The 57671-nt window shown below is 45.0% G+C and carries 44 protein-coding genes, 1 other RNA gene and 1 pseudogene (1 of these 46 running past the window's edge); 34 read left to right on the top strand and 12 right to left on the bottom strand.

All coding sequences use genetic code 11. From position 1 onward, the window contains the following. On the bottom strand, positions 1–1095 hold the 5' portion of the coding sequence (locus F0231_RS05470; RefSeq protein ID WP_171758712.1) for a pyridoxal phosphate-dependent aminotransferase. It extends 120 nt beyond the left edge of the window; only the first 1095 of its 1215 coding nucleotides appear in the window; the start codon lies at positions 1093–1095; the stop codon falls past the left edge of the window. Positions 1096–1315: 220 nt separating this feature from the next. Here F0231_RS05470 and F0231_RS05465 point away from each other — a divergent pair, with 220 nt between their 5' ends. From F0231_RS05465 to F0231_RS05435, 7 genes are all read left to right on the top strand, one after another. Further along, positions 1316–2623 (top strand): isochorismate synthase MenF, encoded by a 1308-nt coding sequence (locus F0231_RS05465; RefSeq protein WP_171758711.1) that lies wholly within the window; start codon positions 1316–1318, stop codon positions 2621–2623. After that, a complete protein-coding gene (gene menD / locus F0231_RS05460; RefSeq protein ID WP_171758710.1) occupies positions 2624–4354 on the top strand; it encodes a 2-succinyl-5-enolpyruvyl-6-hydroxy-3-cyclohexene-1-carboxylic-acid synthase in 1731 nt (576 codons plus the stop codon). Further along, positions 4344–5141 carry a 2-succinyl-6-hydroxy-2,4-cyclohexadiene-1-carboxylate synthase gene (gene menH, locus F0231_RS05455; protein WP_171758709.1) on the top strand — a complete coding sequence of 266 codons (798 nt, stop codon included), beginning with the start codon at positions 4344–4346 and terminating at the stop codon, positions 5139–5141. The genes menD and menH overlap by 11 nt, the downstream gene beginning before the upstream one ends. A 20-nt stretch (positions 5142–5161) precedes the next feature. Then, on the top strand, positions 5162–6028 hold the full coding sequence (menB, locus tag F0231_RS05450) for a 1,4-dihydroxy-2-naphthoyl-CoA synthase (protein WP_171758708.1): 867 nt from the start codon (positions 5162–5164) through the stop codon (positions 6026–6028). A gap of 155 nt (positions 6029–6183) precedes the next feature. Next, a complete protein-coding gene (gene menC / locus F0231_RS05445; RefSeq protein ID WP_171758707.1) occupies positions 6184–7170 on the top strand; it encodes an o-succinylbenzoate synthase in 987 nt (328 codons plus the stop codon). Next, on the top strand, positions 7170–8549 hold the full coding sequence (menE, locus tag F0231_RS05440) for an o-succinylbenzoate--CoA ligase (RefSeq protein WP_171758706.1): 1380 nt from the start codon (positions 7170–7172) through the stop codon (positions 8547–8549). Before menC ends, menE begins: the two co-directional genes overlap by 1 nt. 91 nt (positions 8550–8640) lie before the next feature. Further along, entirely contained in the window at positions 8641–8817 is a 177-nt protein-coding gene (locus F0231_RS05435) for a hypothetical protein (RefSeq protein ID WP_171758705.1), read from the top strand. Here the strand turns inward: F0231_RS05435 and F0231_RS05430 are convergent. From F0231_RS05430 to F0231_RS05420, 3 genes are all read right to left on the bottom strand, one after another. Further along, the gene (locus F0231_RS05430; protein WP_171758704.1) at positions 8814–9737 is read right to left on the bottom strand and encodes a YeiH family protein; all 924 of its coding nucleotides are present in this window, start codon (positions 9735–9737) and stop codon (positions 8814–8816) included. The two genes, F0231_RS05435 and F0231_RS05430, sit on opposite strands and share 4 nt — an antisense overlap. Before the next feature lie 151 nt (positions 9738–9888). Further along, positions 9889–11760 carry an MFS transporter gene (locus F0231_RS05425; protein ID WP_171758703.1) on the bottom strand — a complete coding sequence of 624 codons (1872 nt, stop codon included), beginning with the start codon at positions 11758–11760 and terminating at the stop codon, positions 9889–9891. Positions 11761–11783: 23 nt separating this feature from the next. Beyond that, positions 11784–12374, bottom strand: a complete 591-nt coding sequence (locus F0231_RS05420) for a TetR/AcrR family transcriptional regulator (protein ID WP_171758702.1) — start codon at positions 12372–12374, stop codon at positions 11784–11786. A gap of 191 nt (positions 12375–12565) precedes the next feature. On the opposite strand from F0231_RS05420, the gene F0231_RS05415 reads away from it, so the two are divergent. Further along, positions 12566–13444, top strand: a complete 879-nt coding sequence (locus F0231_RS05415) for a Tim44 domain-containing protein (RefSeq protein WP_171758701.1) — start codon at positions 12566–12568, stop codon at positions 13442–13444. A 120-nt stretch (positions 13445–13564) separates the two neighbouring features. After that, positions 13565–13882 carry a DUF1244 domain-containing protein gene (locus F0231_RS05410; protein ID WP_171758700.1) on the top strand — a complete coding sequence of 106 codons (318 nt, stop codon included), beginning with the start codon at positions 13565–13567 and terminating at the stop codon, positions 13880–13882. A 99-nt stretch (positions 13883–13981) separates the two neighbouring features. On the opposite strand, the gene F0231_RS05405 is transcribed toward F0231_RS05410, so the two are convergent. Further along, on the bottom strand, positions 13982–15052 hold the full coding sequence (locus tag F0231_RS05405) for a PLP-dependent cysteine synthase family protein (RefSeq protein ID WP_171758699.1): 1071 nt from the start codon (positions 15050–15052) through the stop codon (positions 13982–13984). Positions 15053–15169: 117 nt separating this feature from the next. Here F0231_RS05405 and F0231_RS05400 point away from each other — a divergent pair, with 117 nt between their 5' ends. Together F0231_RS05400 and F0231_RS05395 are read left to right on the top strand one after the other, a co-directional pair. Then, complete coding sequence (locus tag F0231_RS05400; protein WP_171758698.1) at positions 15170–15643, top strand: Lrp/AsnC family transcriptional regulator; 474 nt, start codon at positions 15170–15172, stop codon at positions 15641–15643. Positions 15644–15739: 96 nt separating this feature from the next. After that, the gene (locus F0231_RS05395; RefSeq protein ID WP_253825730.1) at positions 15740–16765 is read left to right on the top strand and encodes a YHYH protein; all 1026 of its coding nucleotides are present in this window, start codon (positions 15740–15742) and stop codon (positions 16763–16765) included. A gap of 37 nt (positions 16766–16802) precedes the next feature. Here the strand turns inward: F0231_RS05395 and tesB are convergent, their stop codons facing one another. Beyond that, on the bottom strand, positions 16803–17663 hold the full coding sequence (gene tesB / locus F0231_RS05390; RefSeq protein ID WP_171758697.1) for an acyl-CoA thioesterase II: 861 nt from the start codon (positions 17661–17663) through the stop codon (positions 16803–16805). A gap of 194 nt (positions 17664–17857) precedes the next feature. Here tesB and F0231_RS05385 point away from each other — a divergent pair, with 194 nt between their 5' ends. Next, positions 17858–18286: a YbaY family lipoprotein gene (locus F0231_RS05385; RefSeq protein WP_171758696.1), complete on the top strand. Its 429-nt coding sequence runs from the start codon at positions 17858–17860 to the stop codon at positions 18284–18286. A 22-nt stretch (positions 18287–18308) separates the two neighbouring features. On the opposite strand, the gene F0231_RS05380 is transcribed toward F0231_RS05385, so the two are convergent. Further along, positions 18309–18611, bottom strand: a complete 303-nt coding sequence (locus F0231_RS05380; protein WP_171758695.1) for an MGMT family protein — start codon at positions 18609–18611, stop codon at positions 18309–18311. Between the two features lie 49 nt (positions 18612–18660). Here F0231_RS05380 and F0231_RS05375 point away from each other — a divergent pair, with 49 nt between their 5' ends. The 18 genes and pseudogenes from F0231_RS05375 (at position 18661) to F0231_RS05290 (ending at position 42040) form a co-directional block, all read left to right on the top strand. Beyond that, entirely contained in the window at positions 18661–19401 is a 741-nt protein-coding gene (locus F0231_RS05375) for a hypothetical protein (RefSeq protein WP_171758694.1), read from the top strand. 124 nt (positions 19402–19525) lie between these two features. Next, positions 19526–21529 carry a GGDEF domain-containing protein gene (locus F0231_RS05370; RefSeq protein ID WP_171758693.1) on the top strand — a complete coding sequence of 668 codons (2004 nt, stop codon included), beginning with the start codon at positions 19526–19528 and terminating at the stop codon, positions 21527–21529. 131 nt (positions 21530–21660) lie between these two features. Next, positions 21661–21757, top strand: an RNA gene (gene ffs / locus F0231_RS05365) — signal recognition particle sRNA small type. A gap of 165 nt (positions 21758–21922) precedes the next feature. Further along, positions 21923–22270 (top strand): annotated as a pseudogene (gene cas6f, locus F0231_RS05360) (type I-F CRISPR-associated endoribonuclease Cas6/Csy4); the annotation flags it as partial. An 890-nt stretch (positions 22271–23160) separates the two neighbouring features. Then, positions 23161–24012 carry a hypothetical protein gene (locus F0231_RS05355; protein ID WP_171758692.1) on the top strand — a complete coding sequence of 284 codons (852 nt, stop codon included), beginning with the start codon at positions 23161–23163 and terminating at the stop codon, positions 24010–24012. Between the two features lie 175 nt (positions 24013–24187). Continuing rightward, on the top strand, positions 24188–24544 hold the full coding sequence (locus tag F0231_RS05350; protein ID WP_171758691.1) for a hypothetical protein: 357 nt from the start codon (positions 24188–24190) through the stop codon (positions 24542–24544). A 5-nt stretch (positions 24545–24549) separates the two neighbouring features. Next, positions 24550–25287 (top strand): hypothetical protein, encoded by a 738-nt coding sequence (locus F0231_RS05345; protein ID WP_171758690.1) that lies wholly within the window; start codon positions 24550–24552, stop codon positions 25285–25287. Positions 25288–26251: 964 nt separating this feature from the next. Beyond that, on the top strand, positions 26252–27874 hold the full coding sequence (locus F0231_RS05340) for an ABC transporter substrate-binding protein (RefSeq protein ID WP_171758689.1): 1623 nt from the start codon (positions 26252–26254) through the stop codon (positions 27872–27874). Positions 27875–28012: 138 nt separating this feature from the next. Further along, the gene (gene oppB / locus F0231_RS05335) at positions 28013–28933 is read left to right on the top strand and encodes an oligopeptide ABC transporter permease OppB (RefSeq protein WP_126573324.1); all 921 of its coding nucleotides are present in this window, start codon (positions 28013–28015) and stop codon (positions 28931–28933) included. Positions 28934–28948: 15 nt separating this feature from the next. Next, positions 28949–29851: an oligopeptide ABC transporter permease OppC gene (gene oppC, locus F0231_RS05330; RefSeq protein ID WP_171758688.1), complete on the top strand. Its 903-nt coding sequence runs from the start codon at positions 28949–28951 to the stop codon at positions 29849–29851. A 50-nt stretch (positions 29852–29901) separates the two neighbouring features. Then, entirely contained in the window at positions 29902–30873 is a 972-nt protein-coding gene (locus tag F0231_RS05325) for an ABC transporter ATP-binding protein (protein WP_253825734.1), read from the top strand. Further along, entirely contained in the window at positions 30870–31862 is a 993-nt protein-coding gene (oppF, locus tag F0231_RS05320; RefSeq protein ID WP_301337897.1) for a murein tripeptide/oligopeptide ABC transporter ATP binding protein OppF, read from the top strand. Before F0231_RS05325 ends, oppF begins: the two co-directional genes overlap by 4 nt. 189 nt (positions 31863–32051) lie before the next feature. After that, positions 32052–32531 carry a prepilin-type N-terminal cleavage/methylation domain-containing protein gene (locus tag F0231_RS05315; RefSeq protein WP_171758686.1) on the top strand — a complete coding sequence of 160 codons (480 nt, stop codon included), beginning with the start codon at positions 32052–32054 and terminating at the stop codon, positions 32529–32531. Then, positions 32521–33042 (top strand): pili assembly chaperone, encoded by a 522-nt coding sequence (locus F0231_RS05310; protein ID WP_367613462.1) that lies wholly within the window; start codon positions 32521–32523, stop codon positions 33040–33042. Before F0231_RS05315 ends, F0231_RS05310 begins: the two co-directional genes overlap by 11 nt. Beyond that, positions 33042–33845 carry a PilW family protein gene (locus F0231_RS05305; protein ID WP_171758684.1) on the top strand — a complete coding sequence of 268 codons (804 nt, stop codon included), beginning with the start codon at positions 33042–33044 and terminating at the stop codon, positions 33843–33845. Before F0231_RS05310 ends, F0231_RS05305 begins: the two co-directional genes overlap by 1 nt. Further along, positions 33820–34221: an MSHA biogenesis protein MshP gene (locus tag F0231_RS05300; RefSeq protein ID WP_171758683.1), complete on the top strand. Its 402-nt coding sequence runs from the start codon at positions 33820–33822 to the stop codon at positions 34219–34221. The genes F0231_RS05305 and F0231_RS05300 overlap by 26 nt, the downstream gene beginning before the upstream one ends. Continuing rightward, positions 34218–40979, top strand: coding sequence for a DUF6701 domain-containing protein (locus F0231_RS05295; protein ID WP_171758682.1), 6762 nt, complete (start codon positions 34218–34220; stop codon positions 40977–40979). Before F0231_RS05300 ends, F0231_RS05295 begins: the two co-directional genes overlap by 4 nt. Before the next feature lie 104 nt (positions 40980–41083). Continuing rightward, positions 41084–42040: a glutathione S-transferase family protein gene (locus F0231_RS05290; protein WP_171758681.1), complete on the top strand. Its 957-nt coding sequence runs from the start codon at positions 41084–41086 to the stop codon at positions 42038–42040. Between the two features lie 69 nt (positions 42041–42109). Here the strand turns inward: F0231_RS05290 and F0231_RS05285 are convergent, their stop codons facing one another. From F0231_RS05285 to F0231_RS05270, 4 genes are all read right to left on the bottom strand, one after another. Next, positions 42110–43294, bottom strand: a complete 1185-nt coding sequence (locus F0231_RS05285) for an OmpP1/FadL family transporter (protein WP_171758680.1) — start codon at positions 43292–43294, stop codon at positions 42110–42112. Positions 43295–43299: 5 nt separating this feature from the next. Further along, positions 43300–45537, bottom strand: coding sequence for an alpha/beta fold hydrolase (locus tag F0231_RS05280; protein ID WP_171758679.1), 2238 nt, complete (start codon positions 45535–45537; stop codon positions 43300–43302). A gap of 210 nt (positions 45538–45747) precedes the next feature. Then, positions 45748–47913 carry a phosphate acetyltransferase gene (gene pta, locus F0231_RS05275; protein ID WP_171758678.1) on the bottom strand — a complete coding sequence of 722 codons (2166 nt, stop codon included), beginning with the start codon at positions 47911–47913 and terminating at the stop codon, positions 45748–45750. A gap of 122 nt (positions 47914–48035) precedes the next feature. Further along, positions 48036–49232 (bottom strand): acetate kinase, encoded by a 1197-nt coding sequence (locus F0231_RS05270; protein ID WP_171758677.1) that lies wholly within the window; start codon positions 49230–49232, stop codon positions 48036–48038. A 346-nt stretch (positions 49233–49578) separates the two neighbouring features. On the opposite strand from F0231_RS05270, the gene yfbV reads away from it, so the two are divergent. Beyond that, a complete protein-coding gene (gene yfbV / locus F0231_RS05265; protein WP_171758676.1) occupies positions 49579–50031 on the top strand; it encodes a terminus macrodomain insulation protein YfbV in 453 nt (150 codons plus the stop codon). 128 nt (positions 50032–50159) lie between these two features. Then, entirely contained in the window at positions 50160–52235 is a 2076-nt protein-coding gene (locus F0231_RS05260) for an alpha-amylase family glycosyl hydrolase (RefSeq protein WP_171758675.1), read from the top strand. A gap of 65 nt (positions 52236–52300) precedes the next feature. Here the strand turns inward: F0231_RS05260 and ald are convergent, their stop codons facing one another. Next, positions 52301–53425, bottom strand: coding sequence for an alanine dehydrogenase (gene ald, locus F0231_RS05255; protein WP_171758674.1), 1125 nt, complete (start codon positions 53423–53425; stop codon positions 52301–52303). Positions 53426–53599: 174 nt separating this feature from the next. On the opposite strand from ald, the gene lrp reads away from it, so the two are divergent. Continuing rightward, positions 53600–54094, top strand: a complete 495-nt coding sequence (gene lrp / locus F0231_RS05250) for a leucine-responsive transcriptional regulator Lrp (protein WP_004414493.1) — start codon at positions 53600–53602, stop codon at positions 54092–54094. A 181-nt stretch (positions 54095–54275) separates the two neighbouring features. Further along, entirely contained in the window at positions 54276–57401 is a 3126-nt protein-coding gene (locus F0231_RS05245; RefSeq protein WP_171758673.1) for a DNA translocase FtsK 4TM domain-containing protein, read from the top strand. Positions 57402–57671: the final 270 nt, after the last annotated feature.

Here is a 57671-nt window from a genome sequence, read left to right as displayed (position 1 = left end):
CTGTACGAGCAGCACTTTCTCTTGAACGAGGAAGTCGAGCACCATTTTTTGGTCATCTTTGATGTTGTACATCTTGGTGTCAATTTTCGGGAATAGATACATCGCCCCTTTAGGCTTCACACAAGACACTCCAGGGATCTGGTTAATCAGCTCCCAAGCCCGGTCTCGTTGTTCAAGCAGACGACCACCTGGCAGAATCAACTCATTAATACTTTGGTAACCGCCTAATGCTGTTTGGATTGCATGCTGCATAGGAACGTTGGCACACAAACGCATGGAAGAGAGCATATCCAGACCGTTTATATAGCCTTGCGCTTGGTGTTTCGGGCCGGTTAAGAACATCCAACCGCCGCGAAAGCCACATACACGGTATGCCTTAGATAGGCCGTTAAACGTTACGACCAACACATCTTCTGTTAATGTCGCCACCGAGGTATGAGTAGCGCCGTCGTAAAGCACTTTGTCGTAGATTTCATCGGCAAAGATGATCAGTTTATGCTGACGAGCAATCTCAATCACTTCTAGCAAGTAATCTCGGCTGTAAACCGCGCCAGTAGGGTTGTTCGGGTTAATGAGAACAATACCACGAGTCTTTGGCGTGATTTTGCTTCTAATATCATCAAGGTCTGGATACCAGTCGGCTTCTTCATCACAAATGTAGTGAACCGCTTTACCGCCCGAGAGCGCAACAGAGGCTGTCCAAAGAGGATAATCAGGCGCTGGTACAAGCATTTCGTCGCCATTGTTAAGCAGTGCTTGCATCGCCATTACGATTAGCTCTGAAACGCCGTTTCCTACGTATACATCTTCAACATCTAAAGAACGAATGCCTTTGCGCTGGTAATGTTGTACTACGGCTTTACGTGCAGAGTAGATACCTTTCGAATCACAGTAACCCTGTGAAGTAGGAAGGTTTCGAATTACATCAACCAAAATTTCGTCTGGGGCGTCGAAGCCAAATGGGGCGGGGTTACCGATGTTTAACTTCAGTATTTTATGCCCCTCTTCCTCCATGCGCTTAGCATGTTTGAGTACAGGACCCCTAATGTCGTAGCAGACATTGTCGAGTTTTGACGACATCCCGATATTTTGCATTGAATAAAACCTAAAAATTATTGAATTTCTTTATTAAAGTAACTCAAAAAGAGGTTACTTAGAATAAAAATCTACTGAGATAACAACAATAAAGCCCTTGTAGCACGTTTGCTATCACAGGATTTTGCAAAACATTGATTGCAACCTTGATTTGAGTAAGGGCTATTAATAGAGTAGCAAGTTAAAATAGAATAATAACCCTTATGCATACGAGGCTGATTTGTCATACTTTCATCAAGCCGTTACTGAACTGATTGAACGCGTAAAGGATGCGGAAGATGGTGTAAACCGTCTGGTTCAAGTTCTTGAGGAAAAACCTGACTTTGCGTTTATAGACTGGCTAGAGGCGCAGCCGCTATTTCCTAAGTTTTACTGGCAATCACGTGATACGCGTGAAGAAGTCGTTGCACTAGGTCAACTGCATACTTTTGTTGACCCTGCGCCGGCTTATACCATTCTGGCTGATGACCAGCGTATCTGGGGTGGGCGATCTTTCGATGGACAAACTGGAAAGAATCGCCGCTGTATGTCTTCTTTCTTCTTTCTGCCTCAGGTCGAACTGATTCGCTTCGATGACTCTTGGTCATTGGCGGTCAACCTGACAGCAGAAAAACACCGCACCTTAGCCGCACTGCACAAATTAAAGTTTGAGGTTTCTACGCTTCTTCCTGTGTCCGCTCATATCGAACATATAGAGCACACGCCTGTTCAATCTCAATGGACTGAGTTAGTCGATAAGGTGCTGCAAGGCATCGAAAATAATCAATTCAAAAAAGTGGTGCTAGCCAGAAAGAGCGCAGTAACGCTTGATAGACCCTTATGTGCGGCGCAACTGCTTAAATCAAGCTACCTGAACAACCATCATAGCTTCCACTTCTTACTCGCTTTGGATAAAAAGCACAGCTTTATTGGGTCAACTCCTGAACGCTTATACTCTCGACAGGGGCAGGAGCTCTACACAGAAGCGCTGGCGGGTACAATCGGCCGTGGAAGCAATGCTAGCCAAGACATGGAACTGGCAAATTGGCTGGCAAGTGATACAAAGAACCTCAATGAAAACCAATATGTCGTAGATGATATTATTGATCGCTTAGTACCTTACTCTGATGATGTGCATGTTGAGCAAGATGTTCGGCTTGTTCGTCTGCGCAAAGTGCAGCATTTGAAGCGCAGTATTCATGCGCATTTGCACAAAGGTATCAATGGCGTTCAACTGCTTGGCGCGCTTCAACCTACCGCCGCAGTAGCAGGACTGCCTCGTGAAGAGTCGATGGCGTTTATTCAAGAAAATGAACCTTTCGCGCGTGGCTGGTATGCAGGTTCGATGGGGTTTATTAGCCACCAAAAGGCCGAATTTTGTGTCGCGATTCGCAGCGCCTTGGTCCTTGAAGACCAAGTTCAGCTATTTGCTGGTGCAGGCATTGTGCCAGGCTCCGTCGCTGACCACGAATGGCAAGAGCTAGATAAAAAAATGTCGACTTTGCTCTCTTTGATTTCCAATCATCCACCGTTAGGAGTCGCTTCTTAAATGAGTGACCAATCTACACCCTTACAGCAAGCCGTGATTAACCGAATCTGGAGCCAGACCTTACTTGAAGAGCTCAGTCGCTTTGGTATCCATGATGTCTGTATTGCACCGGGCTCGCGCTCTACGCCATTAACGTTAGAAGCGGACGAAAACTCAAAGCTGATTTTGCACACCCACTTCGATGAGCGCGGATTAGGTTTTTTCGCTTTAGGGTTAGCTAAGGCGAGTCAAAAGCCAGTGGCAGTGATTGTGACCTCGGGTACGGCTGTTGCAAACTTGCTGCCTGCCATTGCGGAAGCTAAGTTGACGGGGGAAAAGCTGGTGGTGCTCACTGCCGATAGACCTGTTGAATTAATAGGGTGCGGGGCAAACCAAGCGATCAATCAGTCAGGTATTTTTTCTGACCATGTGCTTGGTTCATTGGAGCTGCCTAGTCCGTCTTTGAATGTGCCTCTTAAATGGCTGTTGACCTCCATTGATCACTTGATGTTCGAACAACAGAAATCTGGTTCAGCCGTTCATATTAATTGCCCGTTCCCTGAGCCGTTGTACAGCAAAGAGCCTAAAGCGATCTATCAAAATTATATCGACCAGTTAGGTTCGTGGCACTCAACCAGTAAGCCATACACTAAGCAGTTAGTTCAGCAGGCGGTTGCGCCAATAGATGCGGGAGAGTTGTTTACACGCAAAGGGGTGATTGTTTTAGGTAGTATCAGTTTGGTCGAGGCTCATAAAGCGAAAGCGTTGGCGGAAAAGCTCGGCTGGCCTTTATTGTGTGACCCTCAATCTGGCTTGACCTCTAATTGGGCGCACTACGATATTTGGCTGCAAAACTCAGCGCTTTCTCAATGCTTAAATCAGTGTGAAACCATACTGCAGTTTGGCTCTAGAATCGTCTCTAAACGCTTCAATCATTGGTTAGAAAAACAAGTAGAGGAACGAGCTGCAACTTATCATTATGTGGATGCTAGCTCCTCAAGAAACAACCAATCCCATTTAATGCAAACTCACCATCTCGCCAGCATTGGCAATTGGATTGAGCAGGCTCAAGATACATTACCGCCGTTGTTAAACTCACAGTCTGGCTGGGGGGATGAACTCAATGGTCTAGCTGAGCAGGTATCCAGCTTGGCACAATTGCACTTGGCTGCCTCTGCACCATTAAGCGAGATAAGCTTAGCCTTGAGTATGAATGACTTACCAAACAGCTCTCAGTTGTTTTTAGGCAATAGTCTGTTTGTCCGCCTAGTGGACATGTTCTCTAGCGTTGATAATTACTCGGTTTACAGTAACCGCGGTGCTTCGGGGATTGATGGCCTTATTGCAACGGCAAGCGGCGTAGTTAGCGCCAATCAAGCCCCAACCGTGGTATTCATTGGTGATACGTCATTACTCTATGATCTCAATTCTCTGGCGCTGCTAACGAAACAAACAACGCCTGTGGTCATTGTGGTGACGAACAATGATGGTGGCGCGATTTTCGATCTCTTGCCTGTTCCTCAAGAACAAAAACAATCTCTGTATCAGATGCCACATGGCTATGACTTTGAGTTTGCGGCGAAGCAATTCAAGCTTGGCTACAGTAAACCAGAAACGCTCGATGCATATAAAGAGCGCGTTAACCATCATCTGCTAGAGGGAGAAGGGGCGTTAATTGTTGAAGTTCAAACCCCACCTGAACAAGCTTCCGCGCAGCTCAAAGAACTGATCCAACAAGTCCATGCTTTATAGTCAGATCAACAAAACATTTAACGACACTTCACGACCTTTGATTGTTTATCTTCATGGCCTGCTTGGTTCGGGCAAAGATTGGAAACAGGTAAGCGATCTGCTTGATGAATACCCCTCTATGTCGATTGATTTGGCAGGTCATGGGCAGAGCGTTGCTCAAGCATGTTCTGACTTTAAGCAGTGTTGTGATCAAATATCTGACACTCTGCTTACCCAAGTCTGTTCAGAGCGACCTATAGTATTGGTTGGCTATTCGTTGGGTGGCCGTATAGCAATGTCAGGTGTTGCGTTGGGTTACTTTGCATCCCTGAATATCCAACTGCTGATCGTCGAAGGGGGCAACTTTGGTCTGCAAAATGATCAGCAAAAACAACAGCGATGGACCAATGACCAACAATGGGCACACAGATTTCGTGTTGAACCCATTGAACAGGTGTTGAGCGATTGGTATCAGCAGAGCGTGTTTAGTTCACTAAACCATGAGCAAAGACAAAAACTGATCGCTAAACGCAGTGCTAACCTTGGTCATGCGGTCGCAGAGATGCTTGAAGCAACATCGCTATCCAAACAAGAGTATTTGCTCGATGGCTTAAAGCGGTCGGGCGTTGAAACCCATTATATATGTGGCGAAGAAGACAATAAGTTTAGTCAGTTGGCCGAACGAAGCGGTTTGTCTTTTAGCCGAGTCGCGAAAGCGGGGCACAATGTTCATGTTGAACAGCCACAGGCTTTTGCGGGCATCGTAAAAGCTCAGCTTATCAATCACTTTGATACGTTGAGCCAGTAAGTAAACAAACAGGAATCACCATGGCAAAAACAGTCGGTATCTCAGAAGAAGAACTATACGCACCAGTAAACTGGAATGACTGCACCGGTGAATATGAAGATATTCAGTACCACAAATCGGCAGATGGCATCGCGAAAATCACTATTGCGCGTCCTCAAGTACGCAATGCTTTCCGACCACAAACCGTTAAAGAGATGATTAACGCACTGGCTGACGCACGTTACGACGAAGGCGTAGGCGTGATCATTTTGACAGGCCTTGGCGAAAAGGCGTTTTGTTCAGGCGGTGACCAGAAGATCCGTGGCGACTACGGCGGCTACCAAGATGATTCAGGTACGCACCACCTAAACGTATTGGATTTCCAACGTCAAATTCGTACATGTCCAAAGCCAGTGATTGCATCTGTAGCCGGTTGGGCTGTGGGCGGCGGTCACGTACTTCATATGATGTGTGACCTGACGATTGCCGCTGAAAATGCTCAGTTTGGTCAAACAGGCCCGAAAGTGGGGTCATTTGATGGCGGTTGGGGCGCATCTTACATGGCTCGTATTGTCGGCCAGAAAAAAGCGCGTGAAATTTGGTTCTTATGCCGTTTCTATGATGCTCAAGAAGCACTGGATATGGGATTAGTGAATACCGTTGTGCCTATCGAAGAGCTAGAACGTGAAACGGTTCGCTGGTGTCGTGAAACGCTTCAACACAGTCCTATGGCGCTACGTTGTCTTAAAGCCGCGCTGAATGCCGACTGTGATGGTCAAGCGGGTCTTCAAGAGCTAGCAGGCAATGCAACGATGATGTTCTACATGACAGAAGAAGGTCAGGAAGGTCGTAATGCGTTTAACGAAAAGCGCCGTCCGGACTTCAATAAGTTTCCACGCAACCCTTAATTTGCAATAGTTTTCGTCGCCAGAATGCCGCTAGCGTTGTCGAAGGTGCTCATTTATGTTCATAAACTCCGCGCCTTCTCCTAGCTATCGACATTCTGGCTTAGAAACCTATCTACAACTTGTCCATTATTGATAAATTAAAAAGGGATAATGCTATGAGATCAGCCAAACTGTATCGCTATGAATTGCCGATGGACAGTGGCGTGATACTGCGTGAACAAAGGTTGAAACATCGTGAAGGCTTTGTTGTTGAGCTGTCAGAAAATGGCGATATTGGCCGCGGTGAGATAGCCCCGTTGCCTGGTTTCAGTATTGAAACGATGGATGACGCTTACTCACAGCTTGTCGAGCAATTAGAGCTTTGGTCTCAAGGCCACGAACTTGCGCTAGACGAGCTATACCCATCCGTGGCATTCGGTCTTTCAATGGCTCAGCTAGAGTTGACTAAACAACTGCCTGAGCAAGGAACGTATCAAGCCGCTCCTCTATGTTCAGGAGATCCTGACGAGCTGTTGCCAAAGCTCAATGCAATGACAGGTCAAAAAGTTGCCAAGATCAAAGTGGGTCTTTATGAGCCAATTCGTGATGGCATGTTGGTCAGTTTGTTCCTTGAATCGATTCCAGATTTAACACTTCGCTTGGATGCAAATCGAGCATGGACCGCTGAAAAAGCGCAGCAGTTTGCCAAGAAAATCGCTCCGTCTTTAAGAGGCCGCATCGCTTTCATCGAAGAGCCGTGTAAAGTTCCGGGAGATAGCTTCTCGTTTGCTATCGATACGGGTATCGCGATTGCTTGGGATGAGACGCTTCAACATGCGATTCGCAAAGATGACTTCAAGTTAGAAGATTTAAACGGTGCCAAGGCGATTGTGATTAAACCTACTTTGATCGGCTCTGTTGAGAAATGCATCCAATTGATCAACAAAGCCAATGCACTTGGAATCAAGGCTGTCATCAGCTCAAGTATTGAATCAAGCCTCGCGCTAACGCAACTTGCTCGCTTTGCACATTGGCAGCTTCCAGATGAAGTGCCGGGTTTAGACACCGTGGGTCTATTTGCGCAGCAACTGGAAACCGCATGGCCGGGATGTGACCTACCCGTCGCTAAACTGTCAGAACAAGCGTTATTGTGGCAATCCTAATGACAGACCGACAACCGTCACCAATACAACAGTGGGCTCAATTGAGCCCATCTTTATGCGCGTTAATCACCTCTGAAAAAACGTATAGTTGGCAGCAACTGCAAGAGCAGGTATTTGCTGTTGCCCGCGGTTTACAAGAACAAGGTATAGGGCAGGGTAGCCTTCTCACTTGTGTTGGTAAAAACAGCGTTGAACAGCTATTTATCTACTTAGCTTGTCTAGAACTCGGAGCCCTCTGCTCACTGACTATGCCTCAGTCTCCTGATGAATTAAAAGCGAAGCTGAAGACCTTATACGGAAATAAAACCGCTTATATTTGGGTTAAAGATAGCGAAGGAACTTTGGGGCAGTTCAATACTATTGAGTATAGTGAGTCAAAAGTCAGTGGGGCGAATTCGCAGTACAAACAAAACCAATTGGCTTCAATTGTCTTTACCTCGGGCTCAACAGGCAACCCTAAAGCGGTTGTTCATACCTCAAGGCAGCACCTAAACTCTGCTTCTGGGTTGTTGGAACGTTTTTCCTATAAGCAGGGAGACAGCTGGCTGCTCAGTCTACCAATGTATCACGTATCTGGGCTGGCGATTGTCTACCGCTGGCTATTTAGTGGGGCAACTCTAAAGCTCGGAACAGGTCACCTTGAACATGACATACAAGGCGTTACCCATGCTTCGCTGGTGCCGACGCAGCTAAAACGGTTGTTAGATGCGAAAACGTCACTCTCTCTAACCCATGTCTTGCTTGGGGGCAGTCATGTACCTCTAGCCTTGTCACAACAAGCATCAGAGTTGGGCATAGAGACTTGGCTTGGATATGGCATGACAGAAGCGGCTTCAACTGTCACGGCAAAACAAATTGATGAGAGATACAGTGCAGGTTTTGTGTTACCAAAAAGGGAAGTACGATTAGAAAATCAGCGAATCTTTATCTCTGGTGAAACGTTGGCATCGGGTTACTACAATCAAGGGGTGATTACGCCGCTTACTCAAGACGGGTGGTTTGATACTAAAGATCTCGGTGAATGGATTGACGGTGAACTTAACATCATTGGACGTGCCGACAATCAGTTTATCTCTGGTGGGGAAAACATTCACTGTGAAGAGGTTGAATCCGCTTTAGTGCAACTAGAGGGGATAGAACAAGCGGTGGTTGTTCCTATTGAAGATGAAGAATACGGTCATCGACCTGTGGCTGTTGTTGTTTGTTCTAAATCTCTCTCTACCGAAAATATAGAACCAAACTTGAAGAGTAAACTGACCAAATTCAAGTGGCCAATCGCTTACTATGAGATGCCTAAGGCGTTGACGGAAGGTGGAATTAAAGTCTCTCGAAAAGCGGTAAAAGAGTGGCTGGTTGAACAGCGAAACAAGCTTAGTTAATTTCGAAATTTCATAGTCCAAATGTGAATTTATCATTCTTATATCCCTATTTCATAATAGAGCCTATCGGTATAGGGATATTGGAATAAGAATGATAAAGCTGGCGTTAGTAACAGCGGTACTTTTGCAGATCGTTGTGGCGATATATAGTGAAGGTTTAGTCAGAGCACTGGCTGAACTTTCTGCTTTTTTACTGGTGATAGCGATTGGTGTTAACTACAAGCACCAGAAAAGCAGAAAGTTGCAACAAGGCTTAAAAGAGAATTAAGCGAGTGTCAGCCAAGCGAGGGATGACGTTGATATTGCAATCCACAATGACACACCAAACATTAATGGCTTAGGTCCTGCTGATTTCAGTTTCTCTACTGAAATGCCACACCCAATCAAGAACAGACACACCACTAACGCGCGTTTCGCAACGTCGAAAATGCCTTGGTAAACCAGCTCAAACTGCGGAAGAAAATCACTGAAGGCGATCGCTGCGCAATAGAAGAAGATGAAGTAAGGAATGGTGATCTTCTTCGATTCACTTCGGAATAGAACAGCACTAAAAAGAGCGATAGGAATAATCCATAATGCGCGGGCTAACTTTAGTGTAGTCGCGGTCGTGAGTGCTTCCTCACCATACGCTGATGCTGCTCCCACTACCGATGACGTGTCGTGAATGGCGATTGCAGCCCATGTTCCAAAAGTATGCTGATCAAGGTTGAGAGCATGGCCAATCACAGGAAACACAAACAGAGCCACAGAATTCAGGACAAAGACAGTAGCCAGCGACAATCCGATTTGTTCATCATTTGCGTTGATTGCAGGAGAAACCGCCGCAATGGCACTGCCACCACAAATGGCTGTCCCTGATGAGATGAGGTATCCCGTCTCTTTGTTCAGTCCAATCCCTTTTGCTACCCACCAACCAATGATCAAAGTACCAAATATAGTCGCAATAATAAGCCCAATACCATCTGAAGTTACCGATAGGGCTTGTTCAAATTGAATGCCGAAACCTAAACCAACGATAGAGTAAGCGAGTAATTTCTTAGTCAGTTTGGCCAGATTAAATTGCGTTGGTACCAGACCTAAAGAGGCGAGAAAAAAACCGATCACCAAAGCAGTCGGAGATGAGACCATAGGTGTTAAGCAGAACGCAAGCGCAAACCAGAAAGGCAATTGGTGTTTAATGTTTTTCATTATAAGTCGTGTAGCGAGGTTAAATACCTAAAATAAAGTTAGCCTGTATTTTAGCGAACTCGATTTGATAAAGAGAGTGGGTTGTATTGAACGAGCGTTCAGAAAAATTGAACGCTCATTAGCAATCTTACTTAGAGACCAAAATCAGCGCTTAACGCCAATCACCACGTAAGTTAGATACTTTTTCATGCATGCTCTTTGTCGACGCCATATCTGCAGGTACCGGCTCGCCTGCTTCAATCTCTATTTTTGACCAAAACCGCGTTGGAAGCCCTTTACACGCAGAGCCCTTATAACGACTAAAATAGCTTCCCCACATGCCTTTTAGAGCGATGGGAATCACTGGGACAGGGCTGCGTTTTAGAATTAGATCCATACCGCGCATAAACTCGTTCATTTCACCGTCTGAGGTGAGTCGACCTTCGGGAAAAATGCAGACAATATGCCCATCAGCCAGTGCTTGTTCAACCTCGCCGAATGCTCGCACAATTGAACGCCGATTCGTTGCCGAGATTGGAATGACCCCTGCGCGATTGAGAAAACGTTTAAGGGGAGGCAGGTTTGCGTAGTCTTCTTCCATTACGAAGCGAATTAGGCGTGGGCACACAGCGCTGAGCAGTAAAGCATCCATGTAACTGACATGATTGCAGACCAATAGTGCTCCTTGCTTTTCTGGCAAGTGATGGAGGTTTTTATGAGTGACGCGATACATCGTATGGGTCAGCACCCACATCACAAAACGTACGACAAAGATCGGTACTTGCAAACACAAATAGACGGCAACCAACAAGTTCATCACAGACAGTAGCAGGAAGAGTTGAGGAATGCTGAGCTCAAAGACGGTTAAACAGATAATTCCTAATACGGCGCTACCGACCATAAAGAGCGAATTATAGATATTCAATCCAGCGATGACCTGAGCACGTTCACTTGGTTTCGCCCGTTGCTGCATCATTGCGTACAAAGGAACGATGAAGATCCCCCCTGACATACCAAGTAATAATAGGTATGCGAACACAGGCCAGAGAGCTTGATGAGCAAGGAACTCGCTGAAGCTTTCAAATGTCGGTAACGACTCAGGGACAGACGTCGCCATGAGGGCACCAAAAATGGTAATACCTAAACTGCCGAGCGGCACAATCCCTACTTCGATGCGGTGGTTAGATAACTTATCACACGCAAGAGAACCAATGGCGATACCAACAGAAAACAGCGCAAGTAGAAAAGAAACCGCACTCTCACTGCCGTTAAGGTGAAGCTTAGTGAAGTTGGGAAACTGTGTCAGGTAAGCCGCTCCTAAGAACCAGAACCAGCTAATAGCCATAAGTGCCTGGAAAATAGTGCGATCAGCTTTGGCTATGGCGATGGTTTTCTTAGTTTGTTTGATTGGCTGCCAACGGAACTGAAGATCGGGCGCGCTTGCTGGGGCTTCAGGGATAGAGCGACTCGACAAGTAACCCAATAGCGCGAAGACTATGACACAAATTGCTGCGACGTATTTTGCACTTTCGGCAGACGCGATGATTCCCGCGCCTAAAGTGCCGAGAAGAATTGCGAGAAAAGTGCCCGTTTCGACCAATGCGTTTCCAGGAACCAGCTCATCAGCTTTAAGCTGCTGAGGGAGCAAGGCGTACTTCACTGGGCCAAAGAAAGCTGATTGAGTGCCCATTAAAAATAGCAAAATGAGTAAGATCACATAGCTTTCAGTAATGAAGCCAATCGCGCCAAGACACATGATGCCAATTTCAGCCAGTTTTACTTTACGGATAAACCATGACTTTTCATATTTATCTGCAAGTACACCAGCTGAAGCGGAAAAGAGAAAAAAGGGAAGAATGAAAAGGCCCGCAGCCAGATTGATAAACAAGTTGCTTGAGACAGGTAGTGCGCCAGCTCCCGCAAAGGCGACAAATAATAGAAGAACGTTTTTAAAAATATTGTCGTTAAACGCCCCAAAGAACTGGGTGATGAAGTAGGGCAAAAATCGTCTTTGCCCTAGCAGAGAACGTTGGGTGTTCGCCATGAATATCCTTAATCCCTTTGGATTTACCAGTTCGCGAGGTAGTTAGACAGCAAGTTTTCAATGAGCTCTTTGCCATCAATAGGTTCTGCGGCAAAAAACTTATCGTCCACACTAAGCAGTGTGATGCCGTGAACGCCAGACCATAAAACACGGCTTGCTTGCAGAACTTCCGCTTCACTACGATGAGGAGCGAGTGCTTGAAGCAGATGTTCCAACATCCCCGTCATAGAATCGATACGATCTGACTGCCATTCTGGTAGAGGCTCGCCGTTCATATTATGCTCAAAAATCAACTGCCAACGATGTGGGTGTCTTTGGGCAAAATCATGATAACAGTAGGCAAGCTCATACAGTGCCGTCTTTGGTGCGTCACTTTGGTTGACGACCGTACTTGCTTCTTTAGACAGCTCATCCAGCGTTTGAGCAACGGCATGTAGCAGCAGTAAATTATAATTACCGAATACATTAACCAAGGTACTTGGGACATAGCCGATCATCGTCGCAATCTTTCGCAAACTTAAATCGTGGTGCGAATTGGTTGCTAAAAACTCTTTAACGGTGCTGAGTGTAAGAGCAACAAGCTCTTCACGGGTATGATCGTTTCTACGGGCCATGGTTATTTTTCAAAAAAGAACATTGTTCAATATTCTATGAGTGCGCCCGTCTAGCGTCAACTGACATAGCTATTATTTGCAATATTCTGATACATGTATATGAAACGTTTTATTTTGAATATAGACGGGCTAGCGTTACTATGACTAGATAAGTATAAATTCATTACCTTGATAGAAACAAAAGGCACAACATGAAACGACTTTTTTCCCTTGTTGCACTGCTGATGGTCTCGGTGGCGATTACCCCAATCGCTGAGGCTAAAAAGTTTGGTGGCGGTAAATCTTTTGGCAAAAGCTTTAAGACGGCGCCTGCACCTAAACAACAGCAACAAAACACCAATACGATTGGTAAAGATCAAACAAACAAAACGCAAAGCTCAAGCAAGAAAGGCCTAATGGGCGGTCTGCTTGGTGGTCTACTTGCTGGTGGCTTGCTAGCTGCGTTCTTCGGCGGCGCATTTGAAGGTATCCAATTTATGGATATTCTGATCATGGGTCTTATTGCATTTGTAATCTTCAAGCTGATGCGTTCAATGCTTGGAGCTAAACAGGGCAGTATGAACCAGCAACGTCAGCAGCCTGCGTTTGGCGGACAATCGCCTAAATTTGAACAGCCAAATGTTCAAAACTTTGAACAGCCACAAAATGCGCCTCAAAGTGGTGGGTTCGGGTTCGGTGCACAAAGTGATGTACCACATAACTACCCACCGGGTTTCGACCAAGCGGCGTTTATCAACGGTTCACGTGAGCACTACCGTACCCTGCAAGGTGCGTGGAACCACAACCAACTAGACACCATTGAAGAGTACGTATCAGCAAGCTTGTTTGAAGACCTTAAGTCTGAGCGAGCTAAGCTAGATGGCGACCAGCACACTGAAGTTATGTACGTTGATGCGGAAATTGTTCGTGCTGATCATGACGCGACTAAAGCTCAGCTTAGCTTGCAATTCAGTGGTCGTTACCGTGATGCAGCTGAAGGTGTCGAAGAAGATATTACCGATATCTGGCATCTAGAGCGTGACCTGACTGCACCGAATGCACCATGGTTGATTGTTGGCATCCAAGGCTAATCGCTCATCTTAATTATACAAACGCCCGAGTTAACCACTTGGGCGTTTTTGTATTTGAGCCTAGCAAGGATCCCTTGTTAGGATAGAGATGGAAAACGATATAACAATAAGGTACGTAAAGTGGCTGAATTTAAATACAAAAACCTTTCACAAGAAGAACAAGACAAACTCGACGCAGCGGCATTTCGTCGTTTGCTTGCACACTTAGATGAAAATAAGGATGTGCAAAACATTGACCTGATGATCCTAGCGGGCTTTTGCCGAAACTGTTTTAGTAAGTGGTACAAGGCGGAAGCTGACAACCAAGGCCATGATTTAGATATTGATGATGCTCGTGAACGTGTTTACGGCATGACTTACGATGAGTGGAAGCAAAACCATCAGCCAAAAGCGACACCAGAGCAATTGGCTGCGTTCGAAGCGCGCCAAAAGAAATAAGCCGCTCATGAAAAGAAAACCGCGACTAGAAGTCGCGGTTTTTGTTTAAGCCAGTGCTGACGTTGTGATTATTTGATCACCTATTTATCCCGATTGGTATTATTCGTTGATTTGGCCAGTTGTCTCGAACACTTCCAGCTTGGTTAGGTATGGCTGCAAGTCACCAATATTTTCTTTGACCCATTCAGGGTTGTAGTATGTGTCTAGGTAACGTTCACCACTATCACATAGTAATGTGACAATTGAACCTTTCTCACCGCGCTGTTTCATTTCACTTGCCAACTGCAGCACACCGTAAAGGTTTGTGCCGGTTGATGCGCCGACCTTACGGCCAAGAATTTTTTCTAACCAATGCGCAGTTGCGACTGAAGCTGCATCAGGTACAGTTCGCATTTCATCAACAACACCAGGAATGAAGCTAGGTTCGACGCGTGGACGACCAATGCCTTCGATCTTACTGCCACAGTTACCTGTTAAGTTCTTATTACCTGTTTTGAAGTAGTCATGGAACACTGAGTTCTCAGGGTCTACAACACAGAGCTTGGTGTTGTGTTGTTGGTAACGAATAAAGCGGCCAATAGTCGCAGATGTACCACCTGTACCTGGGCTCATGACAATCCACGCAGGAACAGGATGGTCTTCCATCTCCATTTGGCTAAAGATAGAGTTGGCAATGTTGTTGTTACCACGCCAGTCAGTGGCACGTTCAGCGTAAGTAAACTGATCCATGTAGTGACCGTTTAGTTCTTTAGCTAGACGGTGTGACTCTGCATAGATTTGATCAGAGCGATCAACAAGGTGAGCTTGACCGCCATAAAATTCGATCTGTTCAATTTTCTTGCGAGCAGTGCATTTTGGCATAACGGCAATAAAAGGTAGACCTAGTAAGCGAGCGAAATAAGCTTCAGAAACCGCAGTACTACCCGAAGAAGACTCAATGATCGTGGTTTCAGGACCAACCCAACCGTTACAGATCGCGTATAAGAATAGCGAACGTGCTAGACGGTGCTTTAACGATCCCGTTGGGTGTGTACTTTCATCTTTTAGGTAAACATCGATACCGTCGATACTTGGTAGATCAAGCTTGATTAGGTGAGTATCCGCACTACGTTGGTAGTCGGCTTCAATCTTACGGACAGCGTTGTTAATCCAGTTATGGTCAGTACACATAGGGTTTCTCCTTAGAATCGTTATGTTATAAATCTACCTATTTAACGAGAGAAAAACTTTGCTATTTATACTGTAATTTGCTTTATTTGTAGAAATATTTTCTCCAAAGTGACTAGTATGGAAATTGAATTGGATAAGATTGATCGAAAAATACTCGACCTATTGCAAAATGATGGGACTTTGTCGCTGAATGATCTTGCTGAGGCGGTCAATCTGACGACGACCCCTTGCTGGAAACGCCTTAAAAAGTTGGAAGAAGCGGGAGTAATCCAAAAGCGCGTTGCTTTGCTCAATCCAGAAAAACTCGACTTGTCTTTTACGGCATTTGTCTTAGTGAAAACCAGTGATCACTCTCACGAATGGTATAGCCGCTTTGTGTCGACGGCGTCAGAGTTTCCTGAGGTGATGGAGTTCTACCGCATGGCAGGTGAGTATGACTACATGATGAAAGTTTTGGTGAAAGATATGCAGTGTTTTGACCACTTCTACAAAAAGCTCGTCAATTCAGTTGAAGGGATCTCGAATGTCACCTCAACGTTTGCTATGGAGCCACTCAAATACACTACAGCACTACCGATATGCGATACGTAAAATAATGTATGCCAATGTAAATTGAGGTAAAGCTATTTCCCATTCACCTCTACGATACTAATCTAATGCTTAAGTTTTATAAAAAAGGTGAATGTAATGAGCGCTCATTTTTCAGTGATGAAAACTGTTACACCAGTCATTCTAGTTTCGCTTGTCGGCTGTAACGGAGGCGACGATTCAGGTTCAGAAAGTACGGATACAACAGGGACTGATATTACCAATCAGGTGTTTACCAATCGATCTGGTGATTGTGCTCAGTATCTAGGAAGTTTCTTTTCTAATGTTAACGATCTTCAACGCACTTTAGTTTTTAACGGTCAGACGCAAATTACTGCCGCAGGCTCAAAGTGTGTCGTTCAATCAAATGCTATCCCTAATCATGACTTTAATGACGCTACTGCCTCATTCGCAACCAATGTGACTGAGCAATCGTCCTACTATGAGTTTACCGCTTCTCCTGTCATTGCTGGCTCAACGACGGATTTAAGTTTAGGCACAACCGAAGCGATATTTCTCAACGGTGTAAAAGTAGATTTGCTAGCTGCGGCTTGTTATGGAGTTGGCGATGAACGTACTGGGTGTGGCCAGAGTGAGATAAACAATCCATGGCGTTACGACCCTATGTCTTCACTCAATGGTTTCGGCACTGATCAGCACAACGCTCACGTTCAGCCCACTGGCGAGTATCATTACCACGGAAACCCTGTCGCTATGTTTGTCCAAGATTGCGCAGGGGGTGAAGCTTCACCAGTCATAGGGTTTGCTGCGGATGGGTTCCCTGTATTTGGTAGCTGCTTTGTTGATAGTGGCAGTAATCAAGTTCGAAAAGCGACATCAAGTTATCAGTTAAGAAGTGGCGCTCGTGTCGATGAAGGCGGTTACACGGCACCTGTGATTGGTGGCAATGTTGTAAGCAGTAACTATGATGGTCAGTTTCGCGGTGACTGGGAATATTCGGCTGGGTTGGGGGACTTAGACGAATGTAATGGAATGACCGTCAATGGGCAGTATGGCTACTATGTGACAGACAGTTTTCCTTGGGTTATTAACTGCTTTAAAGGCAATGTCGATACAAGTTTTAGTGGATTTAGTATTGAACGTTCACATGGGCACGAACATTAAAGCCGAGATCTATCGGCTTTAATGTTTGAGAGTGCCCTTACTCTGTAAAGCGCATGACACCTTCTTGTACCGCAGAAGCAACAAGTTCGCCGCTTCGGTTGTAGATTTCACCGCGAACGAGGCCGCGTGTATTGCTCGCGGTTGGGCTCTCAATAACGTAGAGCAGCCAGTCGTCCATCTTGAACGGTCTGTGGAACCAAATTGAATGGTCTATGGTAGCCACTTGGAATTTTGGCGTCATTAAAGAGACACCATGTGGATGAAGCGCAGTGACTAAGAATCCCCAGTCTGATGCGTAACCAAGCAAGTATTGATGAATGAGTTGGTTGTCTGGCATGTCGCCATTGGCCTTTATCCAAAGGTACTGCTTTGCTTCTTCTTTGTGAGGCTTTAATGGGTTGACCACTTTCACAGGGCGCATCTCGATGGGTTTCTCACCACAGAAAGTTTTACGCAGTTTTTCTGGCAAGTGATGAGCAATTTTTTCGGCCAGTTCTGACTCAGACGCAAAGTTCTCAGGCCCAGGGACATCAGGCATGGTATTTTGGTGCTCAAACCCTGGAGCATCACCATGGTAAGAGGCGGTGAGATAGAAGATTGGGCGACCGTTTTGAATCGCTTTCACTCGGCGAGTACTAAAGCTACGACCATCGCGCAAATTTTCTACATCATAAATGATCGGCTTTTCTGGGTCGCCAGGGTAGAGAAAGTAACTATGAAACGAGTGTACGGTGCGATCGTCAGCAACTGTGTAACGTGCAGCAGAGAGTGCCTGACCAATCACTTGGCCACCATAGACCTGAGGCAGCCCTAAGTTTTCACTTTGGCCTCTGAATAGACCTTCTTCAAGTTTTTCTAGTTGCAGTAAGTTTAATAACTCACTAAGAGGTTTGCTCATGTTGGCTACCTTATTAGATCCTTTATAGGAATGATCCACGAAGTTGTAGGAAAATTCAAACAGACGTTTAATTTTAGGTCAAGATCGCTAACTTACCGTTAGATTCGCGTAAAGATCTTGCCGTTGGCGATGACAATGATTAACCGCCTAATTATAATTTCTATAAATTTAATTGCTTATAATAGGTAGGCTTCATGAAAAAAGCATTAGCGTTCGTTTCATCAGTAGTACTGGGTATTGCTCTAGTTGGCTGTCAATCAGAGCCTGTAGAAGTGGAACAACCAAAAGTAGAGTCGGTAACAGGCACGTTAGCTTATCGTGAGCGTATTGCGCTACCTGACGACGCAGTTGTGACAATTACGCTCCAAGATGTGTCTTTGGCGGACGCACCTGCAAAAATTATCGCAAAACATCGTTTTGAAACCGCAGGAGCACAAGTGCCGTTTCAATTCGATTTAGCGTATGACCCAAAGAAAATTGAGCAGCGCCATCGTTACAGCGTGAGTGCTCGCATTGAAGTGGACGGTAAATTGCGTTTTATCACGGACACATCATACCCAGTCGTGACGGATAGTGAACAAACAAATACAGTAGACCTTCGCCTGATTGGTGTTGCTAATTAAAATCTGATTATCGATGGTAGCACTAGGGCTGCCATCGATATTTACCCAGCTTCACTTTCCCATCTGGTGTGACTTCGATTCCATCGTTAATGAGAGCTTCTCTTTGACGCACCAAATCCTCCCCTCTTAATGAAATCCTTCCCTGACTATTTATCACTCTAAACCAAGGTAGTTTGGTTTCAGATGGTAAGTTACTTAGTGCTTTGCCAACGTGGCGTGCGTACCCGGGGTAACCTGCGAGTTTTGCGATCTCTCCGTAAGTACTGACTTTTCCAAGAGGAATTTGGTGAATTACTGCAAAGATTTGCATTAAAAACTGGTCCATAATGATGTTGTCCTAGTACAGATTTCCAAGGAATGGATAAGGAGAGGGCATGCTATTTTCTACATTTCAATTCTTAATCACAACATTGTTAGCTGCCGTTTGTGCGCGAGCGATCAGTTTGAGCGAGGGAGATATTCCTGTGCTTGCCTTGATGATACCTGCTTTGTGGATCTTCCCACAAGGGGGCATAGTCGGGCTTATTTTGATGGCTGCGATGACCACCTATGGTTTAACACTGCCTTATCAACCAATCACTTTATCTGTAAGTTTATGGATTCTCTTCCCACTATTGATGGTCGCTTTCTCAAGACGAAGTAGTATGGCCGTTGTCGTGACCAGTGGATTAATTGTAACGACCTTGATGGTCGGAATTATGGTGACTCAAGCAGGAGATAAGCTAGCGGGTGAACCAATGATTACCGTAGTTCAAACTCTTGCCGTTATCGTTATCTGGTGGTCAGCTTCCCATTGGAAACCATCAAGCAAACATAGCTGGTGGGCATTGGCGCTCATTGTGCCATTGTGGGCGGCGGATCTCTCTTATGCAGTCTTAGTCGCATTGTGTATTACCGGTATTATGGCTTCTATGGAAAGTCTTTCTAAACTCAAAACGTTTCGTTGGAGCAAATTACTGTGTTGGACATTACCGACAGTGGGGTTTGCTGCGTTGGTTGTTGCGCCTAATATTGAAGTGCCCAACCCTGTCTTTGTCGTCTGGATATGCTTACTTGGCACCGCATGGATGACGGATTATATCCTTAGAAGTGTTGAAGAGGAGCATGACGCATAGATTTAAGTAACGGGATGTTGTTTTTTAATTAGCCATGTAAATGTTACTATGTGGGTAAGAAATATTATTTAAATAAAAGTGGCCTCAGAGCCGCTATAAACACTCTAAAAGGACAACAACTCAGATGGCTCATTTCCAGAGACTATTAGGCTTGGCTGTTGCTTTGCTTTTGTCGGTCTCGGTACAAGCAAACACTATCTACAAAGTAGCAATGGAAGAGGATGACATTGTTACTCGTACTCTTTTCGATGCAGTAGCAACAGAGTTTGACGTCACCATTCACTATGTTTACTACCCAAGTTTTAACGCGATTTTAAATGGTGTTAAGACTGGAGAGAGTGATTTTGCCGCGAACGTGACCTATACGGAAGAAAGGGCAGAGTACTTAGACTATTCAAGTCCAACCAATATCGAATATACCTATTTATTTAGTCAAAATGGCACCACGCTTGAAGAGGTTGAGACCGTCGGTGTTCCTAAGGGGACGATCTATGGTGAGTTAGTCAGTCGCTACTATCCTGACGTGCGCCAGCTGAATTACCGTGGTCATGCAGAAGCAAAAGAGTTGCTTCAAACAGGGCAGGTTGATGGGGTAATTGATGCAATCAATCAGTTAAAGCCAATGCTACTGGCCGGTTGGGATGCTCAAGTCCTCAATCATCAAGTGCCAATTTTACCTGTGGCGATCGTGGTACCCAAAAACAAGCACTCAGTCTTTCTAAAACAGATCGAATCTTTCGCACATACAGCAGAAGTACAAAAAGAGCTTCGCGAGAACGTAGAAGCGTATCAATTCGAGTTGCGCCAACAGGCATTAAGAAAAACAGTTTTAGAAAGTGGGATTGATTTAACACGCCCTTACAAGGTTAAGTTTGAAAATATAGGTCAGTTTGCGATTTACCATGAAAATGGAGAGGTGACTGGCATTAGTGCTGATGCGGTTATGGAAAGCTGCCAGATTTTGTTGTTGAAGTGTCAGGTTGTAAGCCAAGCGGATGAAACATGGGAAAGCATGTACCAAAGCTTAATTGACAACCAAATTGACATTCTTGCGCCCGTTGCTATTTTGGAATCGCGCAAAGCATTAGTTAACTTCAGCACGCCTTACTATTTCCCCGAAGTCATTCTGATTAAAAGGGAAGGGTACAACGATCAAGTGTATAGAAACGTGTCTGAACTTATTACTGAAGAGATAGGCGTAATAAAAGAAGACTTTTTTCAAAACTTGCTAGAGCAGATGCTTCCCAATAAGGCCATTAAGCAGTATTCGAATATGGAGTCTTTGTTGGACGCGTTACTTGATGGCGACATCGACTACACTGCGCTTAGCCGCCAAAATTATAATCAAGCAATCCGCAATGAGAGCCGCTGGGTAGCACTTGCGGAAGATAGAAGCATTGGTAGCTTTTATCAAAATCAAATTGCGATTGGCTTTGCAAAAACCTTAGAAGGAGAGAGGTTGGCTGGTTTGTTCAGTCAGGCGCTCACCATGGTTGATACAGAGCGCTTAATCGAACAGTATGACTCACGACCAAATTGGAAAGCGACCCTTCAAGCCGAGAAGTTGTACTCGCAAAACAGCCAAATACTGTTCGTACTGGCGATGACATTTTTGATTATCATCGCGATGTATTTACACAGTCAGTCAAATACCGACCCGTTAACTCGCTTGAAGAATCGCCGAGCGTTGAACCAAAACTATCGCAATGGCGTTTATTCAAATGATGTGTTGATCTATTTAGATGTCAACAAGTTCAAAATAATCAATGATACCCATGGTCACGACGTAGGAGACCAAGTGCTGATTGCAGTCGCCAAGCATATTGAAAAGCACTGGAAAAAACGTGGGTACCGAATCGGTGGGGATGAATTCGTGTTGGTCGGTCGAATTAAAGAAGGTCGATTAGCGACGTTACTGGATTCATTGTCGAGCGTTGAATTCGTTTCGCATGATAAAAAGCATCAATTTGTTGTCTCTTTGGCGATGGGGGTCTCAGAGTCTCGCAGTCGGTTAATGACACTACAAGAGGTACTGACGGATGCAGACCATGCAATGTATCGGAATAAGCAGGCGGTAAAGGCCTCGATACACGAAGGTTCAGACGATAATGTGGTTCACTACCTATAATAATGGTTACTCGATAAGCAGTTGAATCGAAAAGGTGAGTTTTATTGGTGGTTTCACTTGAAATCCCCCTAAGGATACTTGATAATCCTCATCACTTCTTAGCGACGCTAAGAAAACAGAATCTATGGAGGCCCTGGTCCTCCCGCAACAATAGCTCGTGAACTCGGTCAGGTCCGGAAGGAAGCAGCCGCAGCAAGTGACTTGTGTGCCGGGATGTGGCTGGGGCTTCCACCCATTTGAAGCCTGCAATATATGTTCGCATAAATTGCAGGCTTTCTTCATATTTGCACCATAAGTCTTCATAGTCTATTTTTTGTTGTAGGTTTACAACAAAAGTGATTTTGCTATGTTCGACCAAACCAAGAAATCATCTCACGTACACAACATCTGTAATTTGATATCTTCAGTGTATGTGAAGTGCCAGACACTGCGGTTGAGGTGAGGTTTGTTCGTAACCAAACGATCGGAAAAAACTTTCTGGGGTCCAAGAAGCGACGAATCAAACGTAGTATGGCTAGAGCCGAATTATCTGGTGCTGGTTCATCATTACCAGTCACTAATGAAGAGCGTGTTGTCGATAGCTTCCATCGAATACCAATCTCCAGCGGTTCATCAGACCAATATTATATTTTGTTTGTGCAAAAAGAGCTTGTTGGTGATTGCGTTGCAGCAAACTTTAACAGCTATGGTTTAGCAACCAATCAAGAAAGAAGAGGGACGGTACCTGAGTTACGTTTTTGACCCTTTTTCTAAAGCTCTTTTTGAGAGAAGTAAAAACAGGAACTTACAGAAGTAAGAAGAAAAAGGGTATTTTGGTGAATTGTGACTTTAAGCACGCAGAGTCAGAAGGTTAGAGGCTATATTTTACGGTGTCCTGCAGCATAGGTAGCTAAGGAAAGTGACGAATTGAGTAGCTATGCCGAGCTCTTTGTGTCCTGCCGCATAGGCAGCTAAGAGTAGGTCTGGAAGAACGCAACCTAACTGCTGAACAAGCAGATAATAATCGAAACCATTGAGCTTCGGCTTGATGGTTTTTCTTTTGTGCGTAGGTAGTAGCAAAATTCCATAGAATGTTGTAGGTCGTATTGAGTATTGCTCACCAAAGAGTGAGTTTGGATGCTCTTTGACCACAAATAAAGGTACACAAACACATGGCATTTTCTAGCTCGAAAATGCCCCATTCCGCGCTTGCAGCTATTCTCCACATCAAACTATAGCGTGCCATTTGACCTAACTTTAGTAACGACCCTATATTGGTATTACTAGAGGAAATCGAATAAGGAGTGACGAAACGGCAAGGTGTCATGACTCACATTTACCCATCCTGTAGATAACTCAATTCTGCTCTAAACTTCGCTAGCATCAGATCGAACTTGATAATAAATCGCGCGTTTTAGGTTTTTTCCTCATGTTAAAAAGTCTAACTATGTAGCCAAATGTGCTAACCCACTATAAACAATCCTTGATGGTTACGGTCTAACCATGTCTCTTAATCGCGAGGAATTGTGATTAAAAAGCGGTCAAAAGGGACGTTTTTACTGCCACCTATAAAGAATGCTTACACATATATATGGGCAAATACACAATATGAAACTACGGTTATATTGACCGAAATTTGTAGGAACTTATTTATGCGCAAATTAGTTGTGATGTATGTGTCATTGATCGTGTTAGTTGGCTGCTACCCAGAAATAGAATGGTCAGATGCAAATGTAGAAGTAGATGTTTCAGTTTTAGACAAGGAAGAAGTGGAACTAACCATTAGCAATTTGCCAAAGGTAGCTAACGTAGGTTTTAAACTTAGTGACGAGTTAAGTGAGATGGTTACTGTTTCTCCTAATGAGATTGCTGAGCCGGTTCCGAACACTGAGTACTCCATCAAGTTGGTGATATTCCCTGAATCAGATAGTCAAGTAGGTACCCAAGTAGGGGAGCTACAGTTATTGGTTCTGAAAGACGAGAATAAAACCATAGCATTAACTCCACCTTTAAAGATTGTAATTAATGTAGAAGACCCTGCATTGGTTGATTTGCCGCCAGAACCAGACCCAGATGACAACAACGCCACTCTCGAAGGAATAGATAGCGACAATGACGGGGTTCGTGACGATGTGCAGCGTTATATAGCTATAGCTCATGCAGACAATGAGGCAATCAAACTATCCGTTATGAAATATGCAGAAGTCCAGCAACGGATGCTGATTGATTCATACTCTGAGGAAAAATCGATTCAAAATTTTATAGACTTTCAAAAATCATTTATGTGTATGTTCTACGTTACAAATGATTTTGAATCCTCTTCGAAAAGAGCATCGAAAGTTAAGTCGATGATGAACAACACGCGAGAAAGGACTCAGGCATACTTTAGAGCAGAGGAACAATTGGCAGGGAAATCACTACCGAGTGTTACATCTGAGGATATGTCTACATCTTGTGCATTTGATGTCAACAATGTAGAAGGAGCCGCACTAAGGAGACGATAAGACCTGTTGGTTTGTTTGTCATATTAGCGCTATTTAGTTCAAGTGCACAAAGCCTCGAAGTTGAAACATGTAGTGTTGGGTTGTCTGTATATTATGGAAATGGGGTGCTGTCTACTGACAATGAAAAAGCATCACTGCGTTGATAGCTGCTCTTGATCCCCAAGTAGAAAGAACTATGTTAGAAGGGTATGTTGACTATAAGTTTGCTAAGAATAAAACGGATGGGTTTGGCGGAGATTTAATTGAAGCGATAGTTCAAAAATACAGCTTAAAGTTCGATACAGTTTGGGAAATGCTGAGTGGTTTACAGCCTGTCCCAGATGAGGTTCAGTCTTACGCCACAAGCGAGCTAGAGGAATACATAAAGTCCTTGTCTGTTGAACCCTCTGACTTAGCACAGCACATAATTGATTATAGCCAAGACATTTCTCAAGGACGTAAGGTATTAGTGGTTGCGCATTCTCAAGGAAATTTTTTTGCAAACCAAGCATATAACCTATTGGCAGATATTCATAAACCTAGCTGGGGGTAGTGGCAGTGGCCAGCCCCGCAGACTATGTAGCTGGCGGAGGGTCTCACACGACACTATATGGCGACTTACTGGTTTTAGTTCAACGTTTAATCGACCCCACTATATTACCTCCAAATACAAGCCTCGAAGGAGTTGGTGATGAGGATTGGACCAAACATGGCTTTGTTGATTCATACATGGCATCTGGTAGTGAATCACGCAATAAAATCACAGATGATATTCTGGAGCACTATAAGTCTTTGTACTTTGACGCCGAAGTAGTAAAAGAGTTCGGAACTGGCGGAGTAAGGTTAACTTATACTTTGAATGAAAATCCTGACAAAGATTTTCATGTCCTAGAAGCCGCCAATGAAATTGAAGATGTCACCAGAGACAAAATCATTGATTTCAACAATCCTGATGGTTTTGGTTATGTTAGTGCCAGTGGTGGGAATAGGACTGATACATATCATTTGCCTTGTCAAAATATGCAAGCAGGAGATTACAGATTCTATGTGTCTGTACAATCAGAATTTGAAACTCAAGAATCGAATCTAAACATCGCGACTCCTTTTGATGAGAGGGATGGATTCCATCGTCAATGTGGAGAATGTCTGATTGGTGATGGTTATTTTAATAAAATTCATGAACTGGCAGTTATGGGAGACGCTTTAATGGGTTACACGTATCATTTAGATGAAAACTTGTCGATATTCTGGTTTGAGTTAGGATCCATCGACGAGGACTTTAGATCTACTCGATAATTCTGTTGAGCTTCAAGCTTGCTGTAGTGCAGTCGGTAATCCTTTAAAACGAGGGGGATACGCGCGATACAGAGTTTACTCAAACCATGATTTGTTTACATAACTACTCCAATGTATTTTGTCCAGAACCTTCAAAGATGGCATTTCGTAACTCAGAAATGTCCAAAAGTTTGTTACACACATGTCGATTATATTTGTGATCACCAAGCGATTCTGTCTGCTAGAGGATTAATTGGATCGTGGTAAATTTACTACTTTGAATCTTAGTCGTTGTTCAAATTTGCAGACTTTCGATGCAATGTTATGCGAACTTATATTGCAAATAGTATTGCAAGTCTTTGATGGCTCGTTCGAGTTATGCTGACTTGTATTGCAAGCATCACCATTTAAAACGCCGCTTTTATTAGCGGCGTTTTGCTATCTGGCGTTCAGCCAATCCTTCACATTTTTCAAAGTTATTACATTCCGCCGCCTAAACAGATTACGCCTATAGTTTCCCGCTTTTTTATGCATATTGGGAGCAAGGCACAATGTGGTGTTTCAGCGAGTGATAGAGTTCACAGAACGTCAGTTTGTCGCAGATAAATGTAGGTTAATGTTAACTATATTGCATAACTTTTGTTAATTTTCCGTACAATATCTAGCATAAGATGCTACATATAAGTGTCTTATTAGATTAAATGGCACTTCAATCTGTATCGGTCTAATTTGACGATTTAATCAACTGGTATTTTTCTAAAATATAGATGTTTTTACCAATATGTTGATGGAATTAGCGAATTATACGATTTTTTGCTACATTTTTATGGCAAATTGCTTCAATGATTGATAATGTGTGCCGCAATCTTTGTAAGGTTTTAGTTTTTTGTGCTCACTTTTTAAGCTAAATAAAGCTAAATCACTACCGTTCGAGTGAACTTACAAAGAAGTCATGGATGCAAATGAAAAACTTGGAGTTTTACACATGTATAAGAACAAAATCACTCAAGCCCTTCTTCTAGGTGCTGGTCTGGCAGTGGCCGCTACTTCAACTATCGCAGCAGAGGTTCCAGCAGGAACTGAGCTAGCAGCAAAACAAGAACTTGTTCGTGGTAACGGTACTGAAGTTGCAACAATCGACCCGCACAAATCTCAAGGTGTTCCAGAATCTCACGTGATTCGCGACCTACTAGAAGGCTTGGTGAACCAAGATGCGGAAGGTAACACTATCCCAGGTGTTGCGGAATCTTGGGAAACTGCAGACAACAAAACTTTCACTTTCCACCTACGTAAAGACGCAAAATGGTCAAACGGCGATCCAGTAACTGCTGGTGATTTCGTTTACTCATTCCAGCGCGCGGTTGATCCAAACACAGCTTCTCCATACGCTTGGTACATGGAATACACCAAGATGGTTAACGCTAAAGACATCGTTGCTGGCAAAAAGGACAAGTCTGAGCTAGGTGTTAAAGCAGTTGACGACCACACGCTAGTGGTTGAGCTAGAAACTGCAGTACCTTACTTCGTAATGATGATGGGTCACACTACAGTTAAAGCTGTACACCAACCAACTGTTGAGAAGTACGGCGACCAGTGGACTAAGCCAGAAAACTTCGTTGGTAACGGCGCGTTTGTTGTAGACAAATGGGTTGTTAACGAGCGTCTAGTGCTTAAACGTAACGAACAGTACTGGGACAACGACAAGACAGTACTTGAGCAAGTTACTTTCCTACCAATTGAAAACCAAGTAGCTGAAATGAACCGCTTCCTAGCGGGTGAAATCGACTTCACTAACGAGCTACCTGTTGAGCACTTCAAGCGTCTGAAGAAAGAACACAACGAATCTGTTTCTGTAACAGGCAACCTGTGTACTTACTACTACATCTTCAACACGAAGAAAGCACCATTTGACGATGTACGTGTTCGCCAAGCGATCTCTTACGCTATCGACCGTAACATCGTGACTGACGCTATCCTAGCGCAAGGTCAGAAACCAGCTTACTTCCTAACTCCAGAGATCACAGCGGGTTTCAACCCAGAAATGCCAGCTTACGGTCAAATGAGCCAGAAAGAGCGTAACGCTAAAGCAGCTGAGCTACTAGCAGAAGCAGGTTTCGGTAAAGATAACCCACTTAAGTTTAACCTTCTTTACAACACATCTGAAAACCACAAGAAGATTGCTGTAGCACTAGGTTCTATGTGGAAGAAGACACTTGGCCTACAAGTTACGCTTGAAAACCAAGAGTGGAAAACTTACCTATCTTCAAAAGATTCAGGTGACTTCGAAGTTGCACGTGCCGGTTGGTGTGGCGACTACAACGAGGCGTCATCTTTCCTAACTCTAATGAAGAGCAACAACACAACTGGTGGTGTTCACTACGATAGCAAAGCTTACGATGACATCATGACTAAAGCGATCGGCGCTAAGTCTGATGAAGAGCGTCAAGCACTTTACCTAGAAGCTGAGAAGCTAATGGCTAAAGACATGCCTATCGCACCTATCTACCAGTACGTGAAATCACGTCTACTATCTCCTAAGGTTGGCGGCTTCCCAGGCGACAACCCAGAAGAGAAGATCTACTCTAAAGATCTTTACATCATCAAGTAATTCTTGAACTGATAGAACTATAAAAATACAGGCCTGCATGTGAGAAATCGCATGCAGTGCCTTTCTACAACTTAAATTCGAAGAAATTTAGTTGTTCCCTTTCATTTTTTAACTGTCACAGACTGAAAGAGTGAGTTTATGCTTAAATTCATCGCTAAAAGGATATTTGAGGCGATCCCAACCATGTTGGTTCTGATCACCGTATCTTTCTTTCTCATGCGTTTCGCACCGGGTAACCCATTCTCGAGCGAGCGTCCATTACCACCAGAAGTTATGGCGAACATCGAGGCAAAATACGGCCTAGATAAGCCAGTATTCGAGCAATACACAACTTACCTAACTAACGTTATCCAGGGTGATTTTGGTCCTTCATTTAAGTACCTTGATTACACAGTAAATGAGCTAATTTCGGTTGCTCTTCCTGTATCGGCGAAAGTGGGTTTTATTGCCTTTATCTTTACGTTAATCATGGGGGTCACAGTCGGTACCATTGCCGCTCTGAAGCAGAACACCTGGATTGACTATACAATCATGTCGACGGCGATGCTTGGTGTTGTAATGCCATCGTTCGTACTCGCACCAGCCCTTATCTACCTGTTCTCTCTTCACTGGAATTTATTCCCAGCAGGTGGTTGGCATGACGGTAGTTTCAAATATCTCGTGCTTCCAGTTATCGGTATGTCACTGCTTTACGTTGCAACATTCGCACGTATTACCCGTGGTTCGATGATTGAAACACTGAACAGTAACTTCATTCGTACAGCGCGTGCGAAAGGTCTAAGTTACCGTTACATCATTCTTAAACACGCACTTAAGCCTGCGCTACTTCCTGTTGTTTCATACATGGGCCCAGCGTTCGTAGGTATCATCACAGGTTCGGTTGTTATCGAAACGATCTTCGGTCTACCGGGTATCGGTAAGCTGTTCGTAAACGCAGCCTTTAACCGTGACTACTCGCTTGTAATGGGTGTAACCATTCTGATTGGTTTCCTATTTATCCTATTCAACGCGATTGTAGATATTCTACTTGCAATGATTGACCCGAAAATTCGCTACTAACAGGGACGTTTGGTTATGTTAACGAAAAAAGAAAACCTAGAAGCGATTGAGAAATTCTCTGAGAACTTAGAGATTGAAGGTCGTAGTCTATGGCAAGACGCTCGCATCCGCTTTATGCGTAACAAAGCGGCGATGGTGAGCCTATTTATCCTCTTCATAATGACAATGGCGGTTATCTTCCTACCGATGATGGCGCCTTACGCATTCGATGATACTGACTGGTATGCGATGCACGTCGGCCCTAATGCTGACCACTGGTTTGGTACCGACAGCTTAGGTCGTGACCTTTATGTACGTACACTGATTGGCGGCCGTATCTCCCTAATGGTGGGTGTAATGGGTGCCTTTGTAGCGGTATTGATTGGTACGCTTTACGGTGCGGCGTCAGGCTTCATCGGTGGTAAAGTTGACCGTATCATGATGCGTATCCTAGAGATCCTTTACGCAGTACCGTTCATGTTCCTAGTTATCGTACTAGTAACGTTCTTCGGTCGTAACATCATTCTTATCTTCGTTGCTATCGGTGCAATTGCTTGGCTAGATATGGCACGTATTGTACGTGGTCAAACACTTAGCCTACGTAGCAAAGAGTTCATCGAAGCAGCACACGTTTGTGGTGTAAGCAAGTGGAAGATCATCACTCGTCACATCGTTCCAAACGTACTGGGTATTGTTGCGGTTTACTCAACGCTTCTAATCCCAAGCATGATTCTGACTGAATCATTCCTATCATTCCTTGGTCTTGGTGTTCAGGAACCAATGACAAGTTGGGGCGCACTTCTACAAGAAGGTGCTCAGACAATGGAAGTAGCAATCTGGCAGCTAGCATTCCCTGCAGCGTTCATGGTTGTGACTCTATTCTGCTTCAACTACGTTGGTGACGGTCTGCGCGATGCGCTGGATCCAAAAGACAGATAACTAGAAAGCAAACAATTACAAAATCTAGAATAAAGATTAAGGAAGCAATGATGAGCTTATTAGATGTCAAAGATCTGCGCGTCGAATTTACCACGCAAGATGGTATTGTAACCGCAGTAAACGATTTGAACTTCTCTCTGAACCAAGGCGAAACTTTAGGTATCGTAGGTGAATCTGGTTCAGGTAAGTCACAGACAGTATTCTCTATCATGGGGCTACTGGCGAAAAACGGCATTATCTCTGGTAGTGCTAAGTTTGAAGGTAAAGAGATTCTGAACCTTCCTGAAAAAGAGCTAAACAAAGTTCGTGCAGAACAGATCGCAATGATCTTCCAAGACCCAATGACGTCACTGAACCCTTACATGAAGGTAAGTGACCAGCTGATGGAAGTGCTTATGCTTCACAAAGGCATGGGTAAAGCGGAAGCATTCGAAGAGTCTGTACGCATGCTTGAAGCGGTTAAAATCCCAGAAGCTCGTAAGCGTATTACTATGTACCCGCACGAGTTCTCAGGCGGTATGCGTCAGCGTGTAATGATCGCAATGGCGTTGCTATGTCGTCCTAAGCTTCTGATTGCCGATGAACCAACAACGGCACTCGACGTAACCGTTCAGGCTCAGATCATGGACCTTCTGAACGAACTGAAGTCTGAGTTTAATACTGCGATCATCATGATCACGCACGACCTAGGTGTTGTTGCGGGTTCATGTGACAAAGTGCTAGTGATGTACGCAGGTCGTACAATGGAATACGGCACAGTAGATGAGATTTTCTACAACCCAAGCCACCCTTACGCTGAAGGTCTTCTAAAGGCTATTCCGCGTCTGGATACAGAAGGTGAGATTCTACCAACGATTCCTGGTAACCCACCTAACTTACTACGTCTACCGCAAGGTTGCCCTTACCAAGAACGTTGTCACCGTGTAATGGACCGTTGTAAGCAAGAAGCACCAATTTTGACTCCATTCGGTGATGGTCGTCAGCGTGCATGTTTTTCTGAATGGGAGGCTTGGAAAAAATGAGTGTAGATAAAAACCTAATCTTAGATGTAAAAGATCTTAAAGTTCACTTTAGTATTGCGTCAAAGTCAGCTTGGCCATGGTCTAAGCCTGCAAACCTTAAAGCCGTAGATGGTGTTGATGTTCGTCTATATGAAGGTGAAACACTGGGCGTAGTAGGTGAGTCTGGCTGTGGTAAGTCAACATTTGCTCGTGCAATCATTGGTTTGGTTGAAGCGACAGACGGTGACGTAATGTGGTTAGGCCAAGATCTAACTAAGATGCAAGAAGTTCAGCGCCGTGAAACGCGCAAAGAAATTCAGATGATTTTCCAAGATCCGCTTGCATCACTGAACCCACGTATGACTGTGGGTGACATCATCGCTGAGCCTCTAGAAACGTTCTACCCTGAGCTTTCTAAGCAGGAAGTGAAAGATCGCGTTAAAGAGATGATGGCGAAAGTTGGTCTACTGCCAAACGTAATCAACCGCTACCCACACGAGTTCTCTGGTGGTCAGTGTCAGCGTATCGGTATTGCTCGTGCTCTTATTCTTAAGCCTAAGATGATCATCTGTGATGAGCCAGTATCAGCACTTGACGTATCGATTCAGGCTCAGGTTGTTAACCTGTTGAAAGAACTTCAGAAAGAGCTAGGTCTTTCATTGGTATTCATCGCGCACGACCTCTCTGTTGTTAAGCACATTTCTGACCGAGTGTTGGTAATGTACCTTGGTAATGCCGTAGAGCTTGGTGAGTCTGACGCGCTATTTGCTGATCCAAAGCACCCGTACACTCGTGCGTTGATGTCAGCAGTGCCAATCCCAGATCCAAAACTTGAGCGCAGCAAAAAGATTGAGATGCTAGAAGGCGATCTTCCTTCGCCAATTAGCCCTCCATCAGGTTGTGTATTCCGTACTCGTTGCCCACAAGCAACTGAGGCATGTGCTCAAACCAAACCTCGCATTGAGGGTAGTGATGTACACGCGGTCTCTTGTCTGCATGTTAGTGTTTAGTCACTAGATCATAATTCAGCCTGTGACGGGCTTAAGCGCGGCATCCTTCTGGAGTCGCGCTTTTTTTGTGCAGTAATGGAATGGCATTTCGTTATGGTGTATAGTTCGGTTGAATAAAATGCAAGAGAAACATATAACTAAACTGTAAGTTTATGTTAGGTTTCTTAATTAGATACAGGTTGCTTTCTAGTGCGTCGTTCTGGTTTTACATTGGTAGAGCTGATCATCACCATTTTGATACTTTCAGTCATTGCGGTGGTGGCTTATCCTCGCCTTCCTTCCTTTTCCGGTTATGCCCTTGATGGCTATTGTTCCGAGTTGAAATCGGGGCTACGTCGCGTTCAGACCCAAGCAATGAATGATATTGCCGCGAGTGGGGCTTATAGCGTTACGTCATCCAATATTGGTGGTGTAGTCTCCTGGTCGCAACCAGAGCTTAACTTAGATTCCAGCCCAGACTGTGTCGGCCCAAGCTGCTCTCAAATAATGAGATTCTCTGAAGAAGATACGAGACGTGGCGTTACAATAAACAGCCAGTTCATTAGCTTTGATAACTTTGGTCGCCTACTCAATAGTTCGGTTTCAAATGCGACGTTTACGATTGATGCGCCCAGTGGAGAAAGTACCAGCGTCACTATCAATCTAGAGGGCTACATTGGTGGTTGTTAACTCAAAAGTGAATGGTGGCTTCACTCTGATAGAAAATATCATTGCCATCTGCTTAATGGGCTTCTTGATGTTAGCTTTCTCCGCGTTCCTGGCTCCTCAAGCGGTGACCACGGCAGATACTCTCACTCAGCAGCGCGCTTCCCAAATCGCCAATTTGTTATTGAAAGAGATGTACGCTCGTCCATTTGATGAAGTGAATATTGAACGCTTAGGTCGCTGCGACACCGATTGCACGGCTGCTAACGCATTACAAAGTGAAGTTGGGGAAGGTAACTTACGTGACGATTTTGATGATTATGACACCCAAAACCAGTGGGTCGATATAGAGCAATACGCACTGTTTCTTGATGGGCCTTATGAGGGCTTTGCGGTCAATATTAACGTGGAGTATGTCGATCAAGATTGGAACCCAGTCAACATAGTGACGTCATCAAAACATGTAGAGATTCAAGCGCGCCGCGGTGACAACGGGCAAGTACTCGAGTTTCATGCGTATAGGAGTAACTTTTGATGCGCTTTTCGAAAGGCTTTACGTTAGTTGAAATGGTCGTCAGTCTGACTATTTTGTCTGTAATTACACTTGGGTTGATGAATTTTGGCGTTTCAAGCTCAGTTTTGTATGTCGAATCAAAGCACAGACTTGAAGCACTAGAAGAGGCGCGTTTTGTTTTGGCTCGCTTTGAACGAGAACTGGCGAATACGATGCCATTAAGTCCACGAGTGCTCAATGACGGGCGCTGTATGGAGTACATACCGCTGCTCTCTGTCACGGAGTACAACCCGGATTCGTTTGACTTGAACATCGATAATTTCTCTACGGCGGTCGAGCTAGCCTCTCCATTGCCGAACGAAGTTTTGCAGGCCTGTCAGACACAAACATGTCGCGCGAGCATTCACCCGAGTAGTACGCGTGCACTCTACCTTGATCCTGATGTCGATGAACAAACCTACGATATTGACCCAAGTTTTATTAGCGCTCAGAGTCTGGTTCTCAATGATCCCATCTTCTCTAGGCCAATCAGTGCGACGAATCGCCTTTTTATATACCTACCTAACGCGGCTCAGATGTGTGTTGAAGACACTCAAATTCGCTATTACCCCCAGTACTCTCTTGATTTTCAAGGCTTAGGGCTTTCAAACCCTGAAACGTCACATACGTTTGCCGTCGGAGTCCAAGAGCAAAACAATATCTTTGATATCGGCGTGGATGCTAACTATTCAAACATCGCGTCTATTCACTTCGAGCTAGCCATCAATAACGGTGCTGAAACCGTGGAGTTTATGCAAAATGCGCAAATCCTCAACAGTCAATAATAAGCAAAGAGGCGGAGCGATGCTGGTCATTCTTGTTATGACCGTTGTTGTGATGTTCTTTTCAGCACAATTGATGTCGATGAACGTTCAAGCAACGCAGACAAACACTTATGAAGTGCTCAGCACCCAAAGTTATTGGGCTGCTCGTTCAGCGATGGAGCGAGAAGTGTTTACTTACTTTCCTAATGATGGCACTGCAGCCGCGACATGCCCAGTGCCGACCTTGCGTGATTTAAACATTGCTCAAATCCCAGGTTGCGATGTGACTATGCAGTGCGAGCCAAATGGAGATGCGATCAGATTGAATGCCATTGCCGTTTGTTCAGAAGAGTCGTTTCGAGTAAGCCGCCGAGTAGAAGTGGAGATTAGACCGTGAAGCACGTTTTACGAATTTTATTGCTTCTAATACTGGTACCTGAATCGTATGCATATACGGTTGGTGGGTACCTCTTCGAACATTACAATTTTGGTGGAGTACAGAAAAACTTCAACCATCACTCTACCGATATGGTTGCAATGTCACGTCGTGATATTCATCTAGAGCTCGTCGGGGCAGATTCATATTTCAGTCGATATTCTTCCACTGGTCGAGATGGGTACTTCTACTTTTATAATATCCCGAATGGAACCTACATCCTGCGGTTACGCTATAGCTGGGACAACGACAGTGATGGCGAACTTTACTCAGAAAGGGGAAATTGCTATGACTGCATGCCAATTCAAACGTGGCCTTATTTAACGGAGTCTTTTCAACGTTATGTCACAGTAAATGGTAGCGATGTCTATGACGCAAATATGGGCTTTAATTACAGCTCCGTTATCAATGAGAACGATGCTGGTACGGGGTCTCTCCGTCAATTTTTAGTCAACTCTCAGTCATTGACTTCAGGTCGTGATGCTAGCGAACTCACCAAATCGAAACTTCGTCAAGAAGGGCACACCGTTGGCGTAGACAACGCGATATTTGCTAAACCAATCTCGAATATTGAGATCGATTCTCCGCTAGAGTTCATTAATTCAGAAAGGACCTATATCGATGCTCGTGTGCTCCTTGATGGACCGCGACCACTATCAATAAACAATTTTAGAGAAGAGCCTTTAAATAGTGATTACGGACTTCAAATAACCGATAGCGATGCCTTCGCTATAGCGGGTATCAATTGGAATCGTTTTGATGATGCTATTTACGTTCGAGATAGCAGTGGTGTGCAGCTCGTTGATAATAGCTTCAATGACACCCGAGACTCTGGCGTCATTATCTACGATAGCCAAGAGATAGTCGTTTCTGACAACCTATTCAACAATACGGTAAATAGAGAAGATCATAACGAGCAAGCTGCGGGGCTATACCTTTCAAACTCAGACAAGGTGACTGTGCTCAGAAACCACTTTGTGGACACCGGAGATGATCATGTCTCTGATGGAGACCACCAATGGCATGCCTCTGGTGTTCGAGTCTTGTATGGTAATGAAAACAAGATAAGCCAGAATACCTTTCAAAATACCAAAGGAATGGCGATTGACTTGCGTTATAACGACGCGATTGGTTATAGAACCCCAAATGATGATAAATATAATTGGGCTGCTGATGTCAGTAACTATGCGATTGACTATCCTGAGTTCAGTTCTGCAAACTCAAATGGAGAAGTAATCGGTCGTGTGAGGTTGGATAATATCCATTACTCTTATGCAGCGTGTGAGCAAGATTACGAAGATCTTACCGTAGAAATGTATTTGGCTTCAGGCAGCGCTACAGATTCAACAATTGAAGGAACGGATTATCTAGGGCAATGTGGCTTAGATAGCCAAGGCCTTATCGTAAATTGCTCTCTCAATACCTCCTTGTTGACCCCCGCAAGTAAAATAACTGGCATTACTATAGACAGTTGTGGCAACACTTCAGAGATGGGACAAGCAATCAACGTTGAGGCATCTAGTTACGACTACGGTGATGCTCCAAATGAAGATCTTGCGACAGGTTGGGAAGAGACTCGTTTCCCTGTTATGTCAGCCGACAATGGTGCCCGTCATGCTATCGATGAGGATGTTTGCCTTTACCCAGGTGTGGTCGCCTCATGTGCATTTAGTCTTGATGAGGAGAACGACGGTCAGCCGAGTCGTGATGCCTCTTTAGATCAGGAAGATGATGGCGTTGAGTTTAACCCTCATAATACTGAACTGCTTGGAAGCCCACTTAATGTTTTGATCACTAGCTACTTTGATGAAAATGGCGTGGAGCAACCTTATGTGAATGAGCTAGTTGTAACTGCATCTGAGAAAGGCTATGTCTCTGTCTGGGTTGATAGAAACCAAGATGGTAGCTGGGATGGGTTTGAGCGCAACAAGCAGTTCATTTCGGAAAAGGTGATTGATAGCGTTAAGGTAAAGGCGGGGCAAAATCCGTTAGATCTTGTTCTGTCGGCATTCGATGTTCATGGAGAGAGCTGGGTTCGTGTTCGTTACTCTACCGATGAAGACTCTGTAAATGATCCGACGGGAGCTGCGTTTGATGGAGAGGTCGAAGACTATCAAGTGTGGGTTGCAGCACCTTCAATGGGTACTGCAGGGTGTGAAGCGGGTCTTCAAAACGGTTCGTTCGAAATTTTCTATACCGAAGATGGGCATAATGGCTGGGATACTCCAGAAAGCTCAGTAGCGGGGTGGTCTATTTTCCAACAAGATCCTACGCTAGACCCTCACTCAGCACCTTTTCCACAGCGTAGAAACCATATTGAGTTTAATGTTTACAACGCCTACGTCTATTCCAAGTCTTCTGATGGGTCGAGTAACGTTGCCGAAATGAACGTGTACCACCCAACGGTGATGTATCAAGATGTGGTCACCGTTCCAGGCGAACGTATTCGTTGGAGCTTTGACTATTCAAATCGTACTTACCCGGATAGCTACGACAACGATCAAATCTCTCTGATGTTCGGCTCACCCGATCAAGATTTGGTCACTGAGCAGGTGATTGACGGTAAAGATTATTGGGTTCATCACTCAGGAAGTTATCAAGTACCCGCAGGTCAATACGTCACTCGTATCGCCTTTAAGGGTAATAAGCCAGTCGGCGGTTCTAGTGGTAATATTCTGGATAACGCAAAATTCGGCTGCGAAGTGGGCCTCGACTTTGGCGACCTTCCTCAACACTTTAAGCGAGTATCGAATAACAAAGCGGAACTAGTCATCAACGACAGTCGTAAGGTCGACCCTAACTTGTACATCGGCTCAGAACCTGCGGATGTGGAAAGTGAAGCAAAAACATCTGATTTTGCGAAAGGCGATGACGCCGATGGATTCAACGATGAGTTTACTTTCTCTACACCGCTCTATTTAACTCGCGGTGACAGAATTGAAATAAAGGGTCTCCCGGTAAAAAATACAACTGGTCGTGATGCAGTACTAAAAGCGTACCTTGATGTTAATGGCGACTCTAAGTTTGATAGCAGCGAAGAAACCAGTGTCACTTTGTCTTCTCAATTGGGGGCTCAATCTGTCGATGTAAGCTGGGACTTTAGTGGCGCATCGTTTACTTCGAATACTCAAACCTTCCTTAGACTTGAGCTCACAGGCACAGGAAATTTAGACCACCTTGGTGAAATTGAAGATCACTTAGTCTACCTCGTTGACGACAATATTTTCCCGCAGCCAGGTCGTTGTGATGGTTTTGTTCAGGTTAAAGAGGCGAGCAACAACGGTGTCTATCAATATGCTAAGTGGAAAGCCAAAGGTGGGGAGATTGTTATTGACGAAATCAACGGTAATCTCAACGTCTCCGAGATAAAGGCGATTGGTGTTAGCCAAGTTGACGGTTTGACTTATGGGGTGAGTTCTCAGGGTTCAGTGCCACATAAATTGTATATTGCCGGCCAAGAAGCAGGGGCAGAGTTTAGCTACTTAGCGGATTTAAAAGCGGCCTACGATGGTGTATATATTGAGTCGGAAGACGGTGATATCTTCACCTTTAACGCTGGAGACCGACTCTATTCAGATGCAAAAGTTGGCGACAGTGGCAAACTCGGTCGTGCTAATGCGGGTGATGTGTCACCAGATGGTCGTTATATGCTGATCTCTCGCTCAAGTTGGCATTCCATAGTAAGAGTTGAATTGGCGACTGGCGCGTTTGATACGATCCAACTTGGTTTAGATCAAGGCAAGAGTGCACCTTGGAGTGCGGACTTTGCGTTTGATCTGTCTGGCCAATCACCTAACGTAGTCTACGCACTGGATCAGAATCTAAAGAACCTTTATGAGATTAATATCCTCACCGGCTCTATCGATAAACATAAACTGACCCTCAAAATTCCAAGTGACCCAGATTTTGATAATCCAGAGTGGCCGCTAAAAGATTCCTCAGGTAAACGTTCTTCCGGTGGTTTTGGCATCAACAAGGGTGGCATTTTGTTTGCCATGACCAATGGTGGTCTGCACGACCTAAACCAAGATGGCGTCATTGATGACAGTGAAAAGCAACAACCGTCAACCGCGCTATATTCAGTAGATATTGCCAGTCGCACCATCCAATTTGAGATGAAAGGCGAAGAAGAGAAAACAACCAGTAATGATGCTGGTGGTTGTGCGATTCACGCTGATTTTGGTGATGTTCCCGAAGCGCTAGAAGGGAATAACCCAGCAACCCACTTAGGCACCAATGAAAGCATCAAACTTGGTAGTACCTGGAGTGCCGATTTAGGCCCTGGCTATGATGATTTCGCTGCCTCCGATTTATCTGATGATGGTGTGGTGTTTAAAGATAGCGCGGGCCGTGTTGTCGATATTGATAACAACCCATTGACCCCCGGAAAACAGTATTCACTCTATTTGAATCTAAGTGGTGGTGGCTCATTTGCGGCTTGGGTCAGCTGGGATGCACAACATTGGAATAAGCTACCAACTGGTCTTCGATTTACTGTGCCAATGGACAGTTCACGCGGTTACGTTCGTGTACGTTATTCTTCTGTAGAACCAGAATCAGCTTACGGTCAACTTAATGATGGTGAAGTTGAAGACTACAGCTTCGAAATCGGCAGTACACTCAATGGTCTTACAGTTAACGCACCAAGTTCGCCCTTGACGTGTGAAGTGGCTCAATACCAAGTGATATTGGATGTAGACGGTGGCAATCTCTCTCAAGACGTAAACGTGAATGTCGGTTTTGAAAACGCGCCAAGCCAGTGTTGGTTCGATGCGTCAGCGTTTAGCCGTGGACAAGAGCTGGGTAAAGCACTGTGCCGTACAGGGAGCAAAACCTTATTGTTCCAGCCGGGGCAGTCGTTAACACGCACTATATGGGTTGCGACGGATTCTGAGCTTGAAAACATCACGCTAGTTGCGACCGAACAAGACTTAGGAACAGCGAAAGAGAGTGCTCGCTTTACCAAAGAAGGCTTTAAGATCGTGCCACTGAATGCGCCCAATCATTACAAAGCGGGTGAAACATTTGGTTTGCGTGTCGAGAGAAAAGTCGCATTGGATGATCAGCCTCAATGTATCACTGACCCTGACTATCAAGGCGCCAAAACCTTCCGTTTTGAACATCAAACCGATACTCATAAAGGAAAGTTACGACTTGATGGAACAGAGATTGGTGATGGTACATCTGTGACCTTGAACTTCAATGCTGGTGCGAGTGAAAACATTGAGAGTGAGTACTTTGAGTCAGGCTATTTGAATGTTTTGGCGGAGTATACCCCTGAGCAAGGTAATACTCGCTATGCGTCGCTTGAATCACTGCTCCACTTCAAACCGTATGCGTTAGTTGTGAGTGATGTAAACGGTGATGATACAAATAACCCGATAGACTCACTGAGCCCATTCTTACCTGCGGAGACAGAGTTTACTGTGCAAGTGACGGCCGTTGCTAAAGGTCATACTGCAACTGACCCGTTGATTACGCAAAACTTTGATGCAGCGTTGGCAAACACTGAAGGGTTCTTGGCGAATGTTGTCGTGCCAAATTCACAAGTTGGATCCGCAAGTGACTTATCGCCAAGCGCTCCCAATACAAAAGTGTTTAGCCAAGGCCGACTTGAGAATACCTTTGAATATGGCAACGTAGGCACAATTTCAACCCAGTGGTCAGTAGACAGCTATGATGGCTATTCTGGATTAAGCGGCTTCCTCAATACGCAGCAATCAATAGAAAATGGTGGTCAGCGTTCTGAGATAGGCTACTTCTACCCAGCAAGGTTCGGTTTAACCAGCGAATTTTCAGTGCCAACAACAAGAGCAGACAATGGTGAACCTTGGACTTATTATGGTCGCCCTAATGTCACAGTTGATGTCGAAGTAGAGGCCCATGGTGCTAACGGTGGTACGCTGAGTTTTTACGATACTGATGTGTTAGAGGAGTCCGAACTTCCGAGTCTTGCAACGAACAACCTCTATTTTAATGATGACCTTCCGACGTGTTTAACCGACCAAGGTGTGTTGCTTGACAGTAGTAATAGCGCTATTGATTTTGCACAGCAATGGCAAGGAGGTCGTTGGTCTTTAGACAGTGAGAGTTATTACTTCGGGCGTGCCGAAGAGTGTTGGCAACAATTGGATGATGTGAGCTTACTCATGGACTTTACCAATCTAGATGACTCGCCGCTGGTCGATATTACCGGAGCTACCTTAGACAATGAGGCGTTGGAACTAGGGCAAAATATCGATGTTCGATTTGGGCGTCTGACCTTAGTCGATGTGGCTGGGCCAACAAACCAAAGACTGCCAATGGCGATGAACATCGAGTATTGGGACGGTGAAGCCTTTATCTTGAATGATTGGCATAATGAAGCTGCAATATCGGTATTAGGTGATTTCCCTGATATTGATGATCTAGACCCACAACCAATGGAAGTGGGTGGCTCTGCGCCTGAGATTATCGAAGGGGCGCTAGAGTTAGCTGAGCTTTCTCAAGGGCTCGCGGCAACGCTGATCGGAGGCTCAGAATCAGGCAGGGTGGAGCTACCTTGGGCATTTAGCCAAGGGGCCGAGAACTGGCTTGGTTATTGTTGGTATACCATCGAAGATGAGATGGATGTGTGTGGCGATGTTGCAAGCTATCAACAGCCGCCAATCTCAACCGCGACGTTTGGAGTCTCTCGTGCTTCAGATAATGTCATTTATATAATGGAAAGATTCGAATAACCCTATTCAAAATATTCGAACATCAAAGCCAACGTTTTCTACTTATCAAAACGTTGGCTTTTTTTATACTTAAAACATCAGAATTAATGGGTTAGGAGACAGTCATGGGTAAGTTAGTTGAAGGTGTATGGCATGATGTTTGGTACGACACAAAGTCAAGCGGCGGAAAGTTTGTTCGTGAAGATGCGGGTTTTCGTGATTGGATAGAAAACACACCAGATGCGAAGTTCCAACCTGAATCAGGCCGCTACCATTTGTATGTGTCACTGGCTTGTCCGTGGGCGCACCGCACGCTTATCTTCCGTAAACTGAAAGGGCTTGAAGAGCACATTGATGTCACGGTGGTTTGCCCAGACATGATGAGTGAAGGGTGGCAAATGGGATTGCCTGAGCCGCTGTTTGGTCATACTCGTATGCATCAAATCTACACGCAAGCGAAACCTGATTACACTGGTCGAGTGACGGTTCCCGTTCTTTGGGATAAAAAACACAATACCATTGTCAGCAATGAGTCTTCTGAAATTATCCGCATGTTTAACTCAGCGTTCAATGAGTTGACGGGAAACACCGATGATTACTACCCTGAGCACAAGCAGGAAATCATCGATGAGTGGAATGCCTTTATTTACCCACATGTGAACAATGGCGTATATCGTTGCGGCTTTGCGACAACGCAAGACGCATACGAAGAAGCGTATGATCAGTTATTTGCTTCATTAGATCGATTGGATGACCATTTAGCCAACAACCGATACATTGCGGGCGATCGTATCACCGAGGCAGATTGGAGACTGTTTACCACTTTGATTCGTTTTGATGCAGTCTATGTGGGGCACTTTAAGTGTAACAAAAAACGTATAGCGGATTACCAACACTTGAATGGCTATATGAAAGAACTTTATCAGGTTCCGGGTGTGAAAGAGACCACAGACTTTTACCACATCAAGCGCCACTACTACTTCAGCCATACTGGTATAAATCCAACCCAAGTTGTGCCACAAGGGCCAGAGTTAGATCTTGAGTCCCCTCACCAGCGAGAGAATATCGGCATAGCGTTGTAGGTACAAATATAAAAAGGCCCTGCATTACATCAAGTAGTGCAGGGCAAAGCTCTTGGCTAAGAGAGGTGATTAAAACTTGTAGTTAATTTGAATGCCAGCCATCCATGCGTCGGTTGTCACATCCGATTGAATGTTGCTCGTTTCAATTACGGTTAAAGATTCGTTGATGTGAGCCTCTTCTCCAACGAGTAATCCTAACGCACCGTCTACTGTCCATTGCTTGGAAAGTTCATGACTCACGCCGAGGGTGAACCAATGGCGGTTTGTGTCGGGTATAGAAAGCGATGTCAGTTCATCAACTGGTGAGACATCATACATGTATCCGACACGGTACTCTGTGGTCGGTGATTGATACCAAGTCGCACCTAGTGATACATGCCCGCCGTCCTTCCATTGATACTCCTTGATAGGGCTAGAAAGACCATCAGAAGTTAACGAATCAAACTCAGACCAACTCACGTATTGAACACTGTAGTGAAGCGCAAAGATTGGTTGGATCTTGTGGTAACCCGAAAACTCAACCATGTCTGGGAGAGGAATATCCAAAGAGTCTGTTTTGGAAGTCAATTGATCCACTTGCCCCTCTGCGGTTAAGTCTGGGCTGAATCGATATGAAAGTCCAAAGCGATGATCTTGATTGATTTGGTAAGTCGCACCAAGATTAAAGCCCAAAGCCACACCATCGGCTTCGATATCAAGTAGGTTTTTACGTGAAATCTCACCTTCACCATAAATGGCATCAAGCCCAGCACCGACGGACCATTGTTCATTGATTTGATAAGCGGCACTCACTCCGAAATTGACGCTGCTAAGAGATGTTTTTCCGCCAAATTCGTCTGCCGGAAAATCATCGTTAAACTCGACATGGGTACCGAAGTTGGAGTGAATGGTCGCGCCAATCGTCCAAGCGGTGCCATCTATAGGATTAACATAGTGGAAGTTAGGCACAAACGTTGTGTTGTCTAGTTGGGTGTTATCGACTTCTTGGGTTTGGCCAAAGGCTGGCGTATAGAGTGTGTCGTTAAGCTCCACTTGGCTGTCGATGACCACAAATCCTAGTGATATTTGCTCTTGTTCAATAAGACTCATGGCAGCTGCGTTTTTTGACACGACACTGGCATTGTCTGCAATGACGGCATCTCCAGCGAACGCGCGGCCTAAGCCTGTTGCAGATTGTGAGTTGAGCTGAAATCCTGCTCCCACCGCTTGAGTCGCAGTCATTGAAATCGCTAAAGCTAAGATTGTCTTTTTCATTGTCATTACTCCAAGCCTTCTACATTGCCAAGGTCTTCGTCACCAAAGGTTATCTCGTCGCCTAAGCTGCTAATCATCTGATAGACCGCTTCTTGTTGAGTGTTAAGTGAGCTATAACCTTCGCCTGAGATCTCTTGCGCCGGCAGCCCTGATTCATCCATAGGCCCTTCATAAGGGAATAAGTAAGTGCCATGCCCACCAACAGTGGCTCTAATCACCCCTCGAATAGTAGATCCAGGATTTGCCGTAACATCGCTGGTGATATCTTCAAGAGCTAATGCTTTGATCAAAGGCTCCGTTCCAGTCATCACATTGTCTGTCGCATCATTTGGCACGACAGCGTCGGGCATGTATTCACCGAGCTCGCACTCTTGCCCGCAGTTGCCTTTTGCCTCAATTAATAGGGTTGGTTGAAGTTTTTCTACTTGGCGGCTTACTTTTGTTGCCGGGTCTGAAGCATCTATCGTGGTTTGAACCCCCTGCTTTAAGACGGGAACTAAAGCTTGGAAAATATCGTCTTCTAGCATACTGACTGGATTGTTATTAGCCGTAGATTGTAAGCGGTAATGATCTAGCGCATCCATACAAGTTTGGTTTGTATCATCAGGCTGACACTGATCGGGAATAACGGTTTCAGCGATGGCACGTTGAACATCGGAAGAGGCTTTGACAGAGTCTGCCATCTCTTCTCCAAGCGTGAGCGAACTCAAAGTGAGGTTCACTAAGCCTTGTCCTGGAACGACAAAGTTCGCAGTGGTCAGCTCTAGAGGGTTGGGAATAGGTTTGTTGTCTTTAGGTTGTGTCATCTCACTGATCATGACCGAGACAATACCGCCTAGAGAATGGCCGACTAGGTGAACCTCAGGTACAGTTTTAGTGAAGTCATTTAGCGCCCAGCGCAGAGCAATGAAATCGCCGACCGCTTGTGCGAGGTTTCCTTTCAACGTCAGTGGTGAATTGATGTTGATAAAGTAAGACTTGTCGGCAGCCGCACTGACTGGATTACCGTCCATATCCTCAATGATTCGTTCACCGTGGTAAGGCATATCAATTGCGATGACAGCATACCTAGACATTAGGTCAACGTAGTCTTTCATCATTAAAGATGCCGCACTTTTATCCGCAGTTACACCATGGACAAAGATAATGGTTGGTATCTCGCCTGCCTTAAATTTGTTAAAAATCGCAGTTTGGCCCTGTTCACTGTACGGGAGATACAAATCTACAGGGATAGACTGCTCTTCGGATTTTAGAGCGATGTTATCAGCTGATACATGGCTGCCATCTTTATTGGTCATCCAACGATACATATCTGGGCAACTGCTGATTGGGTCGTACTTGTCTAGTTTGCAGGTTGCAGAGTCGGCATCACTAAACGGCAGATAGTAGTTTGACGTAAGCGTTCCTTGGTATTTTGCATACTTGACGAACAAGTCTCCAACACCAGATTTTGTATTAACCTTAATCGGCTCGTTGATAGTTACGGGACTCGGGCTAAATTGTAGTGTGGCACCTTGGTTTTCTGTGACGATAGTATCGAGCAATGCATACGTATCTTGGGTGGTAAAGGAGGCAGCGTATACGATCTCTTCTTTAGATGTGTCTGCAAAGTGCCCCACGTAAGCGTCGAGAGCAAGTTGAGTTTTGTGCTTGAGCTCTCGTGTACGTTCGCCAAGTTCCTTTTCAGGGGTGTTAAGTAAACTAGCAAAACTCGCATCTGCTTGAAGTGGTTCACCAAATTGAGTTTGAGCGTCGTCCGTCACAATCAAGTAGTAAGTTTTTGCGCTTTCTAGTGCTGACTCACATTCGATGCGTATGTTACGCCCATCATTTGATAGCTTGGTTTCTATTGGCTGCATAGTTTCGCTATCAAATAGGAATACAGCACGCTCAAGAGAGGAGGTATCAAGAGGGTAGACTAAAGAAGAATCTACACTTTGGAGCGGAATCTCGATCGGCTCTACACAAAGCCCCCATCCGTCGACGCCTGCGAAGCTTGTTTCAAAGCTTTGGTAGTAGGAGAGCGTCTCTTGTTCAGATTGAGCGTAGATGGCGCTTGTATCAGGCTCATCGGGTAGTGAAATGGTTCCGTCGCTGTCATAACCGTAGCCATCATTGGGCATAGGAGGCTGCACCGTATTAAAAGGTACTTGTACAGAGACTTGTGATGTTGAGCTGTCGTCAGTTCCACAGCCAGACAGTAATACTACACCTGTAAGGGCGGAAGACAGGTAGGTGATCATTGTTGTTCTTTTCATAATCAGACCAGTCGTCGTAGGGGAGTTAGCGGGCTATAACAGCGAAAAAGCACTACGGGGACAAATGAATGACAATGAATCGATCTAAATAGAGATAATTTTAGATGATTGAGTATTGATGAAGGGCAGTAAATAATTGTTTTAAATAAAAAAGCCCCCGCACAAGGCGAGGGCTTTGAAACGTTTAGAGAAAGATTAGTTTACGACTTTCTCTTGTGCTTGTGCTGCTTGATCCGCTTGGATAGCAGTTAGAGCTACAGTGTAAACGATGTCGTCAACTAGAGCGCCGCGAGACAGGTCGTTTACAGGCTTACGCATACCTTGAAGCATTGGACCGATAGATACTAGGTCTGCTGAACGTTGTACCGCTTTGTAAGTCGTGTTACCCGTGTTTAGATCTGGGAATACGAATACAGTCGCTTTACCTGCTACTGGAGAGTTTGGCGCTTTAGAAGCTGCAACGTTTTCCATGATAGCCGCGTCGTACTGCAGAGGACCGTCGATCACTAGATCTGGACGCTTCGCTTGAGCAAGTTTCGTTGCTTCACGTACTTTATCTACGTCTGCACCCTTACCAGATTCACCAGTAGAGTAAGAGATCATAGCAACGCGTGGGTCGATACCAAATGCCGCTGCAGAATCAGCAGACTGGATAGCGATTTCAGCAAGCTGTTCAGCTGTTGGATCTGGGTTGATCGCACAGTCACCGTAAACCAGTACTTGGTCAGGCAGTAGCATGAAGAATACAGAAGAAACGATAGACGCATCAGGTGCAGTCTTGATGATCTGGAACGGAGGAACGATAGTGTTTGCAGTCGTGTGAACTGCACCAGAAACTAGACCGTCAACTTCGTCGTTCTCAAGCATCATTGTGCCAAGGAATACTGAATCTTGTAGCTTCTCACGAGCAACAACTTCAGTCATACCTTTCGCGCCACGTAGTTCAACTAGACGAGCAACGTAGTTTTCACGAACTTCATCAGAGTTGATGATAGTTACGCCAGCACCTAACTCAACGCCTTGCTGAGCCGCAACACGTTTGATTTCTTCTGGGTTACCAAGAAGCACACATTCCGCAATACCGCGCTCAGCACAGATCGCTGCTGCTTTAACAGTACGTGGCTCATCACCTTCAGGAAGAACGATACGTTTCGCTGCTTTACGAGCAAATTCAGTTAGCTGGTAACGGAATGCTGGTGGGCTTAGACGACGAGACTTTTCAGTACCCTCAGTCATAGACTCGATCCAGTTGCCATCGATGTTGCCAGCAACGTGCTCGTTGATGAACTCGATACGCTCTTTATCGTCTGCAGGAACCTCTAGGCTGAAGCTCTGTAGGTTTAGAGACGTCTGCCAAGTGTTGCCGTTTGCCTTGAAGATTGGAAGACCAGTATCAAGCGCAGGCTTGATTAGAGTCTCAATCTCAGCAGGGATATCGTAACCACCTGTTAGAAGGATCGCACCAATCTCAACGCCGTTCATTGCTGCAAGTGCTGCTGCAACGATTACGTCTGGACGGTCTGCTGAAGTTACAAGCAGTGAACCTGGTTTGAAGTGTTCAATCATGTGCGGTAGAGAACGTGCACAGAAAGTGATGCTCTTGATACGACGAGTATTCAAGTCACCTTCGTTGATGATTTCTGCATCAAGGTGTTTAGCCATGTCTGAAGCACGAGTTGCAATCAGCTCGATGCTCCAAGGCACACAACCAAGAACACGGATAGGAGAAGTGTTGAAGATCTCCATCACTTTTAGTTCGTTCTGCTGAGCGCTGTCTGCATCGTCAAAGATTTCAGATAGGTCAGGGCGAGTACGACCTGCTTCATCGACTGGAGCGTTAAGCTTGTTGATGATAACGCCAGAGATGTTTTTGTTCTTAGTGCCACCGAAGTTAGAACATGCTACTTCGATACGCTCTTTAAGTTGCGCAGGATTATCAGTACCTGGAGTTGCAACTAGCACGATTTCAGCGCCAAGTGTTGCTGCGATTTCAGCGTTCACTTGGTTAGCAAATGGGTGCTTACGAGTTGGAACTAGACCTTCGATAAGTGTTACGTCAGCATCTTTGTTGATCTGGTTGTAACGCTCAACAACAGTTTCTAGTAGCTCGTCCATGTTGTCGTTACCGATTAGGCTTTCAGCAACTGACATAGAAAGAGGTTGGCCAATCTTAACATCGCTGTTTGTGCCAACGATTGTTGAAGTTAGATCCGGCTGATCGCCACCAGAACGTGGCTGAGAAATAGGTTTGTAGAAAGAAACCTTAACGCCTTTGCGCTCCATTGCGCGAAGAACACCCATGCTTGCGCTAGTAAGACCAACACCAGCACTTGCAGGGATAAGCATAATAGTACGAGACATTCGTAGAGTACCTATAGCTATTGGGGATAAAAGCTCAACTATTATTCCTTGCGTCGCAAAGAATAGGAGTTGAGCCCCAGAATAAGAAAACCGGCTGCTATTGAAGCAGCCGGTTAAGTCAATTAAAGACCTGCTAGACGTGCAGTGTCTTCAGCGATAACTAGCTCTTCGTTAGTAGAGATAACCATTGCTGGGATGCGGCTGTCAGCAGTTGTGATAACGCCTTCGCCACCGAAGCGAGCTTTAAGGTTAGCTTCGCCGTCAACTTCGATACCGAAGATACCTAGACGGTTAAGAACTAGTTCACGGATTGGAGCGCCGTTTTCACCGATACCACCAGTGAACACGATAGCGTCTAGACGACCGTCAAGAGATGCAGTGTAACCAGCGATGTATTTCGCTAGACGATGACACATTACGTCCATTGCGCGAGTTGCAGCTTCTTCTTTACCGTAGTTGTCTTCAACGAAACGACAGTCAGGGGAAACAGCAGTTAGACCTGCAAGACCAGACTCTTTAGTTAGCATGTCGTTGATTTCTTTAACAGAGTAACCAAGAGTGTCGTGTAGGTGGAAGATGATCGCAGGGTCGATGTCACCACAACGAGTACCCATCACTAGACCTTCAAGAGGAGTTAGACCCATAGAAGTATCTACAGATTGACCGTTCTTGATTGCACACACAGATGCACCGTTACCTAGGTGACAGTTGATGATGTTTACTTCGTCAGCTGGCTTACCTAGTTGCTCAGCAACTTCGCGAGCGATGAATAGGTGAGAAGTACCGTGCATGCCGTAACGACGGATACCGTGCTCTTCGTACAGTTTGTATGGTAGAGCGTATAGGTAAGACTCTTGAGGCATTGTCTGGTGGAATGCAGTATCAAATACAGCAGACATTGGTAGACCAGGGAATGACTTTTGAGCAGCCTTGATACCGATGATTGCAGCAGGGTTGTGAAGAGGTGCTAGAGCCGCACAGTCTTCGATACCTTTCAGTACGTCATCAGTGATAAGAGCAGACTGAGTGAACTTCTCGCCGCCGTGTACTACACGGTGACCAACAGCTGCTAGGTTTTCAGCAAGTTCTGGCTTAGAAGCAAGAATAGTTTCTACCATGAACGCTAGCGCTTCTTCGTGAGCTGCACCGTTACCTAGTTGAGCTTCGTGCTTGCCATCAAGTTTCCACTTGATACGAGCTTCAGGAAGGTGCAGACACTCTGCAAGACCTGTTAGATGCTCGTCGCCGCTCTCGGCATCAACAACAGCAAATTTAAGAGAAGAACTACCGCAGTTTAAAACTAAAACTAGCTTTGACATGTGTGACTACCTGTAATAATCAGTTAGGATAAAAATTAATCACAAGAATAGACGATGCTATAAAAGCTGCGTACTAATCTTGGTCAAAAAAACTTTGAATTCCGTATAAAGAGACATTGTGAGTTGCACAAGTCCTTTGCATCCGATGCAGAAAGGTCTCAAGAGTTGCTTAAATTGTAAATAACAGCAACAATGAGATTGTGGGTCCGCAAAGGATAACGATAATAGGCAATGATAACAAAAAAAATTTGAAAGAATATTAACTTTCATCAATTTTTTCTTCGTTTAGTTGAATCTTTCAACTAAATTTTAGCTTTTGGACCCGATGTTGAAGTGAGAGAGCCTTATGAGCAATAAAGTCGGTTTAGTTCACAGTCTACGTGACGGACAAAAATACATGGACACATGGCCAATGCGGAAAGAGCTAAACATGCTGTTTCCCGAGCAGCGTATTATCAAGGCGACGCGCTTTGGTGTTAAAGTCATGCCCGCAATCGCAGCGATCAGTGTGTTGACTCAAATGGCATTCAATAACTACCAATCGATGCCTCAAGCCGTGATCATCGCGCTGTTTGCGATCAGTATGCCAATTCAAGGTATGTGGTGGCTCGGTAATCGTTCTAATACCCAACTTCCTCCTGCGCTTGCAGGCTGGTATCGCGAGATTTACCAAAAGATTACGGAAAGTGGTTTTGCTTTGGAGCCGATGAAATCTCGCCCTCGATATAAAGAATTAGCTCAGATTTTAAACCGAGCCTTCAACCAGTTAGATAAAACCTCGCTCGAACGCTGGTTCTAACTCAAGATCCTTTCTTCTTTACTTGAAAGCACATTTACACCCGTAGATGTGCTTTTTTGATCGCCGTCACTCATCCTCTTGAATACGCCTAGAACAGTAAAGTAAAGGAGGATTTATAGATTCGTCTTATGTTTCATACTCACGTTAAACAACAGAATCAGGACGAGAACGTGAAACCACCTCTCTCTGTTTTAACGCTCTCGATCGCTAGTGTACTTCTTGCGGGCTGTAGCGTGCATTCAGACAATGAACCAACCGCGCAACATCAAAGCTATCAATGCGATACAGAGCTTACGCAGCAAACGGATGATTTACGAATCTATCAAGTGATGGTCGAAAGCTTTGTTAATGGAGATAAGAGCATTGGGCATGGCACCGGCTATGGTAAGAGCCATCATATGGGCGATATTCGAGGGATCATTAACTCCCTAGACTATATCCAGTCATTAGGTATGAACGCCATTTGGTTAACGCCGATCTTTCATTCTGTTCCCGCCCCAAACCAAGACCATTGGGCGGATAGATTAGATGCCACCGGCTATTTTGCGACTAACTACTTTGGCATCGACCCGCGTTTTGGCACCATGGAAGATGCCAAAGAATTAGTGGAGCAAGCGCATGCAAGAGGCTTATATGTCTTTTTTGATGGGGTGTTTGGCCATCATAAAGAGAGCGGGGCAATGCCTTCACCTAACGGCAACCTTCCGTCTGGCCCCCACAACCCTGTGGATTATCCTCAAAGTATCGAGTTCTACAAGGAAGTGGCCGAGTACTGGATAACAGAGCTCAAAATCGATGGTTGGCGTCTCGATCAAGCGTATCAAGTTCCACCAGAGGCGTGGGTCGAAATCCGAGAGGGCGTCGGTCGTGCATCTAAATCGGTCACTTACACCAATCAAGATGGCGATAGCGTTAATCCATTGGGCTACATGGTCGCAGAAGTTTGGGCTGGTGAGAATCGAATCATTGAAACGGCATATGGATCCAATGAGCAGCCAACATTGTGCTCAGCATTTGATTTTCCTGTTCGCTATCGCCTAGTAGAAACGCTTGCAGTCAATGAAGCGGGCGTTGGAGGTAAAAGCGGAGCATGGCTAAACGAAGGCATGTCATTGCATGAGCTCTACCCAAATCATGCCAAACCTAATTTAATGATTGGCAATCACGATCTTGTGCGATTTGGTGATCTTCTTCAGCGAGGTAACCTTGCCCAGCCAGAACAAGATGAGTATTGGCTACGTCATAAAGCGGTATTCTCTTTCCAGGCCGCTTATACAGGTCCTATTACCTTCTACTATGGTGATGAGATTGGCGACCAGCTAGACAACTATGCCGATAAGGTGGAGCAAAATTGTGCTGTTCAAGGTCTGTGTGACGACCACGTTGCTAGAACCAGTGGTAAAGTGGAAGGTCTAACGGCGGAATTAAATGATCGTCAGCGTGACCTGAAACAATATGTTACTAACTTGATGACGTTGCGAGAAAGCCATTCTGCGCTCTACGCAGGAGAAAGGATTAGCCTTGTCGCAGACGATACATTTTATGTCGACCACAAACAATCGCCTGATGAAGCGATCATTTTTGCTATGAACCTAACGGATAAAGAGCAAACGCTGCATCTCGAATCTGACAGTGCAGGGTCTCTTGGCCAGTTAACGGATCTAATGTCGAATACCCAGCATCTACTGACAAAGGGCAAGTATTCGATAAACCTTGCTCCGTTTGAAGCTCGTTTCCTATCTATCGAAAAGCCGTCAGAAACCGGCCCAATAATAGAAGATGATAAAGTGGCGCTAGCAACCGGTGTTGGATTTATGGCTCAGTGTGACAATCCAACTCTGAACGAGTCAGGACCAGTAAATGACAAGTTGTATTTGGTTGGTGATTTTTCTGACTCCGGCTGGAAACATAAAAACCATCGCGCTTTTGAATATAAAGGTGATGGGGTTTATCAGGTTGTGACGATGGAAAAGCCGGGAAGCTATAGAATGCAATATGCAGCACAATCTTGGTCGCCTCAATTTACCGCAGACGGTTTGAGCTTAAAGCTAGGTGTGGAGAACAGTTTAATACGATCTGGCTATGGAAAAGACACTGCAATAACTTTGCGCGAAGGTGGCCAGTATGTTTGGAGTCTGAAGTTTGATAACGCGGGTACCCCAGAAGCGATAATGGCGTCTAAGTGCCCGACAAAGATGCAATAAAACGATTGAAAAGAAAAAGCGCTCACATAATGTGAGCGCTTTCTTGTATCTGAGACAACTATGAATTAGTTGAACATTGCGATAGCGTCGGCTGGGTCTACGTATTCTAGATCGAAGCTTTCTGCTACTTCTTTACATGTCACTTTACCATGGATTACGTTTAGACCTTCTAGGAAGCCGTTGTCTTCTAGAAGTGCTTCACGGTAGCCTTTGTTCGCAAGTTTAACGATGTAAGGTAGTGTCGCATTGTTTAGTGCGAATGTTGATGTGCGAGCAACAGCACCTGGCATGTTAGCAACACAGTAGTGAACCACATCATCAATAATGTACGTTGGTTCTGCGTGTGTTGTTGCGTGTGACGTTTCGAAACAACCACCTTGGTCGATTGCTACGTCAACAACTGCAGCGCCTGGCTTCATCTTAGCGATGTGCTCTTTAGTAACAAGTTTAGGAGCTGCTGCGCCAGGGATTAGAACCGCACCAATGACTAGGTCAGCTTCTAGAACATGCTTCTCAATTGCGTCTTCAGTAGAATAAACCACTTTTGCACGACCTTGGAATTCTTCATCTAGACGACGAAGTGTATCAACATTGCGATCTAGGATAGTTACGTCTGCACGAAGGCCTACTGCCATGCGCGCTGCGTTTGCACCAACAACGCCGCCACCAACAACAACAACTTTTGCTGGCTCAACGCCCGGTACACCGCCTAGTAGAAGGCCACGACCACCGTGAGATTTCTCTAAAGTTTGTGCACCTGCTTGAATAGACATGCGACCTGCAACCTCAGACATTGGAGCAAGTAGTGGCAAGCGACCCATATTATCTGTTACAGTCTCGTATGCTATACAGACAGCTTTGCTCTTGATTAGCTCTTCAGTTTGTGGAAAATCTGGTGCTAGGTGCAAATAAGTAAATAATATTTGCCCCTCACGAAGCATAGCTCGCTCGACAGCTTGAGGTTCTTTAACCTTTACAATCATTTCTGCTTTCGCGAAAACGTCAGCAGCGGTAGGAAGAATGGATGCGCCTACAGCGATGTAATCATCGTCTGAAAAACCGATGCCTGAACCGGCAGTGGTTTCAACAAAAACTTGGTGACCTTGAGACACTAGCTCGCGAACGCTCGCTGGGATCATGCCAACACGGTATTCGTGGTTTTTGATTTCCTTAGGTACGCCAATGATCATCCTGACTCCTCATTTTATTTTGGTTGTATAAACTATAGTAGTTGTATTAACTGTGTGTAGGGTAATTCTGTCGAATTAATATCTAGTATAGATATGATTGAATAAAATTTGATACTGAATATTAAAAAGTTGTAGTATATTTTTTTGCAAGGAAGTAATAAGGTGGAATAAAAAATGGCAGACAACAATAAAAAGCCGTCCAAGGATCTAGACCGTATCGATCGCAACATTCTAAATGAGTTGCAAAAAGATGGTCGAATTTCGAACGTAGAGTTATCTAAACGTGTGGGTCTATCACCTACACCATGTTTGGAGCGCGTACGTCGTTTGGAGCGTCAAGGATACATCACTGGGTATACAGCACTGCTTAACCCGCAGTATTTAGACGCTTCACTACTCGTTTTCGTTGAGATTACGCTTAATCGTGGTGCACCTGACGTGTTTGAACAGTTCAACACTGCGGTACAAAAGCTAGATGACATCCAAGAGTGTCACCTAGTGTCTGGTGATTTCGATTACCTATTGAAGACGCGTGTATCTGACATGAGTGCGTATCGTAAGCTTTTGGGCGACACATTATTGCGCCTACCAGGTGTTAATGACACTCGTACATACGTTGTTATGGAAGAAGTGAAGCAAACTAACCAATTGGTCATTAAAACTCGATAAGCGATACAGCACTGCCTAAAGTCATAATTGCTTTCTATATTCTGACTTTAAGCAATTGGGTTTTTGCCGTTGATATGGTTAAATCGATAGTCCGAGTAGCATAGCTGCTCGGACTATTTTTCTTTCTACCAATCAAAATCTCTTCTATGTTGATTGGTGCTTCATATAGATAAAGTTGGTTATGTTTAAAGAAACCAAAAATAAAGTAGAAACAATCATCAAAACAGGTGAAGAAACACCGCTTTCTCGTCTGAGTGGTCCTCAGCGCCTTCAAGAGTGTAGCTTGATCGTGATTGTTCTGGCGTCAATCTTACTTTCTGTTGCCTTGTTAACGTTTAACGCTGCTGACCCTTCGTGGTCTCAAACTGCTTGGGGCGGTGAAATTAATAATGCGGGTGGTTTAGCAGGTGCTTGGCTTGCAGATACACTTTTCTTTGTTTTTGGCTCACTCGCTTATGTTCTTCCTATTGTCATTACGGGCACTGCGTGGGTAGTGCTCCGTAAAAGAGGAGAAGATGAACCCGTTGACCTCATGCTTTGGGGAACACGTCTACTCGGGTTGACCATTGTCATTCTCACCAGTTGTGGTCTTGCGGATATCAACTTTGACGATATTTGGTATTTCTCTTCTGGCGGCGTCATTGGCGATGTCCTAACCAGTCTTGCACTGCCAACGTTGAACATCTTAGGAACGACGCTAGTTTTCTTGTTTCTTTGGGGAGCAGGTTTCACATTGCTTACCGGTATTTCTTGGCTATCGATCGTCGATTGGTTAGGGGAGAGCGCAATTTCAGCGTTTACCGCTTTAGTAAATCGTATCCGTGGCCAAAGCGACGAGACACTGGAAGCTGAGCTGAATGACTACGAAAAAGAGGATCGCCTTGAACCTCAAACGAGTACGCAGAAAGAAGGCGATCTTGAGCTTTCAGATATTGAACCAATCTATGCTGACTCGAATGATGTTAACGAGCCGCAAACGGAATCAGAACCAAGACGCTTCAATATTCATATTCCTGAGTCTCAAACATCAATGACACCGCACGAACATTCAGAATATACACCTGAACCTGTTTACGCGGAAACAGCGCAGCCAGAGCCTATTTATCAACAACCTGAGCAGCCGACGGCTGAGCCAATGATGACTTCGCCAGTCGAAGCGCCTGCCGCGCCTCAAGTCGAACGCACACAACAGCTTGGTGCGACGATTGAAGAATTAGAGAAAGCGGCGCAGCAAGATGATGACTTTGTTGGTACACCAACGCTACAAGCAGCAACCGTTGCTGCAACGGCAGCAGTGACTTCACATGCAGTGCAAGGCGCGCCAGCATCGATTGAACCTTCTTTTGAAGCAGAGGAATTCGCATCAGAACCTTACGCAGCTGAGCCTGAAGTAGTTCAAGAGCCTTATCATCAAGCGATAGAACAAACGACTGCGGTCGAAGAGCACGCACCAGTGTCTGAACAAGAGCTACCTTGGCATGAAAGCGTTGAAGATGTGCAAGTCGCTAATGAAGAAGCGGAATATGAGGTACTACGCGATGATGTCACCCAACCGACCATTGGTGATCATGAGCTTGAGCAAATTTCTGCGCAAGTAGAGCCACAGCCTCATCATCAAGAGCCAACGATATCGTCGTTCGATGTGGTTGAAGAGGCAGAAATAACCCCAGTTGACACTGAAGAACCTTTTGAACCTGGAGATGCGGATGCCGCTGCGCTGCACAACCTTGTTGAAGAAGCACAAGCTAAAGTGGCCGCACAGCAAAATCCTTTCTTAGTGCAACATGAGCCGAATTTACCTAAACCGGTAGAACCAATGCCTACGTTGGAACTGCTCTACCACCCAGAACAACGCGATAATTTTATTGACCGTGATGCACTAGAAAATATCGCGCGTCTTGTTGAAGCTAAATTGGCTGACTACAAAATTAAAGCTGAGGTGGTCGATATCTTCCCTGGGCCGGTGATTACTCGATTTGAACTGGATCTTGCTCCAGGGGTTAAAGTGAGCCGAATTTCTGGTCTTTCAATGGACTTGGCACGCTCGCTTTCTGCCATGGCTGTACGTGTTGTAGAAGTGATTCCGGGTAAACCTTATGTCGGCCTTGAGTTACCTAACATGAGCCGTCAGACCGTATTCTTCTCAGATGTGGTGGGTAGCCAGCAGTTTATTGAAGCCAAATCGCCAACAACGGTTGTCTTAGGTCAAGATATTGCGGGCGAAGCCGTGATTGCTGATCTTTCTAAGATGCCACACGTTCTTGTTGCGGGTACCACAGGTTCAGGTAAGTCTGTCGGCGTTAACGTTATGATTCTGAGTATGCTCTACAAAGCGACGCCAGAAGATGTTCGTTTCATCATGATTGACCCGAAAATGCTTGAATTGTCAGTTTATGAGGGGATTCCTCATCTGCTTTCTGAAGTGGTTACTGACATGAAAGATGCGTCGAATGCTCTTCGTTGGTGTGTGGGCGAGATGGAGCGTCGCTATAAGCTGATGTCTGCATTGGGCGTACGTAACATTAAAGGCTTTAATGATAAGCTTAAGATGGCAGCAGACGCCGGGCATCCGATTCATGACCCACTGTGGCAACCGGGCGACAGTATGGACGAGCAGGCGCCGTTGCTTGAGAAGCTGCCTTACATCGTTGTCATAGTTGATGAATTTGCTGACTTGATGATGGTTGTGGGTAAGAAGGTTGAAGAGCTGATCGCTCGTCTTGCTCAAAAAGCTCGTGCAGCAGGTGTTCATTTGATTCTTGCAACTCAGCGTCCATCTGTAGACGTTATTACTGGTCTAATTAAAGCGAATATCCCAACTCGTGTTGCTTTTACTGTTTCAACGAAAACGGATTCACGTACCATTCTTGATCAGGGTGGCGCAGAATCGTTACTTGGCATGGGTGATATGCTTTACCTACCGCCGGGCTCAAGCCACACAGTGCGTGTTCACGGTGCCTTTGCTTCAGATGATGATGTTCATGCTGTAGTGAACAACTGGAAAGCACGTGGTAAGCCGAACTATATCGAAGAAATTACTAACGGTGATCAAGGCCCTGAAGCGCTGTTACCAGGCGAAAAGCCGGAAGGTGAAGAGGATATGGATCCACTGTTTGACCAAGTGGTTGAGCATGTCGTTCAATCTCGCCGTGGCTCCGTGTCAGGTGTTCAACGTCGCTTTAAGATTGGTTATAACCGCGCAGCACGAATTGTTGAGCAACTTGAAGCTCAAGGCATTGTCAGTGCTCCAGGTCATAATGGTAACCGTGAAGTATTGGCCCCAGCACCAGGGCGTGAGATGAACTAAGGTTCCAGACTAGAAAGGTTTAATCAAAGGGTTAGCGATGAGCTAGCCCTTTTTTGTTGAGCGATCGGTAACCCTCGAAAACCGAACACTGTCATCCTCGAGAGCGAGGGACGAGTGAGTTGAGGATATCCAAAAGCATGTCGAGAACTTTAACAAGACGCCTCGGCAATAAAAATGTATGGTCCGCCCCGTTATTGCAACTACAATTTAGTAATAACGGAGTTGGTTTGCGCTAATGTATTCGGAGTCCGCGTCGGGAACATTAACTTC

Origin of the sequence: Vibrio sp. RE86, assembly GCF_013114545.1 — a bacterium.
GTDB lineage: Bacteria > Pseudomonadota > Gammaproteobacteria > Enterobacterales > Vibrionaceae > Vibrio.
This window is presented reverse-complemented; position numbering and strand designations above follow the sequence as displayed.

What these genes read in the sequence shown, in the direction of transcription:
- menD (WP_171758710.1), top strand. Translation starts at nt 2,624, where the DNA reads ATGAGTGACCAATCTACACCCTTACAGCAAGCCGTGATTAACCGAATC.
- menH (WP_171758709.1), top strand. Translation starts at nt 4,344, where the DNA reads ATGCTTTATAGTCAGATCAACAAAACATTTAACGACACTTCACGACCT.
- menB (WP_171758708.1), top strand. Translation starts at nt 5,162, where the DNA reads ATGGCAAAAACAGTCGGTATCTCAGAAGAAGAACTATACGCACCAGTA.
- menC (WP_171758707.1), top strand. Translation starts at nt 6,184, where the DNA reads ATGAGATCAGCCAAACTGTATCGCTATGAATTGCCGATGGACAGTGGC.
- menE (WP_171758706.1), top strand. Translation starts at nt 7,170, where the DNA reads ATGACAGACCGACAACCGTCACCAATACAACAGTGGGCTCAATTGAGC.
- F0231_RS05435 (WP_171758705.1), top strand. Translation starts at nt 8,641, where the DNA reads ATGATAAAGCTGGCGTTAGTAACAGCGGTACTTTTGCAGATCGTTGTG.
- F0231_RS05430 (WP_171758704.1), bottom strand. Translation starts at nt 9,737, where the DNA reads ATGAAAAACATTAAACACCAATTGCCTTTCTGGTTTGCGCTTGCGTTC.
- F0231_RS05425 (WP_171758703.1), bottom strand. Translation starts at nt 11,760, where the DNA reads ATGGCGAACACCCAACGTTCTCTGCTAGGGCAAAGACGATTTTTGCCC.
- F0231_RS05420 (WP_171758702.1), bottom strand. Translation starts at nt 12,374, where the DNA reads ATGGCCCGTAGAAACGATCATACCCGTGAAGAGCTTGTTGCTCTTACA.
- F0231_RS05415 (WP_171758701.1), top strand. Translation starts at nt 12,566, where the DNA reads ATGAAACGACTTTTTTCCCTTGTTGCACTGCTGATGGTCTCGGTGGCG.
- F0231_RS05405 (WP_171758699.1), bottom strand. Translation starts at nt 15,052, where the DNA reads ATGTGTACTGACCATAACTGGATTAACAACGCTGTCCGTAAGATTGAA.
- F0231_RS05400 (WP_171758698.1), top strand. Translation starts at nt 15,170, where the DNA reads ATGGAAATTGAATTGGATAAGATTGATCGAAAAATACTCGACCTATTG.
- F0231_RS05395 (WP_253825730.1), top strand. Translation starts at nt 15,740, where the DNA reads ATGAGCGCTCATTTTTCAGTGATGAAAACTGTTACACCAGTCATTCTA.
- tesB (WP_171758697.1), bottom strand. Translation starts at nt 17,663, where the DNA reads ATGAGCAAACCTCTTAGTGAGTTATTAAACTTACTGCAACTAGAAAAA.
- F0231_RS05385 (WP_171758696.1), top strand. Translation starts at nt 17,858, where the DNA reads ATGAAAAAAGCATTAGCGTTCGTTTCATCAGTAGTACTGGGTATTGCT.
- F0231_RS05380 (WP_171758695.1), bottom strand. Translation starts at nt 18,611, where the DNA reads ATGGACCAGTTTTTAATGCAAATCTTTGCAGTAATTCACCAAATTCCT.
- F0231_RS05375 (WP_171758694.1), top strand. Translation starts at nt 18,661, where the DNA reads ATGCTATTTTCTACATTTCAATTCTTAATCACAACATTGTTAGCTGCC.
- F0231_RS05370 (WP_171758693.1), top strand. Translation starts at nt 19,526, where the DNA reads ATGGCTCATTTCCAGAGACTATTAGGCTTGGCTGTTGCTTTGCTTTTG.
- F0231_RS05355 (WP_171758692.1), top strand. Translation starts at nt 23,161, where the DNA reads ATGCGCAAATTAGTTGTGATGTATGTGTCATTGATCGTGTTAGTTGGC.
- F0231_RS05350 (WP_171758691.1), top strand. Translation starts at nt 24,188, where the DNA reads ATGTTAGAAGGGTATGTTGACTATAAGTTTGCTAAGAATAAAACGGAT.
- F0231_RS05340 (WP_171758689.1), top strand. Translation starts at nt 26,252, where the DNA reads ATGTATAAGAACAAAATCACTCAAGCCCTTCTTCTAGGTGCTGGTCTG.
- oppB (WP_126573324.1), top strand. Translation starts at nt 28,013, where the DNA reads ATGCTTAAATTCATCGCTAAAAGGATATTTGAGGCGATCCCAACCATG.
- oppC (WP_171758688.1), top strand. Translation starts at nt 28,949, where the DNA reads ATGTTAACGAAAAAAGAAAACCTAGAAGCGATTGAGAAATTCTCTGAG.
- F0231_RS05325 (WP_253825734.1), top strand. Translation starts at nt 29,902, where the DNA reads ATGAGCTTATTAGATGTCAAAGATCTGCGCGTCGAATTTACCACGCAA.
- oppF (WP_301337897.1), top strand. Translation starts at nt 30,870, where the DNA reads ATGAGTGTAGATAAAAACCTAATCTTAGATGTAAAAGATCTTAAAGTT.
- F0231_RS05305 (WP_171758684.1), top strand. Translation starts at nt 33,042, where the DNA reads ATGCGCTTTTCGAAAGGCTTTACGTTAGTTGAAATGGTCGTCAGTCTG.
- F0231_RS05300 (WP_171758683.1), top strand. Translation starts at nt 33,820, where the DNA reads ATGCGCAAATCCTCAACAGTCAATAATAAGCAAAGAGGCGGAGCGATG.
- F0231_RS05290 (WP_171758681.1), top strand. Translation starts at nt 41,084, where the DNA reads ATGGGTAAGTTAGTTGAAGGTGTATGGCATGATGTTTGGTACGACACA.
- F0231_RS05285 (WP_171758680.1), bottom strand. Translation starts at nt 43,294, where the DNA reads ATGAAAAAGACAATCTTAGCTTTAGCGATTTCAATGACTGCGACTCAA.
- F0231_RS05280 (WP_171758679.1), bottom strand. Translation starts at nt 45,537, where the DNA reads ATGATCACCTACCTGTCTTCCGCCCTTACAGGTGTAGTATTACTGTCT.
- pta (WP_171758678.1), bottom strand. Translation starts at nt 47,913, where the DNA reads ATGTCTCGTACTATTATGCTTATCCCTGCAAGTGCTGGTGTTGGTCTT.
- F0231_RS05270 (WP_171758677.1), bottom strand. Translation starts at nt 49,232, where the DNA reads ATGTCAAAGCTAGTTTTAGTTTTAAACTGCGGTAGTTCTTCTCTTAAA.
- yfbV (WP_171758676.1), top strand. Translation starts at nt 49,579, where the DNA reads ATGAGCAATAAAGTCGGTTTAGTTCACAGTCTACGTGACGGACAAAAA.
- F0231_RS05260 (WP_171758675.1), top strand. Translation starts at nt 50,160, where the DNA reads ATGTTTCATACTCACGTTAAACAACAGAATCAGGACGAGAACGTGAAA.
- ald (WP_171758674.1), bottom strand. Translation starts at nt 53,425, where the DNA reads ATGATCATTGGCGTACCTAAGGAAATCAAAAACCACGAATACCGTGTT.
- lrp (WP_004414493.1), top strand. Translation starts at nt 53,600, where the DNA reads ATGGCAGACAACAATAAAAAGCCGTCCAAGGATCTAGACCGTATCGAT.
- F0231_RS05245 (WP_171758673.1), top strand. Translation starts at nt 54,276, where the DNA reads ATGTTTAAAGAAACCAAAAATAAAGTAGAAACAATCATCAAAACAGGT.